General features: G+C 55.4%; 46 protein-coding genes and 3 tRNA genes (2 of these 49 cut by a window edge). 18 read left to right on the top strand and 31 right to left on the bottom strand.

Features of this window, described 5'->3' with window-relative positions; genetic code table 11:
* The 3 genes in view from FWJ25_RS10180 to FWJ25_RS10170 are tightly spaced (at most 7 nt apart) and all read right to left on the bottom strand, a layout consistent with a single transcriptional unit that may run on beyond the window.
* Positions 1-330: the 5' portion of a ZIP family metal transporter gene (locus FWJ25_RS10180; protein WP_149600181.1), read on the bottom strand. Its footprint begins 393 nt before the window's first position; only the first 330 of its 723 coding nucleotides appear in the window; the start codon lies at positions 328-330; its stop codon lies off the left edge, out of view.
* 7 nt (positions 331-337) lie between these two features.
* Positions 338-1,204 (bottom strand): universal stress protein, encoded by an 867-nt coding sequence (locus FWJ25_RS10175; protein WP_149600180.1) that lies wholly within the window; start codon positions 1,202-1,204, stop codon positions 338-340.
* Entirely contained in the window at positions 1,194-3,602 is a 2,409-nt protein-coding gene (locus FWJ25_RS10170) for a Lon protease family protein (protein WP_149600179.1), read from the bottom strand. Before FWJ25_RS10170 ends, FWJ25_RS10175 begins: the two co-directional genes overlap by 11 nt.
* Before the next feature lie 287 nt (positions 3,603-3,889).
* Between FWJ25_RS10170 and FWJ25_RS10165 the strand changes: the two genes are divergently transcribed.
* A complete protein-coding gene (locus FWJ25_RS10165) occupies positions 3,890-4,531 on the top strand; it encodes a DUF2202 domain-containing protein (protein WP_149600178.1) in 642 nt (213 codons plus the stop codon).
* A gap of 66 nt (positions 4,532-4,597) precedes the next feature.
* Here FWJ25_RS10165 and yghU read toward each other — a convergent pair whose 3' ends face one another.
* Positions 4,598-5,479 (bottom strand): glutathione-dependent disulfide-bond oxidoreductase, encoded by an 882-nt coding sequence (gene yghU, locus FWJ25_RS10160; protein ID WP_149600177.1) that lies wholly within the window; start codon positions 5,477-5,479, stop codon positions 4,598-4,600.
* Between the two features lie 143 nt (positions 5,480-5,622).
* On the opposite strand from yghU, the gene FWJ25_RS10155 reads away from it, so the two are divergent.
* Genes FWJ25_RS10155 through FWJ25_RS10135 form a run of 5 tightly spaced genes read left to right on the top strand, consistent with a single transcriptional unit; the run spans position 5,623 to position 13,290 of the window.
* On the top strand, positions 5,623-6,996 hold the full coding sequence (locus tag FWJ25_RS10155) for a TolC family protein (protein ID WP_149600176.1): 1,374 nt from the start codon (positions 5,623-5,625) through the stop codon (positions 6,994-6,996).
* Positions 6,993-8,159 (top strand): efflux RND transporter periplasmic adaptor subunit, encoded by a 1,167-nt coding sequence (locus FWJ25_RS10150; RefSeq protein ID WP_149600175.1) that lies wholly within the window; start codon positions 6,993-6,995, stop codon positions 8,157-8,159. Before FWJ25_RS10155 ends, FWJ25_RS10150 begins: the two co-directional genes overlap by 4 nt.
* The gene (locus FWJ25_RS10145) at positions 8,152-11,319 is read left to right on the top strand and encodes an efflux RND transporter permease subunit (RefSeq protein ID WP_149600174.1); all 3,168 of its coding nucleotides are present in this window, start codon (positions 8,152-8,154) and stop codon (positions 11,317-11,319) included. Before FWJ25_RS10150 ends, FWJ25_RS10145 begins: the two co-directional genes overlap by 8 nt.
* Positions 11,313-12,008, top strand: coding sequence for a response regulator transcription factor (locus tag FWJ25_RS10140; protein ID WP_149600173.1), 696 nt, complete (start codon positions 11,313-11,315; stop codon positions 12,006-12,008). The genes FWJ25_RS10145 and FWJ25_RS10140 overlap by 7 nt, the downstream gene beginning before the upstream one ends.
* Positions 11,998-13,290 (top strand): sensor histidine kinase, encoded by a 1,293-nt coding sequence (locus FWJ25_RS10135; RefSeq protein WP_149600172.1) that lies wholly within the window; start codon positions 11,998-12,000, stop codon positions 13,288-13,290. Before FWJ25_RS10140 ends, FWJ25_RS10135 begins: the two co-directional genes overlap by 11 nt.
* On the opposite strand, the gene FWJ25_RS10130 is transcribed toward FWJ25_RS10135, so the two are convergent.
* The 5 genes from FWJ25_RS10130 to FWJ25_RS10110 all read right to left on the bottom strand — a co-directional run bounded on the left by FWJ25_RS10130 (position 13,287) and on the right by FWJ25_RS10110 (position 17,711).
* The gene (locus FWJ25_RS10130; RefSeq protein ID WP_149600171.1) at positions 13,287-13,796 is read right to left on the bottom strand and encodes a C40 family peptidase; all 510 of its coding nucleotides are present in this window, start codon (positions 13,794-13,796) and stop codon (positions 13,287-13,289) included. The two genes, FWJ25_RS10135 and FWJ25_RS10130, sit on opposite strands and share 4 nt — an antisense overlap.
* Positions 13,793-14,701 (bottom strand): bestrophin family protein, encoded by a 909-nt coding sequence (locus FWJ25_RS10125; RefSeq protein ID WP_149600170.1) that lies wholly within the window; start codon positions 14,699-14,701, stop codon positions 13,793-13,795. Before FWJ25_RS10125 ends, FWJ25_RS10130 begins: the two co-directional genes overlap by 4 nt.
* Positions 14,688-15,881, bottom strand: a complete 1,194-nt coding sequence (locus tag FWJ25_RS10120; protein ID WP_149600169.1) for an MFS transporter — start codon at positions 15,879-15,881, stop codon at positions 14,688-14,690. Before FWJ25_RS10120 ends, FWJ25_RS10125 begins: the two co-directional genes overlap by 14 nt.
* Before the next feature lie 134 nt (positions 15,882-16,015).
* Positions 16,016-17,068: an NAD(P)-dependent alcohol dehydrogenase gene (locus FWJ25_RS10115; protein WP_149600168.1), complete on the bottom strand. Its 1,053-nt coding sequence runs from the start codon at positions 17,066-17,068 to the stop codon at positions 16,016-16,018.
* Positions 17,069-17,351: 283 nt separating this feature from the next.
* Entirely contained in the window at positions 17,352-17,711 is a 360-nt protein-coding gene (locus FWJ25_RS10110; protein ID WP_149600167.1) for a 4a-hydroxytetrahydrobiopterin dehydratase, read from the bottom strand.
* A 229-nt stretch (positions 17,712-17,940) separates the two neighbouring features.
* On the opposite strand from FWJ25_RS10110, the gene imuA reads away from it, so the two are divergent.
* From imuA to FWJ25_RS10095, 3 genes are read left to right on the top strand one after another with little or no spacing between them, the layout of a single operon-like run.
* Entirely contained in the window at positions 17,941-18,630 is a 690-nt protein-coding gene (gene imuA / locus FWJ25_RS10105; protein WP_149600166.1) for a translesion DNA synthesis-associated protein ImuA, read from the top strand.
* 5 nt (positions 18,631-18,635) lie between these two features.
* Positions 18,636-20,054, top strand: a complete 1,419-nt coding sequence (locus FWJ25_RS10100; RefSeq protein WP_149600165.1) for a Y-family DNA polymerase — start codon at positions 18,636-18,638, stop codon at positions 20,052-20,054.
* The gene (locus tag FWJ25_RS10095; protein ID WP_149600164.1) at positions 20,054-23,173 is read left to right on the top strand and encodes an error-prone DNA polymerase; all 3,120 of its coding nucleotides are present in this window, start codon (positions 20,054-20,056) and stop codon (positions 23,171-23,173) included. The genes FWJ25_RS10100 and FWJ25_RS10095 overlap by 1 nt, the downstream gene beginning before the upstream one ends.
* A gap of 231 nt (positions 23,174-23,404) precedes the next feature.
* On the opposite strand, the gene FWJ25_RS10090 is transcribed toward FWJ25_RS10095, so the two are convergent.
* The 4 genes from FWJ25_RS10090 to dbpA form a co-directional block, all read right to left on the bottom strand.
* Positions 23,405-24,727: a sodium ion-translocating decarboxylase subunit beta gene (locus FWJ25_RS10090; protein WP_246166756.1), complete on the bottom strand. Its 1,323-nt coding sequence runs from the start codon at positions 24,725-24,727 to the stop codon at positions 23,405-23,407.
* Between the two features lie 13 nt (positions 24,728-24,740).
* Positions 24,741-26,528, bottom strand: coding sequence for a sodium-extruding oxaloacetate decarboxylase subunit alpha (gene oadA, locus FWJ25_RS10085; protein ID WP_149600163.1), 1,788 nt, complete (start codon positions 26,526-26,528; stop codon positions 24,741-24,743).
* A 41-nt stretch (positions 26,529-26,569) separates the two neighbouring features.
* On the bottom strand, positions 26,570-26,818 hold the full coding sequence (locus FWJ25_RS10080; RefSeq protein WP_149600162.1) for an OadG family protein: 249 nt from the start codon (positions 26,816-26,818) through the stop codon (positions 26,570-26,572).
* Between the two features lie 228 nt (positions 26,819-27,046).
* Positions 27,047-28,420, bottom strand: coding sequence for an ATP-dependent RNA helicase DbpA (gene dbpA / locus FWJ25_RS10075; RefSeq protein ID WP_149600161.1), 1,374 nt, complete (start codon positions 28,418-28,420; stop codon positions 27,047-27,049).
* 104 nt (positions 28,421-28,524) lie between these two features.
* On the opposite strand from dbpA, the gene FWJ25_RS10070 reads away from it, so the two are divergent.
* Both FWJ25_RS10070 and FWJ25_RS10065 read left to right on the top strand, forming a co-directional pair.
* Positions 28,525-29,061 (top strand): DUF2058 domain-containing protein, encoded by a 537-nt coding sequence (locus FWJ25_RS10070; RefSeq protein ID WP_149600160.1) that lies wholly within the window; start codon positions 28,525-28,527, stop codon positions 29,059-29,061.
* Positions 29,062-29,220: 159 nt separating this feature from the next.
* Complete coding sequence (locus tag FWJ25_RS10065; RefSeq protein WP_149600159.1) at positions 29,221-30,369, top strand: IS256 family transposase; 1,149 nt, start codon at positions 29,221-29,223, stop codon at positions 30,367-30,369.
* A 69-nt stretch (positions 30,370-30,438) separates the two neighbouring features.
* Here the strand turns inward: FWJ25_RS10065 and FWJ25_RS10060 are convergent, their stop codons facing one another.
* The 7 genes from FWJ25_RS10060 to alaS form a co-directional block, all read right to left on the bottom strand.
* Positions 30,439-32,151, bottom strand: coding sequence for a choice-of-anchor F family protein (locus tag FWJ25_RS10060; protein WP_149600158.1), 1,713 nt, complete (start codon positions 32,149-32,151; stop codon positions 30,439-30,441).
* A gap of 371 nt (positions 32,152-32,522) precedes the next feature.
* Positions 32,523-32,599 (bottom strand) — tRNA-Arg (locus FWJ25_RS10055).
* A gap of 29 nt (positions 32,600-32,628) precedes the next feature.
* Positions 32,629-32,705: transfer RNA gene (locus tag FWJ25_RS10050), tRNA-Arg, on the bottom strand.
* Between the two features lie 63 nt (positions 32,706-32,768).
* Positions 32,769-32,858: transfer RNA gene (locus tag FWJ25_RS10045), tRNA-Ser, on the bottom strand.
* Between the two features lie 126 nt (positions 32,859-32,984).
* Positions 32,985-33,182 (bottom strand): carbon storage regulator CsrA, encoded by a 198-nt coding sequence (gene csrA / locus FWJ25_RS10040; RefSeq protein WP_149600157.1) that lies wholly within the window; start codon positions 33,180-33,182, stop codon positions 32,985-32,987.
* 185 nt (positions 33,183-33,367) lie between these two features.
* Entirely contained in the window at positions 33,368-34,606 is a 1,239-nt protein-coding gene (locus FWJ25_RS10035) for an aspartate kinase (RefSeq protein ID WP_149600156.1), read from the bottom strand.
* 105 nt (positions 34,607-34,711) lie between these two features.
* On the bottom strand, positions 34,712-37,342 hold the full coding sequence (gene alaS / locus FWJ25_RS10030) for an alanine--tRNA ligase (RefSeq protein WP_149600155.1): 2,631 nt from the start codon (positions 37,340-37,342) through the stop codon (positions 34,712-34,714).
* Between the two features lie 140 nt (positions 37,343-37,482).
* Here alaS and FWJ25_RS10025 point away from each other — a divergent pair, with 140 nt between their 5' ends.
* A complete protein-coding gene (locus tag FWJ25_RS10025) occupies positions 37,483-38,022 on the top strand; it encodes an RDD family protein (RefSeq protein WP_149600154.1) in 540 nt (179 codons plus the stop codon).
* Between the two features lie 15 nt (positions 38,023-38,037).
* Here FWJ25_RS10025 and lptG read toward each other — a convergent pair whose 3' ends face one another.
* The gene (gene lptG, locus FWJ25_RS10020) at positions 38,038-39,099 is read right to left on the bottom strand and encodes an LPS export ABC transporter permease LptG (protein ID WP_149600153.1); all 1,062 of its coding nucleotides are present in this window, start codon (positions 39,097-39,099) and stop codon (positions 38,038-38,040) included.
* Positions 39,092-40,195: an LPS export ABC transporter permease LptF gene (lptF, locus tag FWJ25_RS10015; protein WP_149600152.1), complete on the bottom strand. Its 1,104-nt coding sequence runs from the start codon at positions 40,193-40,195 to the stop codon at positions 39,092-39,094. Before lptF ends, lptG begins: the two co-directional genes overlap by 8 nt.
* Before the next feature lie 237 nt (positions 40,196-40,432).
* Here lptF and FWJ25_RS10010 point away from each other — a divergent pair, with 237 nt between their 5' ends.
* From FWJ25_RS10010 to FWJ25_RS09990, 5 genes are all read left to right on the top strand, one after another.
* Positions 40,433-41,926 (top strand): leucyl aminopeptidase, encoded by a 1,494-nt coding sequence (locus FWJ25_RS10010; protein WP_149600151.1) that lies wholly within the window; start codon positions 40,433-40,435, stop codon positions 41,924-41,926.
* A complete protein-coding gene (locus FWJ25_RS10005; RefSeq protein WP_149600150.1) occupies positions 41,913-42,425 on the top strand; it encodes a DNA polymerase III subunit chi in 513 nt (170 codons plus the stop codon). Before FWJ25_RS10010 ends, FWJ25_RS10005 begins: the two co-directional genes overlap by 14 nt.
* Positions 42,426-42,677: 252 nt before the next feature.
* Positions 42,678-45,530: a valine--tRNA ligase gene (locus FWJ25_RS10000; protein WP_149600149.1), complete on the top strand. Its 2,853-nt coding sequence runs from the start codon at positions 42,678-42,680 to the stop codon at positions 45,528-45,530.
* Between the two features lie 5 nt (positions 45,531-45,535).
* Positions 45,536-46,429, top strand: coding sequence for a ketopantoate reductase family protein (locus FWJ25_RS09995; RefSeq protein ID WP_149600148.1), 894 nt, complete (start codon positions 45,536-45,538; stop codon positions 46,427-46,429).
* A 22-nt stretch (positions 46,430-46,451) separates the two neighbouring features.
* Complete coding sequence (locus tag FWJ25_RS09990) at positions 46,452-47,009, top strand: cob(I)yrinic acid a,c-diamide adenosyltransferase (RefSeq protein WP_149600147.1); 558 nt, start codon at positions 46,452-46,454, stop codon at positions 47,007-47,009.
* Positions 47,010-47,037: 28 nt separating this feature from the next.
* On the opposite strand, the gene FWJ25_RS09985 is transcribed toward FWJ25_RS09990, so the two are convergent.
* From FWJ25_RS09985 to FWJ25_RS09970, 4 genes are all read right to left on the bottom strand, one after another.
* Positions 47,038-49,065: a methyl-accepting chemotaxis protein gene (locus tag FWJ25_RS09985; protein WP_149600146.1), complete on the bottom strand. Its 2,028-nt coding sequence runs from the start codon at positions 49,063-49,065 to the stop codon at positions 47,038-47,040.
* Positions 49,066-49,190: 125 nt separating this feature from the next.
* Positions 49,191-50,078, bottom strand: coding sequence for a histidine kinase (locus FWJ25_RS09980; RefSeq protein ID WP_149600145.1), 888 nt, complete (start codon positions 50,076-50,078; stop codon positions 49,191-49,193).
* Entirely contained in the window at positions 50,079-50,669 is a 591-nt protein-coding gene (gene ampD, locus FWJ25_RS09975; RefSeq protein ID WP_188093615.1) for a 1,6-anhydro-N-acetylmuramyl-L-alanine amidase AmpD, read from the bottom strand.
* Between the two features lie 108 nt (positions 50,670-50,777).
* The gene (locus tag FWJ25_RS09970; RefSeq protein ID WP_149600403.1) at positions 50,778-52,997 is read right to left on the bottom strand and encodes a DUF1631 domain-containing protein; all 2,220 of its coding nucleotides are present in this window, start codon (positions 52,995-52,997) and stop codon (positions 50,778-50,780) included.
* A gap of 232 nt (positions 52,998-53,229) precedes the next feature.
* Between FWJ25_RS09970 and nadC the strand changes: the two genes are divergently transcribed.
* Positions 53,230-54,069 (top strand): carboxylating nicotinate-nucleotide diphosphorylase, encoded by an 840-nt coding sequence (nadC, locus tag FWJ25_RS09965; RefSeq protein ID WP_149600143.1) that lies wholly within the window; start codon positions 53,230-53,232, stop codon positions 54,067-54,069.
* A 1-nt stretch (position 54,070) separates the two neighbouring features.
* Here nadC and FWJ25_RS09960 read toward each other — a convergent pair whose 3' ends face one another.
* The 5 genes in view from FWJ25_RS09960 to FWJ25_RS09940 are tightly spaced (at most 50 nt apart) and all read right to left on the bottom strand, a layout consistent with a single transcriptional unit that may run on beyond the window.
* Entirely contained in the window at positions 54,071-54,403 is a 333-nt protein-coding gene (locus FWJ25_RS09960) for a YqcC family protein (RefSeq protein ID WP_149600142.1), read from the bottom strand.
* Positions 54,404-54,415: 12 nt separating this feature from the next.
* Positions 54,416-55,213 (bottom strand): ParA family protein, encoded by a 798-nt coding sequence (locus FWJ25_RS09955; RefSeq protein WP_149600141.1) that lies wholly within the window; start codon positions 55,211-55,213, stop codon positions 54,416-54,418.
* Positions 55,214-55,263: 50 nt separating this feature from the next.
* On the bottom strand, positions 55,264-55,962 hold the full coding sequence (gene hda / locus FWJ25_RS09950; RefSeq protein WP_149600140.1) for a DnaA regulatory inactivator Hda: 699 nt from the start codon (positions 55,960-55,962) through the stop codon (positions 55,264-55,266).
* Complete coding sequence (locus tag FWJ25_RS09945) at positions 55,959-56,519, bottom strand: CDP-alcohol phosphatidyltransferase family protein (RefSeq protein WP_188093608.1); 561 nt, start codon at positions 56,517-56,519, stop codon at positions 55,959-55,961. The genes hda and FWJ25_RS09945 overlap by 4 nt, the downstream gene beginning before the upstream one ends.
* Positions 56,520-56,543: 24 nt before the next feature.
* On the bottom strand, positions 56,544-57,671 hold the 3' portion of the coding sequence (locus tag FWJ25_RS09940; protein WP_246166777.1) for a DUF2066 domain-containing protein. The gene runs 144 nt beyond the window's last position; the window shows 1,128 of its 1,272 coding nt (coding positions 145-1,272); the start codon falls outside the window, past its right edge; the stop codon is at positions 56,544-56,546.

Raw genomic sequence — 57,671 nt, 5'->3', positions numbered from 1 at the left:
CACAAAATCAAGCATCACCCCCATAAGCTGAGGCGATTCTCGCTTCTGCAGTCCCAACACCCGCTCGATGGCAAAGAACAGGATGCCACCAAGCACAATGGCCGGGATAGCCCAAAGCGAATCCCCCATGCTCTCCTTACCCTGAGGAACCAGGACAACCGCAACGGCACCCAACAGGATTCCTCCCCCGAGTGCGATCACGAAATGGCGGAACTCCTGCTCCAGCCAGCCGGGGCTGAGCCTTTCCAGACTTGCGAGCAGTCCACCCAGAGGAATACACGCCCCCGCCATCAGAGTCAGCAAGGTAATGGACAATATATCGGTCAGCATATCTACATCACGGAGTTACGGTCACCGGGAGATTGAGGCTTGCCACGAGATCTTCCATTCCCGGCTTTCTGAACAGCGAGCATTCACGACTCATCACCAGTTCAGACGCCTTTTCCTCATGTAGCACCCGCGCTACTGTCGAAGGATCACAAACCGTGAGTTGGCGCAGTCGCGTGCCCGCCCCCAACACATCAAGATCCTGCTTTATACGCTCCAGACGTTCATTTGTCAGCCCGGCATCCCCGGGAAGAATCACCGTTACCGGCTGATGCAGGTGCCGGGCCGACTCTGCTGCAGCCAACATCGCCCGGTGATTCGCCTGTTCGTGATCGTTCAGGAATACCACAATCCGGTTCCGGTCAGACACCGGCCGCTCGCACCAGAGCAATACCCGGGAAGGAGAGCGCCGGATCAGACCCAGAGCGGTAGAGCCAATGGGTCTGCCAACCCCGGAGGACCAACCCGTTCGCCCCAGAACAAGAATGTCATCGGGTGCGGTCAGTGTTAGGACTTCATCAATCACCCGGCCACGTGCGATGCTCAGACCATGGCGGCTTCCCTGCCCGGACATTGCCTCGGCCAGCGCCTTTCTTGCCTGATCAGCCATCCGCACCATACGTTCCTCTACCTTATCAGTACTGAATGGCCTGCTTATGCCGGAGGCAGCGCCTACTTCACGGGCAAAACCATACCCGGCACTGCGTAACAGATTGGACTCTTCCACAAACACACCCAGAATCTCTGCCCCCGTACGGCGGGCGATGTCCGCAGCAGCCTTCAAAGCGACGTAACTCATTCGGGACCCATCAAGGAGCACCAGCACACGTCCATGAGGGTTACCGGAAGGCATACCGGAAGCTTGCTCAGTGACCATTCCCGCCTCCATTCCTGGCTCCTTCACCATCGTCGCCATTACTCTCCTTTTTATTACTGGCTTCAGCGAAAAGGGCCAGACGTTCAGAAACCATTCGATTAAAGGAACCTTCCGGGTACACACCCTCCTCGTCAGCCGCACCCGCTTCCATTCCGGTCAGAAGCTCAATAGCCTGGGCAATATCAGCAATGGGGTAGATAGAAAAGTCCCCTGCAGCGATAGCGGTTCTGACCTCTTCCCTGAGCATCAGATGTTCGACATTGCTGGCCGGCAACAACACACCTCGACCCTTGACCGAACCAGCTTCCTTACAGACATCAAAGAAGCCCTCGATCTTTTCATTCACACCGCCAACTGCCTGAACCTCTCCATGCTGATTCATGGAACCGGTCACCGCAAAAGACTGTTTCAGGGGAATGCGGGCAATGGCAGATAACAGGACACAGGTTTCAGCAACGGAGGCTGAATCACCCTCCACGCCACCATAAGATTGCTCAAACGCCAGGCTCGCCGACAGCGACAATTCACCGTCTCCCGCGTACCGGCTTGCAAGGAAACGGGACAGAATCATGACCGCCTTACTATGGATGGGGCCTCCGAGCTTAGCCTCCCTCTCTATGTCGACCACCTGGCCTTTGCCAGGCCGGGCAGTGGCTGTAATCCGGCTAGGTTGCCCAAACATCGAAGCGCCTATTCTGAGCACGGACAGCCCGTTGACCTGAGCAACCTGTACGCCCTCAGTGGCAATCATCACGATGCCTCGGCTGATCTGCTCGCGGCTACGTTCCCGGATACGGCTTGCACGGTATTCCCGCTCATCAATCGCCTGCTGGATATGCTCAGCACCAATCCCCTCCGCACCGGCCTGGTCAGCCCAGTGGTCTGCCTCACTGAGCAAATCCCTTATGACACGATCATGAGCGGTCAGCTTTTTCTGATCCGCCGCCAGTCTGCTCGCATGCTCGATCAGCCGCGCCACGCCGGCCCGTTCTATAGGGCGGGTTTTTAAATGTCGGGCCATGGTGGCAATCATCCGGGCGTATAGGTCGTAGCACTCATCGTCCCGGTCGAGGTCGTCTTCGAAATCCGCTTCTACTTTGAACAGGTCGAGAAAGTCCTGATCGTAGTGGGACAGCAGGTAATACAGCATCCGGTCCCCAAGTAACACGACTTTTACCGACACCGGAATCGCTTCCGGCTGGAGGCTGACGGTACTGACCAGGCCATAAAGACGTTCCAGGGATTCAATGCGGATTTCACCCGAGAACAGAATGCGTTTCAGGCTCTCCCAGGCCATAGGCTGTGTCAGCAGCCGACGAGCATCAATCATCAGGTAGCCGCCATTGGCACGATGCACAGCGCCGCCCCGGATAAGCGTGAAATCGGTATAGAGCGTGCCCTGGCGAGCGTGATGCTCAATCTGGCCAACCAGATGCTGATGATTCGGCAGGTCCTCATAAATAACCGGAGCCCCCACCGTTTCGCTGTTATCCACCAGCAGGTTGATCTTGTAGCGCGCCAGTAATCCCAGAGGTGGACCGTTATCGGAATCCTGAAAAGCCTCGGCATGTTCTACAACATCTTCCCGAACGGCATCCAGATACTCCACGACATCGGGCAGATCCTGCCATTTCGCCCGGAGCTCACCGATCGGCCCACCCAGGGTCAACTGCACCATCTCCTCATTCAGGGCATGAACCCGTTCCCTGACTTCCTTGCGAAGCCGGGGAATTTGCTGGATGTTCTGCTGGAGTTTTTTCTGTAATTCCTCAACCTTACTCTCAACAAGCTCCTTTTCTTCATCTGAGAACTTCTTGTACTCCTCCGGGTCGATCACTTCGCCTTCTTTCATTGGCGCAAACGTAAAGCCGGCGGGCGTCGTCACCATGGCAATGTTGTTACTGTTTGCTTCTTCCTGAATATCGAACAGCCCCTGATGCTGCCGTTTGGCCATTTCTTCCTGCAGCTCCTGCAGGCGGGATTGGTATTCCTCACTCTCGAAGGTAGCGGGAATGGCCGTGCGCAATTCATCCGCCAGATCCGCCATGTCTTTTCTGAAGGACTGCCCCTGGCCTGCAGGTAAGGCAATGACCCGTGGCCGGTCTGACACCTTGAAGTTGAATACGTAGCACCAGTCAGAAGGTGCCGATCGAGAAGCGGCATGTCCGGCCAGGAAACGTTTTACCAGCTCATGCTTACCCGCGCCCGAAGGACCCAGCACAAACAGATTGAACCCAGCGGCCTGCATACTGGCACCAAACTCCAGTGCCCGGAGTACCCGCTCCTGACCGCACGGCAGCTCAAGATCTTCCAGTGATTCCGTGGTTTCAAAATCCAATTTCTCAATCGGGCAACGGTGGTAGACCTGATCACTCGTCAACGGGGCGGGGATTGCCATCAACGTCCTCCTGATAACTCGATAGCGTTCACGCATTGTCGTTAGCATCAAGGATAGACTACACAGCCGAGGTGGTGGCTGAATAACAGTTAAAAATAAGACAAACAATTAACAACTACACCAAAAAAATAAATATAAAATAAAAGAACAGCTAATAATAAATTAAAATAAATTTTATTTATTCGATCCATAGGAAATATATTTATATTTTTTTGAACTTTACTTATCCCGCCATGTCTTAATTAGTGAATCTGGGTTTTTTAACTTATATGACTTGAGAGGTCTCTATGAACATCAAACCCTTTATCACTGCTGCACTGATCAGTTCACTCACTTTAAGCGGTACCGTTATGGCCGCTGGCCCAGGGAATGGCGGGAATCAAAGGGATACATCAGCTACAACCAGCACAGAGCTTACAACCATAGAGACCAGTGATCTTCAGTTTATGCGCGAAGAAGAGAAGCTGGCGCGGGATGTTTATCTTACCCTCGACAAACACTGGGGGAATCAGACGAATGTTTTTGCAAACATTGCAAAATCAGAGGAGTCTCATACCAGCACTGTAGATTATCTGCTCGACAAATTTAATGTTGAGGATCCCGTTGTAAACGACACGATTGGCGTTTTCACAAATGAGGAATTACAGGCTCTCTACAATGAACTTGTAGCCACAGGCACCAACTCATTTATCGACGGCCTTTATGTCGGCGCGCTTATCGAAGAAAAAGATATGAAAGATATACTTGCTGCCATAAACCAGACCGATGAGAGAGCGATCATTATTGCCTACTCAAATCTGCTGGATGGTTCCAAGAGCCACCTGCAGGGGTTCGTCCAGGTGATCGAAGCACAGGGGCTGACCTACGAAGCGCAGATACTGGATCAGGAGGAAGTTGACCTCATCCTGAATGATGAAAGCAGCCTGTAATCCGAAGCGCTTTCGCGAAGCAGAAACGGCAGCCATAGGGCTGCCGCTTTTCTTTGCAGCTCAGAATCAGGCGTGGCCTTCTTCTGCTTCCAGTTTCTCCTGAGTGCGAAGCTCAAAGTCGCTGGCGTCATGGCGTTCATGGAGCTGTTCTGCGGGGTCGCCCCAGGTGCGATTCACCATCCGACCACGCTTTACTGCCGGCCGCTTACCGATTTCCTCCGCCCAGCGGACAACATGGGTGTAAGTATGCGCTTCAAGGAATTCAGCCGCTTCATAGACCGTATTCTGGACCAGAGCGCCATACCAGGGCCAGATAGCCATGTCGGCAATGGTGTACTCGTCACCGGCAATGTACCGGTTGTCTGCCAACTGCCGATTCAGTACATCCAGTTGCCTTTTAACCTCCATGGTGTAGCGGTCAATCGGGTACTGGAATTTCTCCGGCGCGTAGGCATAGAAATGCCCGAAGCCGCCACCCAGAATCGGAGCACTCGCCATCTGCCAGAACAGCCAGTTCATGGTTTCAGTGCGGCTATGGATATCCTTGGGCAGGAACGCGCCAAATTTGTCCGCCAGGTAAAGCATGATTGAACCGGACTCGAACACCCGGACCCCGGGATTTTCACTGCGATCGAACAAGGCCGGAATCTTGGAGTTCGGGTTCACATCAACAAACCCGCTGCCAAACTGGTCACCCTCCATGATGCGGATCGGATAGGCATCATATTCGGCGCCGGCAATACCCTTCTCGATTAACTCCTCCAGCATGATCGTTACCTTCACGCCGTTCGGAGTTGCCAGGGAATACAATTGCAGCGGGTGCTGACCGACGGGCAGATCTTTATCGTGTGTCGGTCCGGCAATCGGACGGTTGATATTGGCAAACCGGCCGCCATTGCCCTGCTCCCAGGTCCAGACTTTCGGTGGGGTATAGGGTGCATCACTCATGCTGATATCTCCGTTCAGTGAATGGATAGAACGCACTTTAACAAGAGGAAGCTAATGATCTTAACCCAGTATTAACCGGCATGGCGATAAGGTGGCCACTCGACTATCTGCGAACCGTATCTGGTCGCTTCCGGAGACTGTATATGCCCTATCGCGCTGTATCGACGCTACTGCCCACCGTTGCCTGCATCCTGATTCTCACAGGTTGCAGCTCGATGCCAGGCGACCACGGCTACCTTACGCAGGCTGAAGCGGAAAGACAAAGCATCGGCCAATGGTCTCAACTGGATGGCACGAGCGATGCGGTCTACCTTGACGATCTAATCGACAGTCAGGAACTGGCTGAACTTATAAATGAAGCACTGGCCGCCAACCCTGGCCTGCAACAAACTCTGCTCTCGCTGGATATCCTGCAGACTCAGTACAGGATAACCCGCTCCGGGCAGCTCCCGGCCGTGGAGGCCGGCCTGAGCGCCGGCAAAGAGGAAAATTCCGATAGCAATTACACCGGAACGGTCTCGGTCAGTTGGGAGCTGGATCTGTGGGCTCGAATTTCCAATGAGAAGTCAGCTGTTGCCAAAGACATCGCTGAACAGGCAGAACTTTACCAGGCAGCCCGTGACACTCTTGTTGCAGAAGTCATGCAGAGCTGGCTGCAACTGATCAACCTTCAACATTCCTCTGGAATCGAACAACAGCGGGTTGAATTACTGGAACGGAATGAACAGCTGATAATCCAGCGGTACCGGTCAGGACTCGGTACTTTGGAAGATCTGGACAGTGCTCGAAGTTCGTCATCCAGCGCCCGCGCTACCCTGGTTTCAGTCCAGGAATCCCTCCAGCAACAACAACGGGCAATGAACGTACTACTAGGCCGCAGCCAAGGCGACATCAACGTCGCGTCTGATTACCCGGAAGTGCTTGTTCCTCTGACAGAGCTTCCAGACCAGACCCTGCAGCGTCGCCCGGACCTTAAAGCCGCATTCCTGGCAACAGAAGCTGCCGATTTTCGCACCAGGGCCGCCTACAAAGAGATGCTGCCAACCATCAGTCTCGAAGCCGCGCTCAGTGACAATGGCAGCTCACCGGCTGAAGCCCTGTTGAAAGACCCGGTTTGGACCCTGCTAGGACAACTGACCGCGCCACTGTTCCGCGGCGGTGAGTTGCAAGCCACCGCAGATGCGGCGGAACTGACCACCGCTCAGAGCTTCCAGGCCTACCGGGAGACCCTACTGAATGCCGTTCAGGAGGTCGAAAACGCCATAGGCCTGGAAGCGAGCCTGGGCCAACAGCAGGAACATATCAAGCAGGCTTTGGAAAGCGCTCATCGCAATCTTGAACAGTATCAGAGCAAATATCGTAGCGGACTGGTCTCCATGCTTGATCTGCTTGAGGTGCAGCAACAAACCTTCGACCTGCAATCACAACTAGACGAATTGACCTACCAACGCCTCAGCAACCGCATCACCCTCGGTCTCGCACTGGGGCTGGGCATCAAGGAGATCACCCAGGAATGATCAGACAATACTCGAAATGGCTAGTCCTGCTGGCAGCAATCGGGCTACTCGCGCTGGTGTTCATATACAACAACCAGAAAATGGCGGAACAGGCAAACCGCCCTATTCCCGTACAAGAAGAAGTGTCCCACGCCGCTGATGTTGCCATTATGAAAGTCACAAACGATCGATATGCCGTCACCGTTGAGGGGTTTGGTATAGCCGAACCACACAACAGGATGACGCTGACCGCCCAGGTTTCAGGCCGGGTCGAGGACATAGCTGAAGCATTTGAAACCGGCCTTTCCGTGAACGCAGGAGATCTCCTGCTGACGCTTGAATCCAGCGATTACCGCTCTGCCTTGGCAAATGCCGAAAACGACCTGGCCAGCGCGAGGGTCGATTTGCAGGAAGCGGAAAGAGAAGCTGAGCAAGCCCGTATCGAATGGAAGAGTTCCGGTCTTGATGGCGAACCGGATTCACCCCTGGTATTGCATGAGCCCCAGGTGACGGCGGCCAGGGCTGCATTGACCATGGCGGAAGCGGCTGTGGCAAGCGCCCGTAAAGATCTGGAACAGACACAGATCCGCGCCCCTTTTGACGCACTGATCGTCACCCGCAGTGTCGCTCCAGGCAGTTACCTGCAGGCCGGCGGTGAAGTGGCAGAACTTTACAGCACGGACCGGGTGGAAATAGCGATTCCTCTGTCACAACGGGACTGGAGCAACCTGCCAGACGTTCTCACACTCGATAAGCGCGAATGGCCTGTGTCCCTCACTTCTGTCGAAACCGGGCAACAGTGGGAAGGCTATATCCGCCGCGCAGAGCAGCATCTGGATGACACCAGCCGTCAGCAATCTTTAATTGCAGCCCTCGACCTCCCGTTGAAACAAACGCCTGCGCTATCGCCGGGCACGTTTGTCCAAGCGGAAATCACGGGCCGTGAACAGGAAAACCTTTGGCGCCTTCCGTCCTCAGCGCTGAGTCAGCGCGGTGAAATCTGGTACGAGTCCAATGGCGTGCTGCGCAAGTTCAGCGCTGAAACGCTGGCCACTGACAAAGATGCGATATACATTCGGCCACCCACATCGCTGATGGGTCAGCAGGTCAACGTTCTGACACACCCTCTCAGCAGTTATCTGCCAGGCATGGCCGTCAACCCAGTGGAGGCCGCCCATGAGTGAGCAGAACTGGAACAAGGGCATTATCCCCTGGTTTGCCAATAACCCGGTTGCGGCCAATCTGCTCATGCTGCTGGTGATCGCCCTTGGGCTATTCCAGGCTGGCAGCCTGCGCAAAGAAGCCTTTCCGAGCATGGAGCCAGACAGTCTCACCATTTCGGTCAGCTACGACAGCGGTTCTGCACAACAGGCAGAAGAAGGTCTGGCTATCAAAATTGAGGACCAACTGGAAGACGTTAATGGCATCAAAAGCATTACCAGTTCCTCGACCGCCAGCAGCGCTACAGTCACCATAGAAAAGCAGAGTGATTACGATCTCGATGAGCTTCTGCGCGATGTAAAATCCAAAGTCGACGCTATTTCCACGTTTCCTGCAGATGCCAAAAGCCCGGTCATTGAAAAAGCCGAACGGGAAGAGCATTCCCTTTGGCTGCAGCTTCATGGCGACGCCGATCGTTACACGCTGCAGCAACTGGCTGAGGAGCTGAAATCAGACCTGGTTGCTCATCCTGACATCAGCCGCGTCAGCAAGTCCGGCTGGCTAGACCCGATGATGGTGATTGAAGTAGACGAAGGCCAACTTCAGGCTTACGGGCTGTCCCTCTCCGATGTCGAAGATGCCATCAACCAGGGCTCCTCCAGCACCATGACAGCGGTTCTCAAGAATGACCAGGTCTATCTACAACTCAAGGCATCGCAACAGGCTTACCTGAAGGAAGAATTTGCCAATATCCCACTCGTCACAACCAGCACGGGCGTCATCCTCAAGCTGGGCGACGTGGCCGCTATCAAGGACACCTACGATGACGATACCTCAGTATTGTCACGATTCGCCGGTGAAAGCAGCGTGGCCTTACAGATCATTACAACCGGGCAGGATGACATCACCAACACCGTAGAGGCTGCCAAGTCCGTCGTGGCTGAGTGGCAAGATGATGGCAAACTGCCTCTGGGAGTGGAGCTGACCAGCTGGTACGACCGCAGCAGTTTTATCAGCGAACGCCTGCAGCTTTTGGTCAGCAATGCGATTACCGGCATCGTCATGGTGTTTGTGCTGCTTGCGCTGTTTCTGAATCTGACCGTCGCATTCTGGGTAGCCATGGGCCTTCCGTTCATTTTCTTCGGCACACTGTTCTTCATGGGTGACAGCTTTGCCGGGCTATCTCTGAACGAATTCACCACCTTCGGATTCATTATGGCACTGGGTATCGTGGTAGATGATGCCGTCGTGGTCGGGGAAAGTGTCTACACCGTTCGCAGCGAAGAAGGCGATACCCTTCGCAATACCATCAAGGGGACATTACGGGTTGCCGTGCCTACGCTGTTTGGTGTTTTTACCACAGTAGTCGCCTTTTTCTCATTGTCCAACATCAGTGGTGGCATGGGCCAGCTGTATGCCCAGTTCGCCGCTGTTGTCACCATCTGCCTGCTACTGTCCATACTCGAATCCAAACTGATTCTGCCTGCACACCTGGCCCATCTGAACACCCACAAAAGGTCTAACCCGCATCCCTCGATGCGCATCTGGCAGACAATTCAACACTGTGCAGACACCGGATTGCAGTGGTTCAACGACCGGCTCTATAAGCCTGTCATCGACCTTGCCCTGCACTATCGCTACGCCGTTGTTGTGTTGTTTGTTGCCCTGTTTATTCTGGTTATGGCCATGCCGTTTACCGGCGCCGTACGCCTCAGTTTCTTCCCGGATATTCCCGGCGACAATGTGCGGGCCGAGATCACCATGCAGAATGACGCCAGCTTCGGGTTGACCCACCAGGCACTGCTGTCTCTGGAAAAGAAGGCCCACGAGATCGACCGTGAACTCGTTAACCAGTCTGGATCAGATAACGCTACTGGTATCGGCAATCTGCAGGTACTGTCGGAAGCCGACCAGTCCGGCAAGGTGACCGTTGAGCTGGCAGCCGATGCGCCCTATGACATCAACACGTTTACCCGGCTATGGAAGGAAAGCGCTGGTTTGCCGGAAGGGGTAAAAACTCTCAGCGTGGCCAGCCATCCGGATATGGTGGATGCTTTGCGAATCGAACTACGGGCGAACGACAATACTCTGCTCTCAGCGGCAGGAGAAGACGCCAAGGAGCAGCTACAGCAGATTTCCGCTATCAGTGGCATTGAAGACAACCTCGAAGCCAGCCAGCCTCAACTATTCCTCCAGCTCAATGCTCAGGGCAAGGCACTCGGCCTCAGTACCGATATGCTAGCGCAGCAAGTACTTCAGGCATTCAGTGGCCAGGTTGTACAGCGCTTCCAGCGTAACAGCGACGAGATCGAAGTGAAGGTCCGTTATCCAGAGGAAGCCCGTCAGAATCCAACGGATGTACTCAGCGCCCGCATACGGACTGATGACGGTACCGTAATGCCGCTGTCCAGCGTAGCAACCGTGGAATACGGCTATACCCGGGACACCATAACCCGCATAGATGGCAAGCGCGCACTGTACATTTCAGCTGACGTGGATAAAGACTCGATGTCATCCACCGAGCTTGTCGCCAACCTGCAACAAAACCTGGTTCCCGAGCTGGAGCGACAGTACCCGGGTCTTGATATCAGCTTTGCCGGAGAAGCCGAACAGCAGGCCGAAACCCAGTCTTCAATGACCGAAGTGTTTATCATCGCCATGCTGGTGATCTACATGTTGCTGGCAATTCCTCTGAAGTCCTATATCCAGCCGGTGCTCATCATGACGGCCATCCCATTCGGCGTCGTTGGCGCCATCCTCGGCCACTGGATGAACGACCTGCCCATGAGCATACTGTCGTTCAACGGTATCATTGCCCTGAGTGGCGTAGTGGTCAATGACAGCCTGCTCCTGGTGTCCCGCTACAATGAACTCAGACCAGGTGCCGATCACCCACTGGAGGCCATCGGTCAGGCCTGCAGGAGCCGCCTGCGGGCTGTCCTGCTTACCTCCCTGACGACCTTCGCCGGCCTGGCCCCATTACTGACCGAGACGTCAACTCAGGCCCAATTCCTGATTCCGGCTGCGGTAGCCCTCGGCTACGGCATCATGTTTGCCACCGTTATCACGTTGATTCTGATTCCGGTACTGGTCGCCATCCAGCATGATGCGGAGGAACGCTTCAATCAGATCCGAAGCTGGTTTAGTGTGGATTCAACGGATCAAGGAACGAATCAATGCTGAAGTTATTGCTGGTAGAAGACGATCTGGACCTGGCACAAACGCTGGTGCAATACCTGGAGCTGGAAGGCATGATATGCGACCACGCCAGCAACGGCATCGCCGGCCTCAACCTGATTAACAGCAACAGTTATGACGTACTGCTCCTGGACATTAACATGCCTCGGCTTGATGGTCTGGGGCTTTGCCAGCGACTGCGTGCTCAGGGCAACGACACGCCCATACTCATGTTGACAGCACGGGACCAGCTGGACGACAAGCTGGAAGGCTTTCGGGCAGGCACTGATGATTATCTGGTAAAACCTTTCGAAATGGCCGAACTGGTTGTACGGGTAACGGCTCTGTCACGCCGGCGAAGTGGCCAGGTTCAGAAACTCACGTGTGGTGGGCTGGAGATGAATCTCAGTGAACACAGCGCCAGTCGTGACGGCCGGACGCTAAAGCTCTCACCCACCAGCTGGCGCCTTCTGGAATGCCTGATGAGGGCTTCCCCTGCACCAGTTTCACGGGAGAACCTGATGGATGCCGTCTGGGGTGACGACCATCCGGACAGCAACAGCCTGAAGGTTCACATCTTCAATCTCCGGAAATCCATAGATGGCCCGTTCGAGGAACCACTTTTACATACGATCACCGGAGCAGGCTTCGCATTGAAGCAGGCTGGTACCGGAACGAACAATCATGAACATTAAGCTCAGCCTGCGGGCCTTGCTGTTGGTCTCGTTTATCTCTCTCGGGATGATCCTGATGACGGCGTATTCCCTGGTGTCTGATGACTATTTCATCCGCGGACTGGATGCCGCCATGGCCTCCAACATGGAAAAGTCCGCCCGCACATTCGAAGACGTAGTCACTCCGGAGCAGCAGCGGCAAGGTCAGGAATTCAGTGGTTTCTTCATAAGTTCGGAATGGCTCAACATGCCAGACTATGTACACAGGGCCTTTCTCCAGGCTCCAACCGAACCTGCCACTCTCTATAAAGATACAAACGGCCCCCTATTCGGCCCGCCCGATCACGTTATCTTCGCCATGCGCTACAACACCAACAGCGGGCCACTCTATATCAGCCAAGAGCTGGTTCCACCGGTGGAGTCTACTGTCATACCAATCACTGCCAGGCAAAAACAGCGGTTCACAATCACCGTCAGCGTACTTGTCATCGTTTTCATTGCCATCATTGCCTGGTTGCTACTTCGCCACGTGTCCCGCCCAATGTCGGCGTTGAGAGCCTGGACCCATTCACTTGACCGCGACAAACTCTCACACCCCATTCCGGATTTTTCCTATCCAGAGCTGAACGAAATGGCCGAGCTGATCCGGGCCAGTCTGACCTCTGTACAAGATGCCCTTGATAGAGAGCGACGCTTTCTGCGCCATGCGAGCCACGAACTGAGAACGCCTATCAGCACCATCCGCTCTAATATCGAATTACAACGCAAGCTTGCTCTGAAACGAGAAACCATCAGCGCCGAGCAAGCGATTGTCGAGCGTATCGACCGCGCCAGCCTGACCATGAAACACTTGACCGAAACACTGCTCTGGTTAAACCACGAGCCAGATACCCCACTGGACAGCAGATCCATTGACGTATCGATGCTCGTGGACGAACTTGCGGGCGAAATGACCTACCTTTTAACCGGCAAGCAGGTCACCACAAAGGTAAAAACCAAACCGTTTGACTGCGTGGTACCCCCCGTTCCGGCACGAATCATCATCGGAAACCTCATCCGCAATGCTTATCAGCACAGCTGGCAAGGCGAAGTCGTGATCGACCAGAGTGGTAGTCACCTGATAATCAGCAATCCTGTGAGTATGACTGAGGGTGAGGATAGCCCGAGCCTTCAGGAACAAACGGGCTACGGCCTTGGCCTCGAGCTGACAGACCAGCTAACCCGACGTATTAACTGGGAATACACACACAGAATTGAAGCCGGCCGCTATGTAGTTGAGCTGGAAATGAGTACACAGCCCTAGTCATCCTGATTTCCGACTCTCCGTGAGTGCCAGTAAGCATCCTCCCAGTATGGATTGAGCAGCGATGAGATGATCACTCCCCTACTGGTCGACGCATGGAGGAACCTGCCATCCTCCAGGTACATACCCACGTGGCGCACTTTGAAACCGGTCTTGAAGAACACCAGATCACCGGCACGCAGATCTTCCCGAGCTATTTCCCGACCGACGCTGGCCTGGCGTTCTGTGGTCCGGGGCAAGTGCCAGCCCAGCCGGTCACGGTAGGTCACATACACAAAGCCCGAACAGTCAACCCCAGACAGGTTCAGGCCACCAAGATCGTAAGGCGTTCCCTCCCAGAGACGGAACTGCTGGTACAGGCTCTCCTTTACGGCCTGGGTATCCGCAAGATCAATGTTTTCTCCAATGGCAACCGACACAACCGGGGAGCCGTTATCCACACTCACGGCGCTGCAACCAGATAGCAGCAAGAGCATGAGTGAAATGACGATCCCCCTCGGATTCATTGCAGTTGATACTCCACAGGTTGCAGAGGCTCGGGTGCGGGCTCACCCAGCGCCTCCGCAACACTGATTTCATGCACCCGGCAAATGGCATCCAGAGGCAGATCGTTGGTATGACGACCGAAGGGAAATTCCAGTTGCTCTGATAGCCGGTCCAGACCAAAAAATGTATAGGCCACGATGATTGTAAACACCGGAGCAAACCACCCGGCCACACCCACCAGCCCGAACGGCAGCATGTAGCAGTACACATAAGCTGTGCGGTGCGCCAGCAAGGTGTAGGCAAATGGCAAAGGCGTCTGCGCGATGCGCTCGGATGCAGCCTGAATACCCGCCATCCCATGAAGGTGCCGGTCCAGCGCTGCTGCCGCCACTGAATCGATTTCTCCTTTCCGGCGGCTATCCGCGATGACATTCCCCGCCTGCTGCAGCATGAACTCCGCGGGATTGCGTTTGCTCAGTGCCTCGTCAATCAGCGATTCAGAGAGCGACGAGGGCAGATCGGAGCGAACGTTTTCATCGCGAAGCTGACCCCTCAACAGATGCGCGTGAGCAAGGCAACGCATCAGGAGTTCGCGACGCTGCTCCGGATTCAGATAGATCGCCCCTGCCCTCGCGAGGCTGCGTATTTCATAAACCATATGGCCCCACTGCTTGCGCGCTTCCCACCAGCGATCATAAGTTGCGGTGTTACGCACGCTGAGCAAAATAGACAGAGCGATCCCCATAAGGGTAAACGGAAGCAGCGTATATTCTACGATGCCATCCAGATAATGATGACGGGAAACCCAGGTCACCACGATGGCAAATAACCCGGTGAGAATGAGGTGAGGCAGGATATGGGGGACTACCGACCCTTTCCAGGCCAGCATAAGTGCCAGAGCACCCGGACGATCACGAACAATCATGTGAAGCTCCTTCTCTTAGCCAAAACAGCACCCCACTCGCCCCCAACACAATGCCTAAACTACAAGCCCCTATCCATCCGGCAAACTCAAACAGGTAGGCTGCCCCGGCCGACCCGGCGGCGCCACCAAGAAAATAGAAGGTCATATAAGCCGTGGTAATGCGGCTACGCGCTTCCGGCCGGATCTGGTAGATCGCACCCTGGTTGAGGATCATATTCCCCTGAACGCCCAGATCAAGCACGATAATGCCAACGATGATCGCCACCAGATTCTCCGGAAATACGGCCATCAACACAAACGACAACCCCATTGCAGCCTGAAACAAACCGGTTCCGACCCGGGAATATCCACGATCATGCAGACTTCCTGCCAGATTGGCACACAAAGCTCCCGCCACACCCAGCAAACCAAACAGCCCGATGACTGCATCCGGATAATGGTAAGGGGCTTGCGCAAGCAGGAATGGAAGGGTGGTCCAGAACGCGCTGAAAGAAGCAAAACCCAGAGCACCGTATACAATTCGCCGGCGCAGCACCGGTTCCTCACGAACCAGGGTTGCTACCGAGCGCAACAACCCTGCATATCGCATCGGCGACTGGGGCGACTCTTCCGGCAACAGGTGACGCAATGCCACCACCTGCACCAGCATAATCACTGCAGCAATCCAGTACACCGCCCGCCAGCCAAACAGATCAGAAATGCTGCCGGAGACCACCCGCGCCAGCAGAATCCCGAGCAACAGCCCCGTCATTACTCGCCCTACCACCCGGCCGCGCTCGGCATCATTTGCCATATGCGCCGCAAAGGGGACGAGAATCTGTGCAACCACTGCGGTTACTCCGGTGATCAGCGCAGCGAGGATAAACAGGCTGCTGGTCGGAGCCACTGCCATGCCAACCAGCGACAATACAGCAACGCTGCTGATTACCGTGATCAGCCTTCTCCGCTCCAGAAGGTCTCCCAAAGGGACCAACAACATAAGGCCAGCGGCATACCCCAGTTGAGTCATGGTAATAATGACACCGGCAGTGCCGCGATTAATCCCGAAATCCCCGGCCAGGGTATCCAGCAAGGGTTGCGCATAATAGATATTCGCAACCGCCAGGCCGCAGGCTACAGCCATGACAAAGGTCAGTAGATCATTTGGGCGTAACCCCGGGGAGGACGCATTTTCAGACATGACAGATTGTTTTTCCCTGCAATAGCGGCTTATAAACAATGAAAAACACCCCGGCAAGCGGGGTGTTGTTTGAACGTGCGGACATAAGACTGGTTAGTCTACCAGATGACCAGTCTCGTCTGTCGGCCTCTGCCTCAGCTGTCGACAGACAACGCAGACATGTCCATCACATACCGGTGAGCAATATCGCCTTTGTTCATAACTGCAAAGGCATCATTGATCTGATCTGGACGAATAATCTCGCAGATCGGGTGGATGTTGTGCTCGGCACAGAAATCCAGCACTTCCTGAGTTTCTTTGATACCGCCAATCAGCGAACCAGCCACACGGCGGCGCCCCATGATCATCGGCGCAGCCATGAACCCTTCCATTGGTCCAACCTGGCCAACGATCACCAGAGTGCCATCAATGTCCAGCAGTGATGTATAGGGGCTCACATCGTGCTCAACGGGTACCGTATCAATAATCAGATCCATAGACGCTGCCGCTGCTGCCATCGCCTCTTCGTCGGTTGATGCCAGGATGCCGTGAGCACCAATAGACTTGGCCTCTTCCTCTTTCTTCTTCGAACGGCTCAGCACCGTAACCTCGGCCCCCATGGCTACGGCGAGCTTAACCGCCATGTGACCCAGGCCACCGAGGCCAATCACCCCTACCCGGCTGCCTTTACCAATGTTCCAGGTGCGTAGTGGTGAGAACGTGGTAATGCCGGCACACAGAATAGGGGCAGCCCGTGACAGGTCCAGGGCATCTGGAATACGCAACACAAACTCTTCCCGCACCACGATGTGCTTGGAATAGCCGCCCTGAGTGATTTGCCCGTCAATACGATCCGGTGCACCGTAAGTTGGGGTCATGCCGTGGCGGCAATATTGCTCTTCGTGATGATGGCACTGGTCGCATTCCTGGCAGCTATCCACCATACAGCCCACACCGACATTATCACCAACCTTGTAATGGGTGACATCCGGGCCAACTTCCAGAACACGCCCGATAATTTCATGGCCAGGCACCAGCGGATACGGCTGAGGCCCCCAATCACCATTGACCGTGTGCAGATCAGAGTGGCACACACCGCTGTAGAGAATTTCAATGGCCACATCGTTCGCGCGCAAGGCGCGACGTTCGAAGTGGTAGGGTGCCATTACCGCATCAGACGAATAGGCAGCATATCCAACCGTTTTCATGGAAACTCCTCACACAGGTTCAGATTGAAAGTAGAAATGCAGCGCGACGAACATCACGCCAACAATAGAACCATTGTAAAAGCAGAGCCCTCTTGGCTTCCTGTCCGATCCTGCTTATTGCTTGCCTGATTCTCTTAAGAAACCTCAGAAATAGGCAAATTACGAACGAATGCTTGCCAAATACCACGAAGGAGGTCGTGGCGAGTGAGGGGGCGAAGCGGATTGTCGGGCGAACCTGGAAGCCTCCCTTCTCGGCCTGCCTGCCTCAGCCTGCCTGCAACAGCTAACGCCCCCTCCTCTGAAGCTGCTGATAAACCTCATCGGTCCGAGCAGCCATAACGAAATCGTTCTTGTGAAGGCCGCCCATTTTATGGGTCCACCAGCGCACGGTGACCCTGCCCCACTCCAACAGAATGGCGGGATGATGATTCTCGGCCTCCGCTAGCTCACCGACGGTATTGGTAAAAGCCAGTGCCTGGGCAAAATTCCTGAACCGGAATTCCCGGCGCAGTTGTTCTTCGCCATCCAGTTCAACAATCTCCCAATCCGGCACGCTCTGATGCAGTTGTTGCTTCTCGTCTTCAGTCACCCGTGGCGCGTCGGCGCTGCAGGCTTCGCAGGATTGTTGTTTCAGCTCTGTCATGGTTTATCTCCTTTCCATGCCCCATCTCTACACCTTGGATCTCTGCCAACCGTTTATCAACCCACGAAAAACGTAACCGCCAGCCACAACCGGTGCGATTACAGCTAAGCTGAAAGCAGAACCAGGCATTCTTCGAAGACAGGCATTAACCACAGAGCATGAACAGTTCTTGAAATTCCTATCGCTTCAGAATACTGTATATTTAAACAGTATATTGGAGCAAATAGCCATGAGCGAGTTACTGAACACGCTGATGCAGGACGCCCGTGTCTGGCAAGGACACCGGCATCAACAAACAACGCAGCCCTCTGAGCTTACGGGATATCAGATTCTCGATAACCAGCTTGGCGGCATTGGCTGGCCCAAAGGCGCCTTGAGCGAATGCCTGCAGGATGTTCATGGCATTGGTGAACTGCATCTGGTTCTACCCTTGATGCAGCGCCTTACCCAGGCAGACAAAACCGTTTTCTGGTTGAACCCACCCCAGATCCCCTATGCCCCAGCCCTCGCACGCGAGGGCGTGAATCTGGACCAGGTAGTGCTGGTTCATACCAGTGATGCCAATGATTTTCTGTGGACTCTGGAGAACTGCCTGCGCTCTCCCGTCACCGGACTGGTGCTCGCCTGGCCGGGTAAGTTAGCCAGCCGGGACGTACGGAGACTGCAACTGGCAGCTGAAGCCGGTAGTAATGTGTGCATTCTGTTCAGGGAACGCCAGCACGCCGGGCAGAACTCGCCCGCAGCCCTTCGTCTGGAGCTGGCACCAGAGACAAACCAGGCATTATCCATCCATGTACTCAAGCGGCGGGGCAGCTGGCCTGGCCAGCATTGCAGCCTCGCCATGGCGCACAGAGCCGATCTCTCATTTCAGGAAGCGCCCCGGGTTATTCAGGGGCCCTGGCCCGATAATCGCAGGTAGTTCCGATGCTTTGGCTATACCTGCATTTTCCGCATCTGCTGCTGGACCATCTTCGCCGTGACCGCGAAAACCCGCAGGCGATGGTGATTGTCGAAAGTACTGGACAACGGGTTGTTCAGGCCTGCCCGGAAGCCCGAAATCAGGGCATCAGTGCCAGCATGCGCCTGAAAACCGCCATTAGCCTGGTTCCAGAACTGGCTATCGTACGGGCAGAGGCCGACCGGGAAGCCCGGATTCTCGAAGATCAGGCTCGCTGGCTTTACCGCTATGCCGCTCACATTTCCCTGGTGCCACCAGACGGCCTTTTAGCGGAAGTCAGCAGCCTGCAAAAGCTCTATGGCGGTTTGCCTGCTGTCTGGCAAACCGTGGAGCAGGCGCTGAATGAACACCAGCTCACAGCCTGGGCAGCTATTGGCCACACCCCTCTTTCGGGCCGGCTGCTGGCGCGGGCAGGCACAGGTGAATACACCGCAGACAAAGAGCATGTCCTACGAGCCCTGAAGCAGATGCCACTCTCTGCGGCAGAATTTGATGATAAAACCTCTACACGCCTTCAGCGGCTCGGTCTGAACACGCTGGGAGAGGTATTTGCCCTACCCGCTCCAGAGCTGGCCCGTCGGCTATCACCGGAAACCCTGGCGCATGTTCAGAAGATTCAGGGCACCCGCCCAGACCCGCGTTCCCCATGGCAGCCGCCACACACCTTCCGGCAACAGGCAGATTTCATTCAGGAGATCGAACATAGTCAGGGGCTCCTGTTTCCTCTGCAACGGATACTCTCAGAGCTGGAAGAGGACCTGTGCTGGCGCCAGCAGGATACCGATACCCTTTTTCTGGTTCTGCGCCATCGCCATGAGGAAGACACCCGGTTGCGTATCCGGACCGCAGGACCGGAACATCGCTCCGAATCCTTTCTTGATCTGATTCGCCTGCGCCTGGAACAGAAGCCATTGCGGGCCCCGGTCATTTCCCTGGCACTTTCGGTTCGCCGCTTTCTTGGGCGTGAAGCACCTGCTGGCCAGGATCTTCTGGGAGAAACACAGGATCTGAACGAAGCCTGGCATACGCTGATCAGCCGGCTACAGGCCAGGCTGGGTGAACTGTCCCTCACACGCCTCTCCCCCCAGGCTGACCATCGACCGGAACATGCATGGTCGGCTACCCCGGTACAACAAAGTCACAGGATTCGTCAGGCCATTCCTGCCCATTTTCCCCGGCGGCCACTCTGGTTACTCAAGGGCCCGCAGCCTCTGGCAGAACAGCCTGTTGCCTGGCTCTCAGGCCCCGAGCGTATCAGTGGTGGCTGGTGGGATAGCCAGCGGGTGATGCGTGACTATTACATCGCCCAGTTAAAGAGCGGTCAGTTGGCCTGGGTTTTCCGCGACGTGCAGGAAGGCTGGTTTGTGCATGGGTGGTTTGGTTGATGACGGAAGCCAGCTACGCCGAATTGTTCTGTTTCAGCAACTTCACGTTCCTGACCGGCGCCTCCCACCCCCATGAACTGGCGGAACGGGCCGCCGAACTTGGCTACCATGCCCTTGCGATAACCGACGCCTGCTCCGTAGCAGGTATTCCCCGGGCCTGGGCGGCCCTGAAAGATAGTGGCGTCAACCTGATCACCGGTAGCTGGTTCGAGCTGGAAAATGCCCCCGAAGGTGCCGCTCTCCCCCGGTTCATTCTGTTAGCCCGCACCCGCAAAGGCTACGGCCAGTTATGCCAGTTGATCACCACTGGCCGCCGTCAGGCTGAAAAAGGCCGGTACCGGCTGTATATCCAGGACATCGAAATCCATGAGCTGGATGATTGCCTGTGCCTCTGGCTACCACCATGCCCTGCTGAGGCAGATTCCAACCAGGCCCAAGCCTGCGGAGAATGGCTGCACCGCTTGTTCGAATACCGCTTCTGGATTGCCGCCTCACGTACTCTGGCATCCGGTGAGGAACAGCACCTTAACCGGCTGCGTTGGCTGTCCGATCAGCTCAAGTGTCCCGTCACCGCCATGGGTGAGGTTCACATGCACAGCCGCGAGCGGCAGCCCCTGCAGGATGTACTCACTGCACTCCGCCACCACACCAACCTTGAAAACGCCGGGCATTGTCTGTTCCAGAACGGTGAACGTTACCTGAGGCCATTACCCGTTATACAGCGTTTGTTTCCAGACAGCTGGCTCCGGGAAAGTATCCGGATTGCGAATCAATGCTCATTCAGACCTGATGAACTCCGTTACGAATACCCTGCCGATCTGGTTCCTGAAAACGAAACGCCTGCCGCCTACCTGAAGCGACTCGTCCACGAGGGAGAACAGCGCCGATTCCCGGAAGGCACACCACTTCAGGTGCAATCCCTGATTCGCAAAGAGCTGGAGCTAATCGCAGAAAAAAACTACGAACACTACTTTCTCACCATTTACGACATCGTCGCCTTCGCCCGCAGCCAGAATATTCTTTGCCAGGGCCGGGGGTCTGCAGCTAATTCTGCCGTGTGTTACTGCCTTGGCATCACTGAGGTAGACCCCACCAAGGTGAAAGTACTGTTTGAGCGTTTCATTTCCAAAGAACGCGACGAACCGCCGGATATCGATGTGGACTTCGAGCACGAACGCCGGGAAGAAGTGATCCAGTACATTTACCGGCGCTACAGCCGCGAACGTGCAGCACTGGCGGCCACGGTGATCCGCTACCGGCCCCGCAGCGCCGTTCGCGATGTCGGTAAAGCCCTGGGGTTCGATCCCTCGCTAGTGGAACGGTTACTGGAAGGTATCGACTGGCGGGACAAAGCCAGCAACTGGCGCCAGCAGATTCTGGACAAGAACCTGACCCGCAATCCAAAGGTCGCAGACCAGTTTTTCACCCTCGTTAACACCCTGCTGGGCTTCCCCCGCCACCTGTCCCAGCACGTAGGCGGTTTTGTCATCAGTGCGGGCCCACTGGCCGAACTGGTGCCTGTCGAAAATGCCGCCATGGCTGACCGCACCGTCATTCAATGGGACAAGGACGATCTGGAAAGCCTTGGGCTGATGAAAGTAGATGTGCTGGCCCTGGGCATGCTCTCGGCCATCCGCAAGGCTCTGGAACTGATCAGCCAGAAACTGGGGGGCCCCTTTGGCTTGCCGGACATCGAACGGGAAGATCCCAGGGTGTATGACATGCTCTGCGAAGGCGACAGCATTGGCGTTTTCCAAGTGGAATCCCGAGCCCAGATGAACATGCTGCCCCGACTACGCCCCCGAAAATACTATGACCTGGTCATTCAGGTGGCAATTGTACGCCCCGGCCCTATTCAGGGAGATATGGTTCATCCCTTTCTGAAACGCCGGGATGGCATTGAGGCTGTCGATTACCCCAGCGACGATGTGGCCTCGGTGCTGGATCGCACGCTCGGAGTACCCATTTTTCAGGAACAGGTCATTAAACTCGCCATGGTGGCCGCCGGTTTCAGTGCCGGAGAGGCAGACCGACTGCGCCGAGCCATGGCCGCCTGGAAATCCCACGGAGACCTGACACCCTTCCGGGACAAACTGATCCGGGGCATGCTTGAGCGGGGTTACAGCGATGACTTTGCCGAACGGCTGTATCACCAGATCTGCGGCTTTGGCGGCTATGGTTTCCCGGAATCCCACGCTGCCAGCTTTGCCTTGCTGGTGTACGTTTCCTCCTGGATCAAACGGCACCACCCCGAAGCTTTCTACTGCGCCCTGCTCAATAGCCAGCCCATGGGGTTCTACTCACCATCTCAACTCGTTCAGGACGCAAAGCGCCATGGAGTTACCGTCTTACCTCCGGATGTAAACCACAGCCAATGGGATCACACCCTCGCAGGCGAACAGCAGCATCTCCGCCTGGGCCTGAGAATCATTCAGGGGCTGTCTCGCTACAGCGCCGAACGCATCCAGCAAAATCGTCCGGAAACCGGCTACCATTCCACCGCCGAACTACGCCAACGGGCAGCCCTGAACCAGCGAGACATGGAAACCCTGGCCGGAGCCAACGCCATGCCCGGCTTCACTTCCAACCGCCACCAAGCCTACTGGCAGCTACTGGACCACGAACACCCCACCGAACTGTTCGCTGGCGAAGCCCCTGCCAGCTACCAGCCAGACCATTGCGCCCAACTGCCCGAGCCCAGTGAAGGCCAGAACATACTGGCCGACTACAACACTCAGGGGCTGACCCTGCAACGCCACCCCCTCGCCCTACTCCGGGAACAAGGCCACCTGCACCATTGCATGACTTCAGACCAGCTCAAAACCACCAAAGCCGGCATCCCCGTCCAGGTCGCCGGCCTCGTCACCGGCCGCCAACGCCCCGGCTCCGCCGCAGGCGTTACCTTCGTCACGCTGGAAGACGAAACCGGCAACGTCAACGTCGTCGTCTGGCTCGAAACTGCCCGCCGGCAACGAAAGCCGTTACTGACGGCTCGGTTATTACACGTAAAAGGCGTTCTTGAAAGGAAGGGAGATATTGTTCATGTGATGGCGGGAAAGCTATCGGATCTGAGCCATCTGATTAACTCGTTACCAGTCAGTTCAAGAGATTTTCACTGAAAATCCATTGCTGCTGCTTTAAAGACAGCCTGCTCTGAAGCGAGAAGCACCTGTGTGATGGTTCTTTTCGGGAATCTCGGAGGCCAGGGATGGCCGGAGAGAAGCGCACATGGATGTGCTCGTAGCGGTTCCCGAAAAGAACCATCACACAGGTGCCAACACCAGAACCAAAGGCCAGAAACAAGAAAGCCCCGCACAAAGGCGGGGCTTTCTCAGTGCAGCAGAGAGAGATCAGCTAAGCAGCTTGATCATCACACCCGCAGCAACCGCAGAACCGATAACACCGGCCACGTTCGGGCCCATAGCATGCATCAGCAGGAAGTTATGCGGGTTAGCCTCAAGACCAACCTTATTGGATACCCGCGCAGCCATCGGCACCGCAGATACACCGGCAGAACCGATCAACGGGTTAATCGGATCCTTGCTGACCTTGTTCAGCAGCTTGGCCATCAGAACACCAGATGCCGTACCCACACAGAATGCAGCCATACCCAGAAGCAGAATACCCAACGTCTGCAGATCAAGGAACTTGTCAGCACTCAGTTTGGAACCAACAGACAGGCCAAGAATGATCGTCACAATGTTGATCAGCGCATTCTGGGAGGTATCACTCAGACGATCCACCACGCCACACTCACGCATCAGGTTACCGAAGCAGAACATACCGAGCAGCGGAGCTGCATCCGGCAGGAACAGTGCGGTAGCTATCAGCACCACTATCGGGAAAATGATCTTTTCCTTCTTGGTCACCGGACGCAACTGAGACATCTTGATGGCACGCTCCTTCTCGGATGTCAGCGCCTTCATAATCGGCGGCTGAATCATCGGAACCAGAGCCATGTACGAGTATGCAGCAACCGCAATCGCACCTAGCAGATGCGGAGCCAGAATGCTGGCCACATAGATGGACGTAGGACCATCTGCACCACCGATGATACCGATAGCCGCAGCCTCAAAGATGGTGAAGTCCATCGTGCCAGACATTGTCAGCAACGCTGCGCCAATCACGGTACCGAAGATACCGAACTGCGCAGCCGCACCCAACAGCAGAGTCTTCGGGTTAGCCAGCAAAGGACCGAAATCAGTCATCGCACCAACACCCATGAAGATCAGCAAAGGTGCCACACCACTGGCAATCGCCACACTGTAGAAGTTGTACATCATGCCATTGGTATATCCCAGGCTCTGGGCGATCACCGCAGCCTGCTGGTAAACACCGTAGCTCGCTTCCTTGTAGGCATGCTTGAATGCTTCCAGAACTTCAGGCGTTACCGCCTGACCAGCCGAGAAATCAACATTCAGAACACCAGCCAGGGCCGCAAGCACTTCCGGCTTGGCAAAGTGAATAGCATTTTCCGCAGCCGAAAGCGCAAGTCCCGCCTCCGGAATATTCGCCAGGATACCGCCGAAACCAATAGGCACCAGCAGCAGAGGCTCAAATCCCTTACGGATCGCAAGGAATAGCAGCACCAGGCCGATACAGATCATGAAGAACTGTCCGCCTGTCATGTTGAACAGGCCACTACCTGTCCAGAGCGTCATTAATTTATCCATGGAATGCTGGCCCTTATGCGATTGTCAGCATTTCATCATCAACAGCGACGGCATCACCGACCTTGATGAAGACTTCACCGACGGTACCGGCCTTGGGAGCCCGAACCTCAGTTTCCATTTTCATGGCTTCGAGGATAATCAGGACATCGCCTTCCTGAACGCGGTCACCCGGGGAAACCAGAACCTTGAAGATGTTACCTCCCAGAGGCGCAGGAACCGGGTCGCCACCACCAACAGGTGCAGGTGCAGCGGCCGCAGCAGGTGCAGAAGAAGCCGCACCGCCCTCACCCTGGATCTGAGTGATCTCACCACCCTCGGAAACAGCAACCACAAACTTCTTGCCGTTAACATCCACGGTGTAGGTCTCAGGGCCGCCTGCTTTCTTGGCCGGGGCTACGTCATCGGCACTCGGAACCGGCTCGAACGCGTCTGCATTGCCACGGTTCTCCAGGAACTTCAGGCCAATCTGCGGGAACAGCGCATAGGTCAGAACGTCATCGACGGTGTTCTCAGCCAGCTTGATGCCCTTCTCTTCCGCCAGCTTCTTGAGCTCGTCAGTCAGCTTATCCATTTCCGACTCGATCATATCCGCCGGGCGGCAGGTGATCGCTTCAGCACCATCCAGAACACGTTCCTGCAGTTCCTTATTGAACGGTGCAGGTGCGGAACCGTACTCACCTTTCAGGATTGCAGAGGTTTCTTTGGAGATGGACTTGTAGCGCTCGCCAGTCAGTACGTTCAGTACTGCCTGGGTACCTACGATCTGAGAGGTCGGAGTCACCAGCGGGATATAGCCCAGGTCTTCACGAACCTTGGGAATCTCGGCCAGAACCTGGTCGAACTTGTCGGCCGCATTCTGTTCTTTCAACTGGCTTTCCATGTTGGTCAGCATACCGCCCGGAACCTGAGCGGTCAGAATGCGGGAATCAACACCTTTCAGGCTGCCTTCGAACTTGGCGTACTTCTTACGTACTTCGCGGAAGTAACCGGCAATTTCTTCCAGCAGGTTAAGATCCAGACCGGTATCGCGGTCCGTACCTTCCAGAATCGCTACCACAGCCTCAGTCGGTGAGTGACCGTAAGTCATGCTCATGGAGGAGATGGCGGTATCCACGTTATCAATGCCTGCTTCAGCGGCCTTGATGGCAGTCGCTGTGGACATACCAGTGGTCGCGTGGCACTGCATGTGGATAGGAATATCCAGTTCTTTCTTCAGACGACTGACCAGATCGAAAGCCACGTAGGGCTTCAGCAGACCGGCCATATCCTTGATGGCAATGGAATCAGCACCCATGGCGGCGATTTCCTTGGCCAGTTCAACCCACATATCAACCGTGTGGACCGGGCTGGTAGTGTAGGAAATGGTGCCCTGCGCGTGTTTGCCAGTCTTACGAACGGCCTTGATGGCAGTATCCAGGTTACGCGGGTCATTCATCGCGTCAAAAATACGGAATACGTCAACGCCATTCTCTGCGGCACGGTCAACAAACCGCTCTACCACATCATCCGCATAGTGGCGGTAACCCAACAGGTTCTGGCCACGCAGAAGCATTTGCTGCGGCGTGTTGGGCATCGCTTTTTTCAATTCGCGGATGCGATCCCAGGGGTCTTCGCCCAGGTAACGGATGCAGGAATCAAAGGTGGCTCCACCCCAGGATTCCAGAGACCAGAAACCGACTTTGTCGAGTTTCTCGGCAATGGGCAGCATGTCATCAAGCCGCATACGGGTGGCAAGCAGGGACTGGTGGGCGTCACGCAGGATAACGTCCGTAATCCCCAGCGGTTTTTTGGTGTCAGTCATCGTGTCAGCCTTCTGTTTAAAGGTTCTAGTCGTTTACCGGATCACTTCTTGTGGCGCGCCCGGAATTGTGCAATCGCCTTCTTGATGGCCTCGGCGGTGTCAGGGTCAACCGACGCGGGCGCCTGCGGCTTGGCACGTGGCGTTTTCGCCGGGGTTACCGGCTCTGGCGCAAACCGGCCCAAGAGTTTGGACATGGCCATGGTCGCGAATACCAGAATAATCAGGAACGCGAACACGAAACCCATGCCTGCAATCATCAGGTCAACGGCTTGTGACATCAGGTTATTCATATCGAATAGCTACCTGTTTATTGGCTTTGAATGATTTGTCCGATCTCGCCCGGTATGACCAGTTAGACTAAGGTCTACGGCCATCCCGCAACAATTCGGGTGGCAAAATCCTGCGTAATTTACCGTTTTCGACTGCCATGAGCAACCTAAATGCCAATTACTATACGGGGTTTCCGAGGCCAACCCATTACCCTTAAAACCCGCATGGTTATTGAATCCACTTGATTTTCAGGCAAACCGGACCCGAACCTTCCGCCCCTTGATCCGACCACTTTCCAACCGCTTCAATGCCTTTCGGGCCAAATTTCGCTCAATTGCAACAAAACACTGGTAGTCGAACAAATCGATTTTCCCAACAGCCGCTCCCGGAATCCCGGCTTCACCGGTTAAAGCCCCCAACACATCTCCCGGGCGAATTTTTTCTTTACGACCACCGGCAATGCACAATGTTGTCATCGGAGGCTCAACCGGAGCCAGAGTCGTTGACAGCAGCCCAGCCGAATCGCCCCACTCCACCGGTTGGCCCCGGTCCGATTCCAGGCGATTAATCTTGTGGCCCTGAGACGGCGTGCAGAAAGTGACGGCAAGCCCCTGCTCACCAGCACGCCCCGTGCGCCCGACCCGGTGGGTATGCACTTCCGGATCCCGCGCTGGCTCCGCGTTAATCACCAGGGGAAGTGATTTGATATCCAGCCCTCTCGCAGCGACATCCGTAGCCACCAGAACCGAGCAACTCTGGTTGCCGAAACGGACCAGAACGCTGTCCCGATCTCGCTGCTCCAGATCACCATGCAATGGCAATGCGGAGAAACCTTCTTCATTCAGAGCATCAGCCAGCTCATCACACTGCTGTTTGGTCGTGCAGAATACGATGCAGGAAGCGGGTTGCTGCTGAGACAACAAGGCCATGACAGCAGCCTCTGTCTGCCCCCGCTCAACTTCATAAAAGATCTCCCGAATATCCGGGTTTCCCTGTCGGCTTTCCACCCGCACATCCACCGGATCCTTTTGATAGCGACTGCTCAGGCTCCGGATATCAGCAGGCCAGGTTGCTGAAAACATCAGCGTTTGCCGCGTCTCCGGTGAGTGCGAGAGGATGTCCTCAACAGCTTCCTGAAATCCCATGTCCAACATCCGGTCAGCCTCATCCAGCACAACCGTAGCCAGGCGATCCAGGGACAAGGTTCCCTTGCGCAAGTGGTCCTGAATCCGGCCTGGCGTCCCAACAACAATATGAGCGCCGTGACTCAGAGAACCAATCTGCGGCCCAATGGGCACGCCGCCACACAGGGTGAGCACCTTAATGTTGTCCCGGGCTCTTGCCAGCTCCCGAAGGGATTTGGCTACCTGATCTGCCAGCTCACGGGTCGGGCACAGCACCAGGCCCTGAACCGCAAACAACCGCGGCTTCAGGGATTCGATCAATCCGATGCCGAAAGCTGCCGTTTTACCACTGCCAGTCTGGGCCATGGCAATAACATCATTCCGGGCCAGACATGGCGGCAGGGCTTTCGCCTGGATATCTGTCGGTTGTTCAAAACCCAGCTGTTTAAGGTTTGAAACCATGGCACTGGAAAGGCCAAAGGAATTAAAGGAAGACATAAAAGGAAGTCCCGGATTGTCAGATGCTGGTTATGGAGGCACGAACGAGGGCGTATAATGCGCCAGAGGATACCAGAATTTGCCAATCATTGACGGAGTTACCAATGGCATCCCTTCAGGAACAGCTATTGAAAGCGGGCCTTGCCGACGAGAAGAAAGCCAAGTCAGTCCGCCAGGAAAAACGTAAACAACGAAAGCAGCAGCCTAAAGGAGCGGCCCAGGTCAACGAAGCCGAAGAGCGGGCTCGCAAGGCCCGTGAGGAAAAGGCGGAGAAAGACCGCCAGCTCAACAAGCAACGTCAGCAGGAAGCCGAGAAAAAGGCCATTCAGGCCCAGATCAAGCAGTTGATCGAAACCAACCGGGTTGACCGGAGCAATGGCGAGACCTCCTACCAGTTTGCCGATGGCAAGAAGATCAAGAAGATTTTCGTGGATGAGTCCATGGTCGATCAGCTTTCCCGGGGCCGGCTTGCCATTGTATGCGTCAATGACGCATACGACCTTGTCCCTGAAGGCGTCGCACGAAAGATCATGGAACGGGACGAAGCAGCGGTTATCGTCCTACATGACCGCAAATCGGAAGACTCGGGTGAAGATGACCCGTACGCCGGATACGAAATCCCGGACGATCTCATGTGGTAAGTACTTTTCATACCCCCGGCGGTGTGAGCCAACAAAAATGGGGCTAATGATCAGCCCCATTTTTGTTACCCTCACCAGAATCAGGCGTTTTGAGGAGACTGTAAATAAAACTGTGTAAACCGCCTATCATTGAACCCCGACAGGGTAAGGATAGGCCGCATGAACAAGAAAGAACTGGAAGCCTTCGCACGCGAGGCTGCTAAAACGCTCAAGACCGAGAAGGATCTCAACGAGTTCAGTCAGATGCTGACCAGGATAACCGTCGAAGCCGCGCTGAATACCGAGCTCGACGAGCATCTGGGCTACGAGCGCCATCAGGCATCTGACAACACTAACTGCCGTAATGGATACACCCGCAAGACCTTGAAGACCGAAGACGGTCAGTTCGAGCTGAACACACCCCGTGACCGTGAGGGCAGCTTCGAGCCGCAGCTGGTGAAGAAAGGCCAGACCCGCTTCACCTCGATGGATGACAAGATCCTGAGCCTCTACGCCAAAGGTATGACCACCCGGGAAATCGTCGACACCTTCAAGGAGATGTACGACGCGGACATCTCGCCCACGCTGATTTCCAAGGTAACAGAAGCCGTCATTGGCCAAGTCGTGGAATGGCAGTCTCGCCCCTTGGACCCGGTTTATCCAGTCGTTTATCTGGACTGCATCGTGGTCAAAATCCGGCAGGACAAGCAGGTCATCAACAAAGCGATCTATCTGGCCCTGGGTGTGAATCTCGAAGGCCACAAGGAGCTGCTGGGCATGTGGCTCTCCGAAAACGAGGGCGCCAAGTTCTGGCTGGGCGTCCTCACTGAACTTCAGAATCGAGGTGTGAAAGACATTCTCATCGCCTGTGTGGATGGTCTAAAAGGCTTTCCTGACGCTATCAGCACGGCCTACCCGCAGGCACAGATCCAACTCTGCATCGTTCACATGGTTCGCAACTCGATGAAGTATGTGCCGTGGAAGGACTACAAGGCTGTGACGGCTGACCTCAAACGCATCTACCAATCCGTCACCGAGGAGGAAGCTCTACGGGCCCTGGATGAGTTTGAGCACGTCTGGGGCGAGAAATACCCTCACATCGGTCGCTCCTGGCGAAATCACTGGCCGAACCTGAGCACGTTGTTCCTTTACCCAGAGGATATCCGCAAGGCCATTTACACGACCAACGCCATTGAATCTCTGAATAGCGTCATCCGCAAAGCGATCAAGAAACGTAAGCTGTTCCCGACTGATGATTCCGCCCGCAAGGTGGTCTACCTGGCTATCATGGATGCGTCCAAGAAATGGACGATGCCGATCCGGAATTGAAAGGCTGCGCTGAACAGGTTTATGATCGAGTTCGAGGATCGAATCAGCGACTACGTTTAACCCCGGCGGTTACACAGAATTATTTACAGGCTCGTTTTGAGTTCTCTTACGCGCCCACAGTCCAGCCAGAGCCATAAGCACCAGGCCTGGCAATACCGGGTCTACCGGTGCTCCGGGGCGACCCGTAGTACAACCAAAAGGTGTGCTGTCGCTACCCGAACCGGAGGTTGCAACGTCAGAATCCACATTGGCAGACGTTCCGCCGGAAATCGTCGGAACCTCAACCGCATCATTGATTCCCGTCACACGGATGGTAAAGGTGCAGTTGGTAGAGACGCCATCGCCCGTACAGGTCGGCCAGGAGGAGGTATCTGCCGCCACTTGAATGGACGTATTGACGTTCACATTCGCCAGATCTTCCACGGCACCCTGAACGTAACCCGGCACCCAATCCAAAGCACCCGCAGAGCCTGCAATCTCGGCCGTCATCTCTTCCAGGGTTACCCAGGAAGCATCCGATGCAAGCTGATACATACCATCGTCACCTTCATCAGCAAACCAGGTGGCATAGGTTGAATTATCGCCGGTGTTCTCAACCGTCGGAGGGTTGGCAGCCCAATCCGCAAACGGATCAATGGTGACTGCTTCGCCATCAATCAGAACTTTGAACACCCCGTCATACAATCCAGCGGCAGTGTCCTCTACGAGAGATATAGCATCTGGTATCTGATCATCTTCGTCACCCTCACCGATCGTCGCCACCAGCGGTGCAACGTTTCCGGCGACAGCGGGATCGAAGTTGACGCTGTTGGGATCCCAGTTATCAGCGGAGATCTCGGCGGTTAAATCGTCTCCATCGTGATCAACCGTGACCACGGCATTGAAGACTTTTTCGAAAGTCTTCCAGTCAGGCGTAGCCTCAGTTCCCGCATTCCATGCCAGGAGAATGGAATCATTCGCCGGGTTGCCGTCATGATCAATAAACCAGCCGGTCGGCACTGCAGACAACGGCTGCCAATCACCAAAGAGAGCTGCATAAGGTGCAGGTATCGTCCCGTCAGTCTCCAGCGCATCTTGAGAGAGAGTGGTCGTGCCCTCAGAAAATGAAGCAATGCTGGTACTGAAGAATGGGAGACCTTCTACCCGGCTTCCACCGAACAGGCCACCAGGATACTTACCAACGGGTCCAACAGACAGCTTGGCGGAGTCATCATTCAAAAAGCCGAAGGACAGACCATCTTCAGCCGTCGAGCGCACGAAGCCACTTCCGGTACCAAACCCGGTTTCAAACCTGAAGGCTTCAAGACTACCGGTGGTCAGGTTGGAGAATTTGCCAATGACCCGGTAAAGCCTGGTTGAAGTATCTTCTGTTACGTTAAAAACCAGATCGATGGGGCCATTGATTTCAGTGGTTTTGAGCTTGAACCGCTTACCGGAATCCCCGGGAGCGGTGCAGTTCTGAGCAAGGTCCGGCTGGGCCATAATACAACCGGCAAAGTCATAACCCACGTCGTCAACGTTACCGCTGAAGGCCTCATTGTAGACCGAGATTCCCAGGCCTATCTCTCCACTGTCGTTAACGGGGTCCAGCCACCCAAACGAAGCTGTTCCGACGGCATCGGTATAAATGAGCGTCTGCCCGTCGAGAGGCGGTACTGCCAGGTTGTCAGTATTAACATCCTCGACGACTCCCGCCAGCGCGAGTGGTGCAAAGCCAAGCGCAGAGCAAACAATCGCCTGGGCGAGCGGTTTTCGTACCAGGTTTCTGGTCTTTTCGGTCATAAAACATCCCCTGCTGAACAAATTGCTAAAACTGGATAGCTATAAAGCTATAAATATGCAAAGGAATATTCAAATACTATTTAGGAATAAGAAGCCCGTTTTGTCCTGGATCAACCCGCTGCTACGGAGCTGTAATACGCTGATTGCCTGCTAATCTTTCAGTTAAAACAGGGGCCAACTGAAACAGCCCGACAGGACGAATTCAGGTCCGGCGTTCTCTGTGTCAGTGCCAATAGCCACAGCGTAGCAGTGGCATGTAGCACTGGAGAAAACCATCGGATGAGAGGCGAGACCAACGCTTGAAAATTGGCCGGAATGACAAAATAGCAGGCAATAAAAAACCCCGCCGAAGCGAGGTTCTTTATTCAATATGGCGCGGCTGGGAGGATTCGAACCTCCGACCGCCTGGTTCGTAGCCAGGTACTCTATCCAGCTGAGCTACAGCCGCTTAAAACTTGTGGCAAGTGTCTGAAGAAGTGGCGCGGCTGGGAGGATTCGAACCTCCGACCGCCTGGTTCGTAGCCAGGTACTCTATCCAGCTGAGCTACAGCCGCGCATCTTTCACTTGCTATGGTTGAATGCTAAATCAACCTGGCCTCAAATTCCTTTAAAAGGAATGGCGGAGAGGGAGGGATTCGAACCCTCGGTACGATTGCTCGTACGGTTCCTTAGCAGGGAACTGGTTTCAGCCACTCACCCACCTCTCCTTGAGAACGGGGCGTATACTACCATAATTTTTCTGTTTTCATAGGGTTGACACAAGATTTTTACACCCTGTTTTCCCTAAATATAAAAAAAGCCGTTCAGGCTTCCCTCGAACGGCTTTTTCTTGATCAACGATTGCCCGATTCCGGCTCGTCTGAGTCTTTCTCGGACTGAATTCGCTGATAGATCTCTTCGCGGTGAACCGCAACTTCCTTTGGGGCATTCACACCAATGCGAACCTGATTCCCCTTCACTCCGAGAACGGTAACAGTAATGTCATCACCAACCATCAGAGTTTCGCCAACACGGCGAGTCAAAATCAACATATCCCATACTCCCTATTCAGAGCTACCTGTTCCGACATAAGTTTCTATGTACTTATTGCTTTTATATCGGGATCACTGAAAGTCTAATAGACGCATTTTCCCTTATAAGAATCTGCATTGTCATAGAATTGATCAATGATTCCCTTTTTGAGAGGCTCTACTGAATCAATTGGTGACGCGTTGATTCAGGCCTCTTCCGACACCGCAGGCTTGTCCAGCTCAAATGCACTGTGTAGTGCACGAACGGCCAGCTCGAGGTATTTCTCATCGATCACCACAGAAATCTTGATTTCGGAAGTGGAGATCATCTGGATGTTGATGCCCTCATTAGACAGAGCCTCAAACATCTGAGTTGCAACACCAGCGTGAGAGCGCATACCCACACCCACAATACTTACTTTAGCAATTTTACTGTCGCCGCCAACTTCCCGGGCACCAAGTTCATCAGCGACCCGCTGCAGAACGTCCTGAGCTCGCTTGAAATCATTGCGGTGAACCGTGAATGTAAAGGCGGTTTTATTATCTTCACCAACGTTCTGGACAATCATGTCCACTTCGATATTCGCATCACTGATCGGCTTGAGAATGCGCAGGGCGCTGCCCGGGGTATCAGGCACACCGGAAATAGTCAGTTTAGCTTCGTCACGGTTAAAAGCGATGCCGGAAACAACCGGTTGTTCCATGGCGTTATCATCCTCAAGAGTAATCAGGGTTCCCCCCCCATCCTGGAAGCTGGAAAGGACCCGTAATGGAACGTTGTATTTGCCTGCAAACTCTACAGAGCGGATCTGGAGAACCTTGGAACCAAGGCTCGCCATCTCAATCATTTCTTCAAAGGTAATCCGGTCAAGCCGACGAGCACTGTCAACAACCCGTGGGTCGGTCGTGTATACGCCGTCCACATCGGTATAGATCTGACACTCGTCAGCTCTCAGCGCGGCCGCCAGGGCAACGGCTGTAGTATCTGAACCACCCCGACCGAGAGTGGTGATGTTTCCATTCTCGTCGATCCCCTGGAATCCAGCCACGACCACAACCCGGCCAGCATCCAGATCTTCACGCATACGCTGCTCGTCGATCTGCTTGATCCGGGCTTTTGTATGAGTGCTGTCGGTTACAATCCGGACCTGAGATCCGGTGTAGGAACGTGCATCACATCCGCGCTTCTGCAAAGCCATGGACAACAACGCAATCGTCACCTGCTCACCGGTCGATACCAATACATCCATCTCGCGCGGTACCGGCTCTTCCATAATCTCGCTGGCCAGTCCAATCAGGCGATTGGTTTCGCCGCTCATGGCGGAAACAACCACAACGACGTCATGACCTTCCTTACGGAACCTGCACACCTTGTCGGCAACTGCCGATATACGCTCGGTCGTGCCGACCGAGGTGCCACCATATTTCTGAACCAACAGAGCCATGTTATTCCCAAACTCCGAAACGCGGACTCACAGCAAGGCAGAGCCTCGCCAGTAAAAGAAAACGGACGGAATTATAAACGCCGATCCGTTTTCAAAAACAGTTGCTTAACCGATATTTTTTTCAACCCACGCCGGAACGCCTGCCAGAGCATCGGCCAACTTGCCAGGGTCATTACCCCCGCCCTGAGCCATATCAGGACGACCGCCGCCTTTGCCATCAACCAGGGCAGCGAGATGCTTCATCAGATCCCCCGCCTTTATACGGCCTGTCGCGGACTTGGTCACACCGGCAACCAGAGTGACTTTGCCGTCCTCAACACTGGCCAGGACAACGACACCCTCACCCAGCTTGTTCTTGAGCTGGTCTGCCGTATCCATCAGCGCCTTGCGATCAGCACCGTCAAGTTCGGCAGCCACAACCTTGAGACCAGCCACGTCAACCGCAGAACCCGCAAGATCACTTCCAGCCGAACTTGCCAGCTTGGATTTCAATGCATCGATCTCTTTCTCGAGCTGACGATTGCGGTCGACTGTCTGCTGAACCTTTTCGACAACCGAATCGCGAGTGCCTTTTACCAGTCGAGCCGTGTCACGCAAGGTACGGTCGGTTTCTTCAACCCATTCCAGAGCGCCAAACCCGGTAACCGCTTCAATACGACGAACGCCCGCCGAAATGCCGCTTTCAGAGGTAATTCGGAACAATCCGATATCGCCGGTACGTGAGACGTGTGTGCCACCGCAGAGTTCGACGGAGTAGCTGTCTGTTCCCATGCTCAACACACGGACGACATCACCATATTTCTCGCCGAAGAGTGCCATAGCACCCTTCTGCTGAGCAGTTTCCATATCGGTCACGTCAACCTGTACCGGAGTATTTTCCAGCACCTGTTCATTCACCTGGCGTTCAATCTCCTTCAGTTGTTCAGGAGTGACGGCCTCGAAGTGAGAAAAATCAAAACGCAGCTTGTCCGGATCAACCAGTGAGCCTTTCTGACTTACATGCTCACCAAGAATATTGCGGAGTGCAGCGTGCAGCAGGTGTGTTGCCGAGTGGTTGCGCTTGGTGCGCTCGCGACGTGCGTGGTCGATACGTGCGTCCACCTCCAGTCCCGGGAACAACTCACCTTCAATCAGTGTGCCCACGTGCAGGTGATTGTCACCTTCCTTGCGAGTATCGGTCACTTTGAAACGACCACCACTCCAGGTCAGCAGACCGGTATCACCAACCTGACCACCGGACTCGGCGTAGAATGGCGTCTTCTCCAGGACAACGACGGCTTCATCGCCCGTTTCCGCTTTTTTCTCTTCGCCGTTAACGATGACGGCACGAACACGGCCCTGGCCGTCCACGTGATCATATCCGGTAAACTCGGTCGAGCCTTCAACAGTGAGGCCTGCCGCGTTGTAGTCAATACCGAACTTGCTGGCAGCACGTGCACGCTCACGCTGGTTTTCCATTGCCTGCTCGTAACCGTCGTAGTCAAGAGTCAGGCCGCGCTCGCGGGCGATATCGTTGGTGAGATCCACCGGGAATCCGTAGGTGTCGTACAGTGTAAAGACCGTTTCACCCGGGATAACGTCGCCTTTCAGTTCGGCAATGTCCTGCTCAAGAAGGCGCAGTCCCTTGTCCAGGGTCTTGGCAAACTGTTCTTCTTCCTGGAGCAGTACCTTTTCGATCTGTTTCTGACTGCTGACCAGCTGCGGATAGGCTTCGCCCATTAACTCAACCAGCGCGCCTGCCAGCTTGTGGAAGAACGCACCCTTGGCTCCCAGCTTGTTACCATGACGAGCGGCGCGACGGATAATGCGACGCAGGACAAAGCCGCGACCTTCGTTAGACGGCATCACACCATCGGAAATCAGGAAGGCGCAGGAACGGATATGGTCAGCTACCACCCGCAGTGATGCTTCGGTTGTCGGCACGCCACCGAGTACGTCGGATGCGGCTTTCAGCAGATCCTGGAACAGGTCGATCTCGTAGTTGCTGTGAACGCCCTGGAGAACAGCCGTAATCCGTTCCAGCCCCATGCCGGTGTCTACAGACGGCTTGGGCAGCTTCAGCATTTCACCATCAGCAGTACGGTTGTACTGCATGAAAACCACGTTCCAGATCTCGATATAGCGATCACCATCTTCCTCCGGGCTACCCGGGGGGCCACCAGCCACATCCGGGCCGTGGTCATAGAAAATCTCGGTACAAGGACCACACGGGCCAGTATCGCCCATCTGCCAGAAGTTATCTGAGGCATAACGGCCACCCTTGTTGTCGCCGATACGGACAATGCGGTCAGCCGGAACCCCGATTTCTTTGTTCCAGATGTCGTAAGCTTCGTCGTCTTCTGCGTAAACCGTTACCCACAGTTTCTCGGTGGGCAGCTTCAGCCAGTCGTCACCGGTCAGGAAGGTCCAGGCAAAATTAATCGCTTCGCGCTTGAAGTAGTCGCCGAAGCTGAAGTTACCCAACATTTCAAAAAACGTGTGATGACGTGCGGTGTAACCGACGTTTTCAAGATCGTTGTGCTTGCCACCGGCACGCACACATTTCTGGGAGGTGGTCGCTCGGCTGTAGTCGCGTTCTTCACGGCCAAGGAAAACGTCCTTGAACTGGTTCATGCCCGCGTTGGTAAACAGCAATGTCGGATCATCATGGGGAACCAGAGAACTACTGCCTACGATGGTGTGACCCTGCTGTTTAAAATACTCAAGAAACGCTGTTCGCAATTCTGCGGTTTTCATAGACCTTTAATACCTTTCCAGAACCCGCCGGTTAGCCCTATGGGTCCGCTATTGAAGTCGATTACTTACATGCGTGTGCAAATCCGCTACTCTAGCACACGCCGAGTACAGGAAAAACGTGAAACATCACAGGAGACCCCATGCCCCGACGCTTTCATAATGCCGAGGAACTGTTCCCACCAGCGACGTTTATCAAACGCGCCCTCGCCATTATTTATGACGGCCTGATCAGCATCGCCGTTCTATTGGTAACCAGCTGGATTTACACCATGATCGCAGGTTCGCTGACCGGGTGGGATCGCTATGAGCAAATGGCCGAGGCCGGTCAGATTTCCGGGGATCCGGGACTAACTTTTGTACTGTTCCTGGTGCTTTACCTGTTCTTTGCCTACTTCTGGACTCGCATCGGCCAAACCCTCGGCATGCAGGTCTGGCGGGTGCGTATTGAGAACCTCGACGGCACTTCGGTCAGCTGGACCCAGTCCCTGATCCGTTATGTCACCGCTGCCGCCGTGGTATTCGTGACCCTTCTTGCATCCCATTACATTGGGGCCATTACCCTTCTGATCACCATCCCGGCAATTATCGCCCTGTTCCTGCCGATCAACGGCCTCTCCATCACTGACCGAATGTCCGACAGCGTTGTGATTCAGGTACCCAGGGAGCCCAAGAAAAAATAACAGATTTCGGGCCGGTCAGCCGGCCCGTCGCATCAGGATCGCGCCAACTACAGCGTTCACTGCAATCGGAATAAAGACCGCCAGCACCGGGTTAAAGCCGTAGACCAGACTCATCGGCCCCAGCAGGTCCTGCATATACTTGAACAGAAGCCCCACCATCAGACCAGTAAACACCCGGAAACCCATGGTCACTGACCGCAAGGGACCGAAAATGAACGATATGGCCACCAGCACCATGACCGCGGTGCCCAGAGGCATCAGCGTCTTTTTCCAGAACGCCAGCCAATAAGGTGCGGCATCCAGATCCTGCTCACCCAGATAACTGGCGTAGGTGTAAAGGCCGGACATGGAGAGGTTTTCGGGCTTGACGATCAGCACGCTCAGCACACTGGGAGACAGGCCGGTTTCCCATCGCTGGGACGGGGTTTCAACCACCTCGGTGCCCTGTTCGCCGATCCTTGTTGTCCGGACATTTTCCAGTTGCCAGTAACTACCCTGATAAATGGCGCGACTGGCAAAGCTGGACGACAGTAACTCCCGCTGATCATTGAACCGGAACAGCGAGACACCGTGCAAAACACCATTGGGCTGAACCGCGTTAAGGTGGATAAAAATATCCCCTTCACGATGCCAGACACCGCTGGCAGCCGCCACATTACGGCCAGCACCCAATGCTACAGCCTTATCACTCTGGGCAAACCGCTCGGCCGGTGGCGCAATGTACTCACCAATGACCACACCCAGCATGACCACAATCAGCGCGGGCTTCATGGCCGACCAGACAATCCGCTTTAACGAAACCCCGGCTGCGCGGATAACCGTAAGCTCGGAAGAACTTGCCATGGATCCAAGGCCAACCAGACACCCCATAAACGCGCCCAACGGCAGATAGTCGTAGATGCGCCGGGGTAACGTCAGGAACACGTACCAGAGTGCTTCAAGGGTCTGGTAGCCATTACGGGTGTCCTCCAGCTCGCCGATAAAGGCGAAAATCAGGTCCAGCGACAGCACCACCACCATGACCAGAAACATGGCGCCACCAACGGTCCGCATGACATAACCGTCAATTTTACGCATGGCTGCGGACCTCCTTCAGTGCCCGCCGGCGTTGTCTCCAGGCGGTACCAAACTGCAACCAGAGGCCAAAGGCCAGGAATAACCCGTGCACCCAGAGCATGCCGACCCATTCGGGCACCTTCTGGTCAGCCAGCGCGTCCCTGGCGACAATCAACAAACCGAGATAGGTGATGTAAACCAGCATTGCCGGCAACAAGTGGAAGAACCGACCTTGCCGCGGGTTGACCCGACTCAGCCGAACCGCCAGCAGTGTAACGATAGGGACAATCAGCGGCAGTGAGAAACGCCAGTGAAGAAGCGCCCGGGCTTCAGGGTCGTCCGACGCCATCAGTTCCATCGTACTGATCCCTTCCTCCAGCTCGCGAGTGCCTTTCTCCCCGCTCTGGATCTTCAACCCGTAGGCTTCAAAGCCTGTGACGTTGTATTCATGACTCCCGGAGACGCCAGCGAACCGCCCCCCATTTTCAAGAATCAGAAAACGGCTGCCGGTATCCTGATCAACCAACTGGGAACCCTTTTCGGAGGTAAAGATAGTAATACCCTCACCGTCCGCGCCGTATTCGGCAATAAAGACTCCCTGAAGCTCGCGTTTATCGTCGCTCAGGGCTTCGGTGTAGGTGACCCGGTCCCCGGAACTGAAATCCTGAAAGCGACCGGGAGCCAGCATTTCAAACTCTGTAGCCTGCCGCTGCTCATTGAAAATCTGCTCAACCTGCTTCATTCCCCAGGGCGAGACATAAAGACTCATTGCACCGACCACGACCATCACCGGTATACTTCCCAGCAAGGTCTTTATCAGCAACTGACGGTCGCTGACACCACAGGCAAACAGCACGGTCATCTCGCTCTCGAGATACATCCGCCCATAGGCAAGCAGGATACCGATAAACAGGCCAAGCGGCAGGATCAGCTCCAAAAATCCGGGGAAGCGGTAGGCCATGATGGAGAACAGCACATCGGCAGAAATGTTGCCTTCGGCTGCGCTGCTGAGATATTTCAGAAAACGGCCACTCATGAACACCATCAGAAGAATGCCCGAAACGGCAATCATGCTGATCATGACCTGACGGATGAGGTAGCGAAAAATAATCGTCAAAAGGGGTCTCTCTGGCCTTGCTCGTTGCAACGTGGAGGAAACAGGGAACAGAGCGTATTCTATGTAACCTTTCCCTCGAATGACAGTACGGCAGAATTACAGACTATTGCAGAATCGGTAGTCGTTACCTGCTTGATAATTTTGACGCTTGCCCCGATGCTAGACTAGAGCAACAGCAAGCCCCGGGATCGGGGACAATGCCCGGAACAGACCCCAGAACAGACAACAGGAGCTTCCATGAATTTCAGCCTGAGCAGTAAAGCCATCACCAGCACAAAATCCGACTGCCTGGTGGTCGGCCTCCCCGAAAAAGGCGAATGGCCGGAGTCCACAAACCAGGCGAACGAAGCGCTGGGCGGGCTGATCAAAGCCATGGAAAAATCCGGAGACATCAGCGGCAAGAACTCGAAAACCAGTGTCGTACCCCTGATCGATCAGCCGTGGGCACGCCTGCTGGTTGTTGGTACCGGTAACGATACCGACCGGACGCCGGCGAACTACCGAAAGTCACTGATCGCCCTGGTCGGCGCCCTCAAAGATGGCGCCTCGAAATCCGCCCTGATCGCGCTCGCCGACACCGCCGTTACCGGCGATGACGCCGTAAGCTCGGAAACTGCAAAACTGAGCCTGATTGGCAGGGTTCTGGAAGAGCACCTCTACACCTTCCACGATTACAAGAGCGACAAGCCCGCAGTCAGCAAACTGAACAAGGTTGTTGTGCAGGCAACCAGCACAGCGAAGGCCCAGAAAGAAGCCTTCAACCTCGGCCTCGCCACTGGCCGGGGCATGAACTACACCCGCGACCTGGGCAACACCCCACCAAACATCTGCCATCCGGTCTGGCTCGCCGACCAAGCAAAGAGCATGGCCAAGGAATACGACTGCATCAAGACCGAAGTGCTTGATGAAAAGCAGATGGAAAAGATGGGCATGAATACCATCCTGGCAGTGGGCAAAGGCAGTTCGCAGCCGCCACGCCTGATCGTAATGGAATATCGGGGAGGCAAAGCCAAAGACAAGCCTTATGTTCTGGTCGGTAAAGGCATCACCTTCGATACCGGCGGCATCAGCCTCAAGCCCGGCGAAGGCATGGATGAAATGAAATACGACATGGGTGGCTCGGCCAGCGTATTCGGCACCATGAAAGTTCTCGCTGAGACACAACCAAAAATCAACGTCGTCGCAGTGATCGCCGCCGCAGAAAATATGCCGGACGGCGGCGCATCCCGCCCGGGGGACATCATCACCACCCTCAGCGGCCTGACCGTTGAAATCCTGAACACCGACGCCGAAGGCCGCCTGGTACTGTGCGATGCCCTCACCTACGTCAAGAAATTCAACCCTGCGGCCGTTGTCGACATGGCCACCCTCACTGGCGCCTGCATCATCGCCCTGGGCAATCACGCAACAGGCCTGCTCTCCAACAACGACGAACTGGCCAACGAACTCCTGGCCGCAGGCGAACGTACTGGTGACCGCGCCTGGCGCCTGCCGCTCTGGGACGAATATCAGAGCCAACTCGACAGCAACTTCGCCGACATGCAGAACATCGGTGGTCGCCCGGCGGGCACCATCACCGCAGCCTGCTTCCTGTCCCGGTTCGCCAAGGATTACCCTTGGGCCCACCTGGACATCGCCGGCACAGCCTGGCACTCAGGAAAAGCCAAAGGCGCCACCGGACGCCCGGTACCACTGCTGGTCAACTACCTGATGTCCCATGCAGGAAAGTAACCCGGCAACACCCCCGGAGACCGGCAGCCCTGCTGCCGGAACCTCCGAACCGAACAGCCGGAACCAGCGCTACTGGTTCCACATCCTGTCCCAGAACTCCCCCGCAGCACGCAACCTCCACACCGCAAAACTCGTGGACAAAGCCTGGCAGCAGGGAGACCGCGTGTGCATCGTTTGCGACACCATGCAACACGCTCAGGAACTGGATGATTTGCTCTGGAGCTTCAACCCGGACTCCTTCATCCCCCACTCCATCGTTCCGGACTCCGCCACCACCTGCCCCGACCCCGTCGGCATCCTGTTGTGCCCGCCCGTTGCAGAAGACTGGGACACCGTCATCGTTCTCTCGGCAACATTACCGACAGATGCCGACCGGTTCAGCCGCCTGGCTCTGGTTGCCCAGAACGATCCAACGGTTCTGAACCAGGCCCGATCGCATTTCCGGCAACTAAGGGCTTTGGGGATTGAGCCCAGGGTCCACGATCAAAGAAAGCGATAAGAAAACTGCACACTGCCTGATCTGCCGGGTTGCGACAGGCTTTCCAAAAATGTCGTAGGCCAGGGATGGCCGGAGACAAGCCCACATGGATGTGCTCGTAGCGCTTTTTGGAAAGCCTGTCGCAACCCGGCAAGCCACCAGATCTCACAGGCCTCCAGTGAAGAGACGTTCGCCGCAACCTCCGCGAGCATGTATAATCGGCCCTCTAATTTTCCCCTTGTGAATCAACCAAACGGTCACCAGCAGAAACCCATGGAAAAAACCTACCAGCCAGAAAACATCGAGCGCCAGTGGTACGAAAACTGGGAATCCAAAGGGTACTTCCGCCCAAGCGGAGAAGGCCAGTCCTACAGCATTGCCATCCCGCCACCCAACGTGACCGGCAGCCTGCACATGGGCCATGCCTTCCAGCACACCATCATGGATACCCTGACCCGCTACAAGCGCATGCAGGGCCACAACGCATTGTGGACTGTGGGCACTGACCACGCCGGCATTGCCACCCAGATGGTCGTCGAGCGCAAACTGGCTGCAGAAGAAGACAAAACCCGCCACGATCTCGGTCGGGAAGAATTCATCAAACGCATCTGGGAATGGAAAGAACATTCCGGCGGCACCATCACCCGCCAGATGCGACGCCTTGGCAACTCGGTAGACTGGAGCAATGAACGCTTCACCATGGATGACGGCTTCTACAAAGCCGTGCAGGAAGTCTTCATCCGACTGTACGAAGACGGCCTCGTCTACCGCGGCAAACGGCTGGTGAACTGGGACCCGAAACTGCACACAGCCATCTCCGATCTCGAAGTCGAGAACAAGGAAGAAAAGGGCTTTTTCTGGCACCTCCGTTATCCGCTGGCAGACGGAGAGAAAACCCAGGATGGCAAAGACTACGTGGTTGTAGCCACTACCCGCCCTGAAACCATGCTCGGTGACACCGCCGTCGCCGTACACCCGGATGACGAACGTTATCAGCACCTGATCGGCAAGCACGTCCTGCTGCCTTTGGTGAATCGCCTTATCCCCATCGTCGCCGACCACCACGCCGACCCCGAAAAAGGGTCCGGCTGCGTAAAAATCACACCAGCCCACGACTTCAACGATTACGCCGTCGGCAAACGCAACAACCTGCCCATGATCAACATCATGACCCAGGATGCGAATATCCGCGACGTGGCAGAAGTCTTTAATGCCGATGGAACCAGCAACAGCGACATAGACGGCACTGTACCAGCCGCCTATGCAGGACTGACCCGCGAAGCAGCCCGCAAGCAGATCGTCGCCGACCTGGAAGCCGCGGGCCTGGTAGAGAACATTGAAGACCATGTACTGTCTGTACCCCGCGGTGACCGCTCCGGACTGATCATCGAACCGATGCTGACTGATCAATGGTTCGCAGACGCCAAGACGCTGGCCAAGCCAGCCATCGAGGCCGTCGAGGATGGCCGCATCCAGTTCGTACCCAAGCAATACGAAAACATGTACTTCTCCTGGATGCGGGATATCCAGGACTGGTGCATTTCCCGCCAACTCTGGTGGGGCCACCGGATTCCTGCCTGGTACGACACAGAAGGCAACATCTACGTTGGCCGCACGGAGGAAGAGATTCGCCAGAAGCACAGCCTGGCAGCCGATCTCGAACTGAAACAGGACGACGATGTACTCGACACCTGGTTCAGCTCCGCGCTGTGGACGTTCGGCACCCTTGGCTGGCCGGAAATCACCGAGCGCCTGAAGAACTTCCATCCGACCGACGTATTGGTCACCGGTTTCGACATCATATTCTTCTGGGTAGCCCGGATGATCATGATGACCATGCACTTCATGAAGAATGAAGATGGGTCGCCGCAGGTTCCGTTCCATACCGTCTACGTAACCGGTCTGATCCGGGACGAGCACGGTGACAAGATGTCCAAATCCAAGGGCAACGTGATCGACCCCCTGGATATGATCGACGGCATCAGCCTGGACGATCTACTGGACAAGCGCACCGGCAACATGATGCAGCCGAAGCTGGCAGAGAAAATCGGCAAGCGCACCCAGAAGGAATTCCCGGAAGGCATCGCGGCCCACGGTACCGACGCCCTGCGCTTTACCCTTGCCTCCATGGCCACCACTGGTCGTGATATCAACTGGGACATGAAGCGCCTGGAAGGCTACCGCAACTTCTGCAACAAACTGTGGAACGCGGCCCGCTATGTGCTGATGAACACCGAAGGGGAAGACTGTGGCGCGAACAACGAACCGGTGGAACTGTCACTGGCTGACCGCTGGATCATCAGCGAACTGCAGAACTGCGAGCAGGAAGTCATTCGCCACCTTGACCAGTACCGCTTTGACCTCGCGGCCTACGCGCTCTACGAGTTCATCTGGAACGAATACTGCGACTGGTACCTGGAGCTTTCCAAACCGGCCCTGAACGACGACAGTGCAAGCGCTGAAGCCAAGCGCGGAACCCGCCGGACCCTGGTCCGTGTTCTGGAAGCTGTGCTGCGTCTGGCCCACCCGATGATGCCGTTCATTACGGAAGAAATCTGGCAGCGCATCGCACCGCTGGCCGGCAAATCTGGTGACAGCATCATGCTGCAACCCTTCCCGCAGCCAGACGCCAGCAAGCAGGATGCAGCCGTTGCCGCTGATATCGAATGGCTCAAAGGCGTGATCATTGCCGTCCGCAATATCCGGGGTGAAATGAATATTTCCCCGGGCAAACAGGTACCGGTCCTGCTCAAGGGCGGCAGTGCCGAAGACGAGCGCCGCCTGAACGAAAACCGACAGTTCCTGATTTCCCTCGCGAAACTGGAGAAACTGGAGTGGTTCCAGGGGGATAAGGCACCGATGTCTGCCACACAACTGGTCGGCGAGATGGAAGTTCTGGTGCCGATGGCCGGACTGATCGACAAGGACGCTGAACTCAAGCGTCTGGATAAGGAACTGGATCGCCTGAAAAAGGAAATCGGTCGCCTTGAAGGCAAACTCGGCAACGAGAAGTTCACGGCCAAAGCGCCAGCCGAGGTTGTGGAGAAGGAAAAGGAGAAGCTGAGAGACGCCCAAGGCAGCATGACCCGCCTGAGCGACCAGCGGGCCGAAATCGAGGCCATGTAACCCCGATGATCGGGATTCTGGGCGCGGGAGCTTTGGGGCGGCTATGGGCTGCCCTGCTCCCTGAACACCAGAGTTGCTTTCTGCCGCGGCCGGACACTGATCCGGCCGCTTCCCCTGTCCGGTACACCTTCCAAAACCTCGATGGCAAGCCTACAACCATTACTCGCCCGTGGCTGACACTCCCAACCGACATTAGCCTGCTGCTGGTAACGACCAAAGCGGGGGACACGGTAGAGGCACTGGACTCATGGCTTCCGCACATTTCATCAAAGGTGCCCGTTCTCCTGTTACAAAACGGACTAGGTAGCCAGCAAGCCGTTGCGGAGCACTGGCCAGATCGGCCAATCCTGGCCGCCTCCACGACGGAAGGCGCCAATCGCCCGACCCCTGATCAACTGAAGCACGCGGGACAAGGCGACACCTGGATCGGCCCACTGACGTCAGCCGCCGCCCCACTGACAGAGAGAGTCGTCGAGTCCCTGCAACCCTCCGGGCTACGTATCCACTGCGAGCAGGATATCCTCCCCAGGCTCTGGCAGAAACTCGTCATCAACGCGGGCATCAACCCGTTTACCGCCTTACTTAACTGCCCGAATGGCGATATTCTGGACAACGACTTCTTCCAACAGAAAATCATCCCCCTCTGCGCCGAAATAGCTCAGCTGATGTCCGCTGAGGGAATTGAGGGAGCTGCCCCGGAAGAACTGCGCAACCGGATCGAGAACGTGGCCAGGGCCACGGCACGCAACACTTCGTCCATGCGAGCAGACACACTGGCTGGCCGCTGCACTGAAATCGATTTCATCAATGGCTATCTGGTCAGGCTTGGCCAGAAGCTCGGTATTCCAACCCCGGTGAACCAGTTGCTCACCCATCAAGTAAAACAACTGTCCCCCTAACCTGTCTCAGAGGAGTTTACCGATGGGCAACCGCCTTTCTAAAATCTACACACGCACCGGCGATGATGGCTCTACCGGCCTGGCAGATGGTAACCGCATTGCAAAGAATGCTCAGCGAGTAGAAGCCATGGGTACCGCCGATGAAGTGAACTGCCATATCGGTCTGCTGATCGAGACCCTGAACAGCGATGATGAGATGATCAGCCCCCTGCGCCGCATTCAGCATCACCTGTTTGATCTGGGCGGTGAATTCGCCATCCCCGGAAGCGTGGTGATCAGTTCCGACCACATCCATTGGCTGGAAGCCACACTGGACGAGTACAATGAAGATCTTCCGCCACTGAAAAATTTCATCCTGCCCGGCGGTTCCCCCGCTGCCGCTCAATGCCATATGGCTCGCGCTGTGTGTCGAAGGGCCGAACGGATTGTCGTCGCACTCGGGCACGAAGATTCCATCAACTCTGCCTCCCGGCACTACCTGAACCGCCTGTCAGATCTGTTGTTTGTATTTGCCAGGGTACTTGCTCGCCGCGACGGCGCCGAAGAAATTCTGTGGGATCAAAAAAAATCCGGCCTCTGAAGGCCGGATTCTTTCACTGCATGTCAGCCTATACCTTGAAGGCTTCGACCAGTCGCTGCAAGGATGCCGTCAGTTCAGACATTTCCCGGGATGATCCCAGAGTTTCCTCGGCATTAGCCGCTGTGGCCTGACCCAACTCACCAATCTGTTCAACGTTAGCATTCACATTCCGGGCAACAGCCGACTGTTCTTCAGCCGCTTGCGCAATCTGGTGACTCATATCCACAATCGCCGAAATACCGCGGGCAATACGATCCAGAGCTTCAGTCACTTCACCGGACTTCTGCACCGTTGTTTCAGTGACATCACGACTGTTGGTCATGGCAGAAACTGCGTCCTTCACTCCACTTTGCAGGCGAGAAATCATGCCCTCTATTTCTTCAGTGGATTTGTGCGTCCGCTGCGACAATGAGCGCACTTCGTCGGCAACCACCGCAAAACCGCGCCCCTGCTCTCCGGCACGGGCGGCTTCAATGGCCGCATTCAATGCCAACAGATTGGTCTGTTCGGCTATCGCCTTGATCTCGACCAGGACCTGGCTGATATTGTCGCTGTCCTGACTGACCCGGTTGATCACGTCCACCGCACCGGAGATCTCAGCTGACAGGCGATTGATCGTCTCAACCGTGTCTGCCACAACCGCCCGACCGGTCTCTGTATCGTTCTCCGCTGTTCCAGCACTCTCTGCAACGCGATGGGCGCTTTCGGTCACCTCGTGGACAGCTTCAACCATCTGGTTCATTGCTTCTGTGATCTGGCCACTCTCTTCCATCTGTCGGGCAACCGCCTCGCTGTTAGCGACTGCGGTATGATTCACCTGACTGGCTTGCTGATCCACATCTGCGGTGGTTCTGCTTACCGAACGGATCAGCTCTGCAATCCGATCCGTCATATTATTGAACTCGGTTGTCAGTTCGCCCAATTCATCACGGTTACGAAGCTGGATATGGGTCGTCATATCCCCGGCTGCAACCCGCCGTGCTGCATCGGAAAACCGGTTAATTGCGGTCCGAACCGAGACAAAAAATCCCACGTACAGGTAAACAACCACCAACAGGACGACGACGAGAGCCAGCACAATCAGTCGACGTTTACTCAGTTCTTCACCGAGCTTGGATGCCAGATTGGCCTCAACCAGATCGAAAATAGTGTTGTTAAGCTGATCAAAGTAATTCAACTGATCCCTAATCTGGTCGTTGAATTCGGCCCATGGCATTTCCAGGCGCATGGGCGTGATGATGTTGACGTCAACAGCGTCACGAACCGTCACGAGACTTTCACTGACCCGGTCCATGGTGCTAGCCGCCTTGTCAGCCAGGGCTGGTGATGATTCTTTTGCCACGGAAAGTGCGGGCGCCAGCAGTGAAGTCTGATTGGTCAGCAAATCGTAGGTTTCATTCAGGATCTCACTCAGCGCATACCCTACCTGACCATTCACCAAGGCGTAGGTACCGTACGCCCTGGCCTGACCAATCGTGCCGCGAGCTGCAGGCAGACTCTCGCGAATCAGCCCAAGCAGGACCTGATTTTCGCGGGAATCCTGACCCAACCCGGAAAGCTCCATCGTTGCAGGCAGCAGAGCCAGCACTTTCTGGGCAAACTGTTGGTAGTATTTGAACTGAGGATCAATATTGCCCTGATAGTTATCGTCATTACTCAAAGTCTCCCAATCTTTCCGGAGGTCTTCGACCTGAGCCGCCCAGGTGCCGGATCGATCAAAAGAATGCTCGCGCGCGACTAATGCCTCAAAAATGCCGTTAATTTCCCCGGCAGCCTTGTCAGATTCCGCAAGCAAGGCTTCATGGTTCCGTAAAACACCCACCGAACGGTAATCACGAAAATCGATAGCCAGAGACAACAGGCGATCAACATTTTTGACCTGCTTAAGGCCCTCCACACCCTGGGTTATGGTCTGTACCGAGCGGTTCAGCTCAGACATCACCAGCCAGGAGAGGCCTCCAATAGGGAGCAAAAATAAGATACTGATGAGACTGAACTTATACACCATTGGCAACCGGTTCATCAGCGCTATGGCGGGATTGATGAGATGTTTCACGAAGTCCTCACTGCTATCAACAACTGAATTATTGTTCTTTTCTTTAGTCTATAGCTTAACTAGCGATAACCTAAGACTTTATTTGTTATTAAAGGTAATATTTTTCTTATTGGTTTCCGGACGCGTCAGACAAGCCCGGCAATAACCAACAGGGCCAGCAGGCATATCCATACCAACATGCTTCGATTCAGTAGATCCCGAACGGCCCGAAGACTACGCCCGCCGAAATCAACCCATTCGTCAGGGTGGATCCGGGAAAATCGCTCCGGATCAAGTGCATACCCGGTTAACGACCCATTGGCGGAAATCATGAGAACTTCATCTTTATTTTTACCGAATCCCGTCAGAACCCTGCGAATATCCCGAAGCCAGCCGGCCAGGTCACCCGCAATGCCGAAGGTCAGAGACAACAGTCGCACGGGAATCCATGCAACAATCTCTTCCAATCGGCGATAGCCGGGCCTCGCCGGAGACTGGGGCCATTGCTCTGAAAGCGCGACAATTCCCCGGGCCAGCACAGCGAGCCCGATTCCGCCCACCACATACCAGAACGCAACGAGGAAAAAGCGCTCAAAGACGGAGCACATAAAAGTACGGGACAGCGACAGATGCATAGCATCCGGAGACAACGCCGAACCTCTTTCCGCGGCCGGCAGACGGTCCTGAACATGGTGCCAGGCGCCCTGCATATCTCCCCGCCGCCAGGCATCGGCATAGACCCGGAGTGTATCCCCCCACCCCGGAGCGCCCATCAGGAAGACCATGACCAGAAATTCCAGCGGATAGGCCAACACCCTGAGGCCATAATCATCCAGAAAGACCACGACCAATCCAAGTAACAAAGCCGGCAGGATGATCAGAACGATACCCGCCTTAAGAGAAGACTCTTTCCCCGCAGGCGCCGTCGCATGCTTGTGGAACCAGCGCTGCCATAGCCGGTCACCGGATAGCCTGTCTTGCGCATCCAGGCGACGCCGCACAATGTAGGCCAGCAAGAACACAACCAGAACCATTCAGCGATTCTCCTCTGGGTTCAGGGCCAGATCCAGCACTGCCCGGTAGCGGGACCAATCAAAAGCTGGCCCGGGATCGGTCTTTCTTCCGGGGGCTATATCACAATGTCCAGTCAAACGGTCTTCAGTAATGTCGGGCCAGGCCAGCATGATCAGGGCTGTCAGACCGGACAGACTGCGGTACTGGGCTTCGGTATAGCGAATATCATCCGCACCCTCGAGCTCAATGCCAATGGAGAAATCATTACACTCCTGCTCGCCCCGGAAGCACGAACGACCCGCATGCCAAGCCCTTTCAAGCAGGCTGACAAATTGAACAACAGAGCCATCCCGACGAATCAGAGCGTGGGCTGATACCTGCATTCCGGCAATGGACTCAAAATAGGGATGCGCCGAGTGATCGAGCCGATTACAGAAAAAGTCCTCGATTTCAGGACCACCAAACTGGCCGGGAGGCAAGCTGATGTTATGAACAACCAGCAGACTCACTGAGGCGCCTTCAGGGCGCGAACCAAAGTTTGGGGATGGGCACCACCGTGCCGAAGGGAGTCTGCCGCTGGACCGAAGGTCAGCGGCTTCTTTGGCCGTTATTGCCAGCCAGTCAAACGCGGAGTGGGTATCGTGCAAGGTAAATCCATACTCATCAGGACATTACAGTAGCCCCGATTGAAGCACAAAGTGATCGGCCTTGCTACGACATCAGTCCCGACGATTGCTACGAAGATTATCGATAATGGATTCCAGTGCCCGGTCGAAGATCAGACCATCGTCCAGCATGCCAATCTCGCCCTCAGCCATCGCGGCCGCCAGTTCCTCGCGCTGATATTCTGCCACTTTGGCACCACTGCGGTTCACAAAGATGTACTTTCCTGTGGCCTTGATGAACGCCGCCAGCTTGCACCTGATGCGTGTTTCATCCCGAGTCATTTCAATCCAGGAGCCGACACGGAGGCTATCTGCCCGACCCAGCCACTCACCAGCAACCGCCGCTGGTGCGACGTCCTCCGCCGTTTCCGCAGGAACCACTTCGTTTTCAGCAACCGCGCCGACGGAGACGTCTTCGATTGCAGCAGCCGCGACATCGGTTTCGGTTTCTGTTTCAGACTCAACCTCGGCAACCAGTGTTTCATCACGTGGAGGAGCAGTAACGAGCTTCTGGAACACATCAACGTGAGCCAGTTCAAGATCATGGATAGCAGAATCGGTGGCAAACGGGTCCCAGGAAATCTCCTGCAAAGCTCTACGAAGGTCGTCAACAATGGACGGAATGGCCCTGAGCAATTCACTGCGGGTATCGTCGGTAACCGGTTTCGGATCAACACTCCAGACCAGGCGTTCCGTCAGCTTTCGCGCATCATCCCAACGCTGGCTCTCGTCGCCCTCGCGGAGAATGACCCATTGTAGATACTTGGCCCACGGCTCGCGCAACAGTTTCAGTACAGGCTCGGGAATCTCGCGCCGGACGATCACCTCTTCGATCAGCCCATTAGATGCCGTGGACGCGTATTCCTGGCGAGCCCGACCTTCCTCGGCATCTTTCAACCGCTGCTCAATCAACTCACGACGCCGACGATCCAGATCCATGAAATGGCTGAAATCCTTGAGCAACTCTTCAAACAACTCGACGTTGTTGGTGAATTCATTGAGGATGCGGCCTACAACCTGCTCGATTTTATCCCGCAACGGGTCTTTCTGGCCCTCACGTTTTTCACTCCAGCCTATGGCCGAAAGAGCCAACTCATTCAATAGCTTGCGAACCGGATGACCACCACGATTGAAGAAATTCCTGTCACTCAGAGCGACTTTAAGCACCGGAATCTGCAGCCTGCCGATCAACGATTTCATGACAGGGTGCAACTGCCGGTCTTCAAGGATGAAATCAAACAGCATCGAGACCAGATTAATTACATCATTATCAACCTGCCCGACATTGAAAGGCGTTTCTGTGTCCGCACGCAGCACCGGCTTGAGCAAGTCGTTCAAGGCAATAACCCGCCCAGCTCCGAGCCTTCCGGAAGCCACCTGAATTTTACTCAGCCGAGCCATCAGCCGACTGGTATCCAGCTCAACGCCGTCAGCAAACGATGACTGGGAGGCCCCACCATCGGATTGATGGAGCAAAGCACTCAATTCAGAGAACGTCGCCTGGGGCATGGAACTGTCTTCCCCCGCCCCAGCGTCAAAGCCCGACGGTTTCTTTGCTGATCGGGAAGCCTTTCCAGGCCCCACCGGCGCACGTTTCAGATCCGGCATGACACCATCGTCTGCCAGCTTGCGATTGGCCTGCTCGTAAAGCCCGCCCAGCGAATCTTCCAGCAGCCGGTCAAACAGTTTCAGAACCACAAGTTTGGCTCGAATATCGATATCCAGATCAGAACAGGCTTCTGCCACGCCACCACATATCACCTCGGGGCTGAGAGGCATCTGACTATCAGAAAGCCTGGTCTCCGGTATCAGGTGGTTAACTCGGGTCGTGAGCAGACGGATTTGCTCGCTATAGTGACTACGGAGTTTATTGATGAGATTGTCGACAGCAACCTGCTGTTCAAGCTGGGAATGATCCAGAAGGCTAAGAGAGTCCTGATCCACGTCGTCGAGAGCGCCGGAACCATACTCCGGGTGGAAACGGCCAATATCATTAAACGCCTGGCTGACATACTGCAGTACCGACACCACCATAGACTTGCGCCGGAGGCGAAGCTCCCGCATTGCATCAAAAAAAGTATTTTGATCCGTGTTCGTTCCGGCCCGGTCTGCCAACTCGAAAAGCGCATCGTCCGAACGGTCAAAGAAATTGGCCAGTATCGTCCGCAGGGACTGCCCAGACACGTCACGCAATCCAACCAGTGAATTCGGCAACAAAAAACGCTGCGACGGCTGCCTGGCCGAAAAATTCACAACATTGATGTCCTGCGCCATGGAATGGTGCTCCGAGATAGTCCAGCGGACTGTTAGATTCATCTAGGTTCTATCATACGAGCTACTTTTGTCAGCTTGTGTCAGATTTTGTCACCTTTTGTGTACACCAGACGCAGTTCACATTTTTTCGTTCCACTCGAATCGATAACGGGCGTTTGGCGAATCGGCTCCCGCCCTATAAAATCGTCCGCCAAACGACACGTTCCACCCAGATGACACCGGACCCTTCATCATGATCCCAGCAGAGCTCCTTCGCCAGTCCCGAGTTGAAAATGTTGCACAAAGCCTTCGAGAGGACATCGGCGATGGAGACATAACAGCCATGCTGATTCCTGCTGACAAACACACGACCGGGCGCGTTATCACCCGCGAAGCGGCCACAATCGCCGGGCGGGAATGGGTTGATGAAGTGTTCCGTCAGGTAGACCCCCGGGTAACTCTTGACTGGAATGTGCGGGATGGTGACCGGGTCACTCCAAATCAGGAACTGTTTCGCATGGATGGCCCGGCTAGAAGCCTGCTGACAGCAGAGCGCGCCGCGCTGAACTGGTTACAGACTCTTTCGGCTGTGGCAACAACCTGCTACGGCTACGCAGAGCAGGTTGCCCACACCGGCGTTCGCCTTCTGGATACCCGCAAAACCCTCCCCGGCCTGCGGCTGGCCCTGAAATACGCGGTAACCTGCGGTGGGTGCCACAATCACCGGATTGGCCTTTGGGATGCGTTTCTGATCAAGGAAAATCACATTGCAGCTTGTGGCTCCATTGCCAAAGCCGTTGCGGAAGCGCACCGGATCGCACCGGGCAAACCAGTGGAAGTAGAAACAGAAAACCTGGAAGAACTGGAGCAGGCCCTGAGTGCAGGGGCCGATATCATCATGCTTGACGAATTCTCATTGCAGGATATGAGTACGGCTGTACGGACAACCGCTGGACGCGCAAAACTCGAAGCATCCGGCGGCATCAACGCCGATACCCTGGTACCCATCGCAGAAACCGGCGTGGACTACATTTCAATCGGGGCCCTGACCAAAGACGTCAAGGCCGTCGATCTTTCCATGCGACTGGATTGACTCAGTCTCCAGACAACAACCGGTCGATTTCCTCCAATTCCCGAATCAGTTCCAGACCTGATTCGGGGCGCCCCCGAAAATGCTCCTCCGCCATCGGCGCTATCCCGGATACGGAGGGCAATGGATGCCCTCCTTCAATCAGAATTTTCATTCGTTCAACGAAAACAAACTGGAGCCACTGAGTAAACTCCAGAGTATCAATGCAGAAAGGCTGGGTGCTCTGGAAAGCTTCCTCAGGAGGAGCCTCCGATTCCCAGACATCAAGTCTGCGAAGCTCGATCTCAATTCTCAACAGGCTGTCTGCCACCTGCACCAGTTGTTTCGATTCAGTCATGAATAGCGTTCTCTAGTCTGCCAGTGGCTCCAGCTCCACCGCCTCACCATGCAGCACCCGGAACAGGTCTTCGTACTGCTGGGTAAGAGCATGCTTCGGCGCCATATGTATGAGCGGTTGCCGCGCCTGGTGGGACTCCTTCATTTTCACTGAACTGGAGAGACGAACCGGCAACACCGGCAAACCTTCTTCGGTCAGTTCTTTAACCAGCTTACGGGGCAGACTCGCTCGCGGCTGAAACTGGTTTGCGACGATACCTTCTACAGCCAGTTCGTCGTTATGGTCTTCCTGCAGTTCACGTATTTCATTCAGAATGTTGTACAGCGCCTGGCGGGAAAAATCGTCGCAATCGAACGGAATCAGGCACCTCTGTGCGGCAATGAGCGCCGAGCGGGTATAAAAATTCAGTGCTGGCGCCGTATCCACATAGATTTCATCAAACGACTCCCCCAGTTTCCGGAGCGCCTCTCTCAGTTTGTAGATCTTGTGCTTGGCTTCCAGTTTGCGCTCCAGAAAATCCAGTTCAGGACTGGACGGCATGACAAACAGGTTGTCAAAGGGAGAAGCATGGACAAACTCATCAGGACGACGGTTGAAGACCGTAAACGCAACGGTCTGCTCCAGCAGGTCTGCCACGGTGTCTTTGAGTTCGCTCGCGGGCTTACCCAACAGGTAATGGGTGGAATTTCCCTGCGGATCCAGATCCACCACCAGGGTTCGCTTGCCTCGGGCAGCGCTGATGGCCGCAAGATTACAGGTGATGCTGGACTTGCCAACGCCCCCCTTCTGGTTGAACACAACCCGTCTCATGTCACCTCTCCTTGCACGCTTTATCTTTTTTGGGGGTCACACCATACCGTTCACCAGCCCATCACGGACTTTACGAACGGTATAGTCAGTCTTCGCTGAGCCTTCAGCGAATTCTCATCCAGAGTATCCAGAATTCCCAGCAGGTCGCCAAGTCGCCGGGGAGCCCTGCGCATGATAAAGGTAACCACATCCTCTCCCATGACCAGCCCACGCTGCTCTGCCCGGGCTACCAGAATACGCTCGCGATCTTTGTCCCGGTATATACCTAACTGCAGTGTCAGTCCATGGCTCAACCGGGACTTCAGGTCTGGTAATTGAAAAGGTGTGGCGCCGGGCACTTCCGAGAGACTGACAAGCAACAGCCCTCCCCGGTCGTGTACCCGGTTATAGAGATGAAAAATAGCCTCTTCCCAGGCTGCCTGCCCCACAACGTTGTCAAAATCGTCAAGACAGACAATATCCTGCACGTCCAGCCCCGCCAGGGCCTCTGGCCCAAACGGCTGTAACTCGGAAAGACTGATACAGACAGCGGTTCTGCCACGGTTTTCGGCATCGTGGCAGACAGCCTGCAAAAGATGACTTTTGCCGGTATCAGAGTCACCGCAGATGGCAATGACCGGGATACCGACGGGTTGATCCAGAACCGCAATCAGACGTGAAGCCACGTCCCGGTTCCGTTCACCCAGAAAATTGTCAAACCGGGCATCGTCCCTGAGCTTTACGCCCAGAATCAACTGCGAGGTACTCACGACCGTTTGGCCCTCCAAGCCCGTAACCCCCAGACCAGAACATAATGGCCTCCGCTGACAACTGCTGACCCGGCTACCAGGAGGATTCCAACCTCCCTCACCCACGGCTGCATCGGCAGCCCAGCCAACAGGATGATAATCGCGAGAACCACCAGAATCTGGATTAATGTGTTCAGCTTGCCCGGGATACTGGGCTGCATGTCAAATCGTCCAATTCCGTAATGATACGCCAGTGCGCCACTAACAATCAGCAGGTCACGGCCAAGAACCAGCAAAAAGAGCCATATTGGCAGCACCGAAGTGATCGTAAGCATGAGGTAGGCGGTAATCAGAAGAGCCTTGTCAGCAAGCGGGTCGGCAATGGCACCAAAACGGGACCGCCAGTTGAAATGCCGCGCCAGGAAACCATCAAAGCCATCAGTGATGGCAGCAACGACGAATATCACCAACGCAACCCGATAGCTTCCGGACAACAATGCCCCGGCAAAGGGGACGATCAGCACAATGCGCATGAATGTCAGTGCATTGGGAATCCAGCGCCATTGGTGCAGGCTCACAAGGCGTAATCCTCCGACAGCGGCTTACTGCCCACCACCACTACCGATCACCGAAGCCGGTTGCCAGCGATAATACAGCACCTGATACAGCGACTCGAAAGCCTGCTCAGCGTCCTGCTCATCAACATCAACCGGCTGATAGGAAAACATTGCCTGCTCTTCGGGAAGCGTCTCACCAGAAGGAGTGCTATCCATCGCAGTCTTTTCTGCTTCGGTGACTGGCTGGGATGGCGATTCCACTGCTTCAGATGCAACGTCACTCACGGCAGGCGCAACATCACTCACAACAGGAACAGTGCCAACCTCTGGCGACTGCCCTTCCAGGGCAACGAATCTCGAATCGAGGGCAATGTACTCCCTAAGCTGGTCCAGCTCTCCGGAAAACGCTACCCGAAGTGTAAGTTGATCACCTTTGACTCTGGCTGCGCCAACGCTCACAACGGGGGTCAAACGCTCCAGCACATTATTAATATCGCCGTAGTCTTCGAGAGTTCTGACTCCGCGTACGATGATATCCACCTGGGGGGACTCACCAACGTCGCCGGCCGCCACCGCGTAGCGTTCTGCATACAGGTCAGCCCAACGATTAACAACAGCCGTGGCCAAAGCCGACGGCGTGTTCGCAGTTACCGATTCTTCACCGACATCGATCCCCATACCCTCAAATACCCAACCCGCGCGCCACTGACCACCGCTTCTGTTGACCCGGACAAGGGCGAGAACATCGTGATCCAGCTCGTCGGACGTACCGCGAATTCGGCTGACAAACTGACCCCAGATATCTGACAGCAGCTCACGATCTCCGGCAAACCGGGAAGGCGGCAAATTAATCGGCAATCCCCGCTCCAGGGCCGCCGCGTTGAATGCCGCCTGCCAATTATCAGATACTTGGCCTGAGCTTGCGCCCCCGTCAGCCGCAGTCACCAAAGCACGGGAGCCACGGTCTTCAACGGCGACCCAAGCCAGTGTAAGAGGGCGATTGGCTCCCCAGACTGGCGCATCAACGGATGCCAGGGCCCGGTTCACACCAACGGCGCCAAATCCCATACGCAGGCGATTGCCTCCGTTTTCATCCCGCAGGAACTGGTACGACAACAGAAGGGTTTCGGCATCCGCCAACAACGCAGGTACACCTTCGTTCTGCAACACATC

Source organism: Marinobacter salinexigens, assembly GCF_008370345.1.
GTDB classification, from domain to species: Bacteria; Pseudomonadota; Gammaproteobacteria; order Pseudomonadales; family Oleiphilaceae; genus Marinobacter; species Marinobacter salinexigens.
Note: the sequence above shows the minus strand (reverse complement) of the source record. Positions and strands in the feature narration are given on the sequence as shown.

Bases quoted from the DNA above. Each gene is read 5' to 3' on its own strand.
- lptG (WP_149600153.1), bottom strand. From the start codon at position 39,099: ATGCGTAAAATTGACGGTTATGTCATGCGGACCGTTGGTGGCGCCATG.
- FWJ25_RS10035 (WP_149600156.1), bottom strand. From the start codon at position 34,606: ATGGCTCTGTTGGTTCAGAAATATGGTGGCACCTCGGTCGGCACGACC.
- dbpA (WP_149600161.1), bottom strand. From the start codon at position 28,420: ATGTCTTCCTTTAATTCCTTTGGCCTTTCCAGTGCCATGGTTTCAAAC.
- FWJ25_RS09990 (WP_149600147.1), top strand. From the start codon at position 46,452: ATGGGCAACCGCCTTTCTAAAATCTACACACGCACCGGCGATGATGGC.
- FWJ25_RS10125 (WP_149600170.1), bottom strand. From the start codon at position 14,701: ATGATTGTTCGTGATCGTCCGGGTGCTCTGGCACTTATGCTGGCCTGG.
- FWJ25_RS09970 (WP_149600403.1), bottom strand. From the start codon at position 52,997: ATGGCGCAGGACATCAATGTTGTGAATTTTTCGGCCAGGCAGCCGTCG.
- FWJ25_RS09960 (WP_149600142.1), bottom strand. From the start codon at position 54,403: ATGACTGAATCGAAACAACTGGTGCAGGTGGCAGACAGCCTGTTGAGA.
- FWJ25_RS10165 (WP_149600178.1), top strand. From the start codon at position 3,890: ATGAACATCAAACCCTTTATCACTGCTGCACTGATCAGTTCACTCACT.
- csrA (WP_149600157.1), bottom strand. From the start codon at position 33,182: ATGTTGATTTTGACTCGCCGTGTTGGCGAAACTCTGATGGTTGGTGAT.
- alaS (WP_149600155.1), bottom strand. From the start codon at position 37,342: ATGAAAACCGCAGAATTGCGAACAGCGTTTCTTGAGTATTTTAAACAG.
- FWJ25_RS10145 (WP_149600174.1), top strand. From the start codon at position 8,152: ATGAGTGAGCAGAACTGGAACAAGGGCATTATCCCCTGGTTTGCCAAT.
- FWJ25_RS10005 (WP_149600150.1), top strand. From the start codon at position 41,913: ATGCAGGAAAGTAACCCGGCAACACCCCCGGAGACCGGCAGCCCTGCT.
- FWJ25_RS10175 (WP_149600180.1), bottom strand. From the start codon at position 1,204: ATGGTCACTGAGCAAGCTTCCGGTATGCCTTCCGGTAACCCTCATGGA.
- FWJ25_RS10025 (WP_149600154.1), top strand. From the start codon at position 37,483: ATGCCCCGACGCTTTCATAATGCCGAGGAACTGTTCCCACCAGCGACG.
- FWJ25_RS10110 (WP_149600167.1), bottom strand. From the start codon at position 17,711: ATGACAGAGCTGAAACAACAATCCTGCGAAGCCTGCAGCGCCGACGCG.
- FWJ25_RS10095 (WP_149600164.1), top strand. From the start codon at position 20,054: ATGACGGAAGCCAGCTACGCCGAATTGTTCTGTTTCAGCAACTTCACG.
- FWJ25_RS09955 (WP_149600141.1), bottom strand. From the start codon at position 55,213: ATGAGACGGGTTGTGTTCAACCAGAAGGGGGGCGTTGGCAAGTCCAGC.
- FWJ25_RS10065 (WP_149600159.1), top strand. From the start codon at position 29,221: ATGAACAAGAAAGAACTGGAAGCCTTCGCACGCGAGGCTGCTAAAACG.
- FWJ25_RS10120 (WP_149600169.1), bottom strand. From the start codon at position 15,881: ATGTCTGAAAATGCGTCCTCCCCGGGGTTACGCCCAAATGATCTACTG.
- FWJ25_RS10170 (WP_149600179.1), bottom strand. From the start codon at position 3,602: ATGGCAATCCCCGCCCCGTTGACGAGTGATCAGGTCTACCACCGTTGC.
- FWJ25_RS10155 (WP_149600176.1), top strand. From the start codon at position 5,623: ATGCCCTATCGCGCTGTATCGACGCTACTGCCCACCGTTGCCTGCATC.
- FWJ25_RS10010 (WP_149600151.1), top strand. From the start codon at position 40,433: ATGAATTTCAGCCTGAGCAGTAAAGCCATCACCAGCACAAAATCCGAC.
- FWJ25_RS10090 (WP_246166756.1), bottom strand. From the start codon at position 24,727: ATGGATAAATTAATGACGCTCTGGACAGGTAGTGGCCTGTTCAACATG.
- FWJ25_RS09995 (WP_149600148.1), top strand. From the start codon at position 45,536: ATGATCGGGATTCTGGGCGCGGGAGCTTTGGGGCGGCTATGGGCTGCC.
- FWJ25_RS10135 (WP_149600172.1), top strand. From the start codon at position 11,998: ATGAACATTAAGCTCAGCCTGCGGGCCTTGCTGTTGGTCTCGTTTATC.
- oadA (WP_149600163.1), bottom strand. From the start codon at position 26,528: ATGACTGACACCAAAAAACCGCTGGGGATTACGGACGTTATCCTGCGT.
- FWJ25_RS10070 (WP_149600160.1), top strand. From the start codon at position 28,525: ATGGCATCCCTTCAGGAACAGCTATTGAAAGCGGGCCTTGCCGACGAG.
- FWJ25_RS10140 (WP_149600173.1), top strand. From the start codon at position 11,313: ATGCTGAAGTTATTGCTGGTAGAAGACGATCTGGACCTGGCACAAACG.
- FWJ25_RS10060 (WP_149600158.1), bottom strand. From the start codon at position 32,151: ATGACCGAAAAGACCAGAAACCTGGTACGAAAACCGCTCGCCCAGGCG.
- FWJ25_RS10150 (WP_149600175.1), top strand. From the start codon at position 6,993: ATGATCAGACAATACTCGAAATGGCTAGTCCTGCTGGCAGCAATCGGG.
- yghU (WP_149600177.1), bottom strand. From the start codon at position 5,479: ATGAGTGATGCACCCTATACCCCACCGAAAGTCTGGACCTGGGAGCAG.
- FWJ25_RS09980 (WP_149600145.1), bottom strand. From the start codon at position 50,078: ATGGTTCTGGTTGTGTTCTTGCTGGCCTACATTGTGCGGCGTCGCCTG.
- FWJ25_RS10100 (WP_149600165.1), top strand. From the start codon at position 18,636: ATGCTTTGGCTATACCTGCATTTTCCGCATCTGCTGCTGGACCATCTT.
- imuA (WP_149600166.1), top strand. From the start codon at position 17,941: ATGAGCGAGTTACTGAACACGCTGATGCAGGACGCCCGTGTCTGGCAA.
- FWJ25_RS10080 (WP_149600162.1), bottom strand. From the start codon at position 26,818: ATGAATAACCTGATGTCACAAGCCGTTGACCTGATGATTGCAGGCATG.
- FWJ25_RS10130 (WP_149600171.1), bottom strand. From the start codon at position 13,796: ATGAATCCGAGGGGGATCGTCATTTCACTCATGCTCTTGCTGCTATCT.
- FWJ25_RS10000 (WP_149600149.1), top strand. From the start codon at position 42,678: ATGGAAAAAACCTACCAGCCAGAAAACATCGAGCGCCAGTGGTACGAA.
- nadC (WP_149600143.1), top strand. From the start codon at position 53,230: ATGATCCCAGCAGAGCTCCTTCGCCAGTCCCGAGTTGAAAATGTTGCA.
- FWJ25_RS10115 (WP_149600168.1), bottom strand. From the start codon at position 17,068: ATGAAAACGGTTGGATATGCTGCCTATTCGTCTGATGCGGTAATGGCA.